The sequence below is a fragment of the Myroides phaeus genome (assembly GCF_009799805.1).
Classification (GTDB): domain Bacteria; phylum Bacteroidota; class Bacteroidia; order Flavobacteriales; family Flavobacteriaceae; genus Flavobacterium; species Flavobacterium phaeum_A.
The window spans coordinates 430,686-488,356 of the sequence record NZ_CP047050.1 but is presented as its reverse complement, the minus strand read 5'-3'; the positions used below and the strand labels follow the sequence as shown (position 1 = coordinate 488,356).

44 protein-coding genes (2 of these 44 cut by a window edge) are annotated in these 57,671 nt (G+C 33.7%); 30 read left to right on the top strand and 14 right to left on the bottom strand.

Annotated features, from left to right (window positions below; translation table 11 throughout):
- The 6 genes from rplA to GQS07_RS02240 all read left to right on the top strand — a co-directional run.
- Positions 1-380: the 3' portion of a 50S ribosomal protein L1 gene (gene rplA / locus GQS07_RS02265; protein WP_090405218.1), read on the top strand. Its footprint begins 310 nt before the window's first position; the window shows 380 of its 690 coding nt (coding positions 311-690); its start codon lies beyond the left edge, outside the window; it ends in the stop codon at positions 378-380.
- 23 nt (positions 381-403) lie between these two features.
- The gene (gene rplJ, locus GQS07_RS02260) at positions 404-892 is read left to right on the top strand and encodes a 50S ribosomal protein L10 (RefSeq protein ID WP_090405220.1); all 489 of its coding nucleotides are present in this window, start codon (positions 404-406) and stop codon (positions 890-892) included.
- Between the two features lie 86 nt (positions 893-978).
- Positions 979-1,347 (top strand): 50S ribosomal protein L7/L12, encoded by a 369-nt coding sequence (gene rplL / locus GQS07_RS02255; protein WP_090405223.1) that lies wholly within the window; start codon positions 979-981, stop codon positions 1,345-1,347.
- A 128-nt stretch (positions 1,348-1,475) separates the two neighbouring features.
- Positions 1,476-5,288 (top strand): DNA-directed RNA polymerase subunit beta, encoded by a 3,813-nt coding sequence (gene rpoB / locus GQS07_RS02250; RefSeq protein ID WP_158209440.1) that lies wholly within the window; start codon positions 1,476-1,478, stop codon positions 5,286-5,288.
- 69 nt (positions 5,289-5,357) lie between these two features.
- The gene (rpoC, locus tag GQS07_RS02245; RefSeq protein ID WP_158209439.1) at positions 5,358-9,653 is read left to right on the top strand and encodes a DNA-directed RNA polymerase subunit beta'; all 4,296 of its coding nucleotides are present in this window, start codon (positions 5,358-5,360) and stop codon (positions 9,651-9,653) included.
- A 3-nt stretch (positions 9,654-9,656) separates the two neighbouring features.
- Positions 9,657-9,965, top strand: coding sequence for a DUF3467 domain-containing protein (locus GQS07_RS02240; RefSeq protein WP_158209438.1), 309 nt, complete (start codon positions 9,657-9,659; stop codon positions 9,963-9,965).
- Positions 9,966-10,143: 178 nt separating this feature from the next.
- Here GQS07_RS02240 and GQS07_RS02235 read toward each other — a convergent pair whose 3' ends face one another.
- Complete coding sequence (locus GQS07_RS02235) at positions 10,144-10,521, bottom strand: hypothetical protein (RefSeq protein ID WP_158209437.1); 378 nt, start codon at positions 10,519-10,521, stop codon at positions 10,144-10,146.
- A gap of 1 nt (position 10,522) precedes the next feature.
- Positions 10,523-11,113 (bottom strand): superoxide dismutase, encoded by a 591-nt coding sequence (locus GQS07_RS02230; protein WP_158209436.1) that lies wholly within the window; start codon positions 11,111-11,113, stop codon positions 10,523-10,525.
- Between the two features lie 454 nt (positions 11,114-11,567).
- On the opposite strand from GQS07_RS02230, the gene pdhA reads away from it, so the two are divergent.
- The 6 genes from pdhA to GQS07_RS02200 all read left to right on the top strand — a co-directional run bounded on the left by pdhA (position 11,568) and on the right by GQS07_RS02200 (position 17,691).
- On the top strand, positions 11,568-12,566 hold the full coding sequence (gene pdhA, locus GQS07_RS02225) for a pyruvate dehydrogenase (acetyl-transferring) E1 component subunit alpha (protein WP_158209435.1): 999 nt from the start codon (positions 11,568-11,570) through the stop codon (positions 12,564-12,566).
- A 9-nt stretch (positions 12,567-12,575) separates the two neighbouring features.
- Positions 12,576-14,204, top strand: coding sequence for a dihydrolipoamide acetyltransferase family protein (locus tag GQS07_RS02220; protein ID WP_158209434.1), 1,629 nt, complete (start codon positions 12,576-12,578; stop codon positions 14,202-14,204).
- A 143-nt stretch (positions 14,205-14,347) separates the two neighbouring features.
- A complete protein-coding gene (locus tag GQS07_RS02215) occupies positions 14,348-15,280 on the top strand; it encodes a M28 family metallopeptidase (protein ID WP_158209433.1) in 933 nt (310 codons plus the stop codon).
- Position 15,281: 1 nt separating this feature from the next.
- Entirely contained in the window at positions 15,282-15,959 is a 678-nt protein-coding gene (locus GQS07_RS02210) for an SDR family NAD(P)-dependent oxidoreductase (protein ID WP_158209432.1), read from the top strand.
- A gap of 12 nt (positions 15,960-15,971) precedes the next feature.
- Positions 15,972-16,595, top strand: coding sequence for a SprT-like domain-containing protein (locus GQS07_RS02205; protein ID WP_158209431.1), 624 nt, complete (start codon positions 15,972-15,974; stop codon positions 16,593-16,595).
- A gap of 7 nt (positions 16,596-16,602) precedes the next feature.
- Positions 16,603-17,691, top strand: a complete 1,089-nt coding sequence (locus GQS07_RS02200; protein ID WP_158209430.1) for a mannose-1-phosphate guanylyltransferase — start codon at positions 16,603-16,605, stop codon at positions 17,689-17,691.
- A gap of 215 nt (positions 17,692-17,906) precedes the next feature.
- Here GQS07_RS02200 and GQS07_RS02195 read toward each other — a convergent pair whose 3' ends face one another.
- From GQS07_RS02195 to GQS07_RS02185, 3 genes are all read right to left on the bottom strand, one after another.
- Positions 17,907-18,683: an ABC transporter ATP-binding protein gene (locus GQS07_RS02195; protein WP_158209429.1), complete on the bottom strand. Its 777-nt coding sequence runs from the start codon at positions 18,681-18,683 to the stop codon at positions 17,907-17,909.
- Between the two features lie 3 nt (positions 18,684-18,686).
- Positions 18,687-19,433 (bottom strand): MlaE family ABC transporter permease, encoded by a 747-nt coding sequence (locus GQS07_RS02190; protein WP_158209428.1) that lies wholly within the window; start codon positions 19,431-19,433, stop codon positions 18,687-18,689.
- A gap of 67 nt (positions 19,434-19,500) precedes the next feature.
- Positions 19,501-20,355, bottom strand: a complete 855-nt coding sequence (locus GQS07_RS02185) for a glycosyltransferase family 2 protein (protein ID WP_158209427.1) — start codon at positions 20,353-20,355, stop codon at positions 19,501-19,503.
- 121 nt (positions 20,356-20,476) lie between these two features.
- Here GQS07_RS02185 and GQS07_RS02180 point away from each other — a divergent pair, with 121 nt between their 5' ends.
- Positions 20,477-21,946: a lipopolysaccharide biosynthesis protein gene (locus tag GQS07_RS02180; protein ID WP_158209426.1), complete on the top strand. Its 1,470-nt coding sequence runs from the start codon at positions 20,477-20,479 to the stop codon at positions 21,944-21,946.
- 899 nt (positions 21,947-22,845) lie between these two features.
- Here GQS07_RS02180 and GQS07_RS02175 read toward each other — a convergent pair.
- The 3 genes from GQS07_RS02175 to GQS07_RS02165 all read right to left on the bottom strand — a co-directional run bounded on the left by GQS07_RS02175 (position 22,846) and on the right by GQS07_RS02165 (position 26,286).
- Positions 22,846-23,763, bottom strand: coding sequence for a DMT family transporter (locus tag GQS07_RS02175; protein WP_158209425.1), 918 nt, complete (start codon positions 23,761-23,763; stop codon positions 22,846-22,848).
- Between the two features lie 302 nt (positions 23,764-24,065).
- Positions 24,066-25,271 carry an MFS transporter gene (locus GQS07_RS02170; RefSeq protein ID WP_158211312.1) on the bottom strand — a complete coding sequence of 402 codons (1,206 nt, stop codon included), beginning with the start codon at positions 25,269-25,271 and terminating at the stop codon, positions 24,066-24,068.
- A 94-nt stretch (positions 25,272-25,365) separates the two neighbouring features.
- Positions 25,366-26,286: a helix-turn-helix domain-containing protein gene (locus GQS07_RS02165; protein ID WP_158209424.1), complete on the bottom strand. Its 921-nt coding sequence runs from the start codon at positions 26,284-26,286 to the stop codon at positions 25,366-25,368.
- Between the two features lie 231 nt (positions 26,287-26,517).
- Here GQS07_RS02165 and GQS07_RS02160 point away from each other — a divergent pair, with 231 nt between their 5' ends.
- Positions 26,518-26,697, top strand: a complete 180-nt coding sequence (locus GQS07_RS02160) for a hypothetical protein (RefSeq protein ID WP_158209423.1) — start codon at positions 26,518-26,520, stop codon at positions 26,695-26,697.
- A 76-nt stretch (positions 26,698-26,773) separates the two neighbouring features.
- On the opposite strand, the gene GQS07_RS02155 is transcribed toward GQS07_RS02160, so the two are convergent.
- Both GQS07_RS02155 and GQS07_RS02150 read right to left on the bottom strand, forming a co-directional pair.
- Entirely contained in the window at positions 26,774-27,832 is a 1,059-nt protein-coding gene (locus GQS07_RS02155; RefSeq protein ID WP_158209422.1) for a 3-oxoacyl-ACP synthase III family protein, read from the bottom strand.
- A 167-nt stretch (positions 27,833-27,999) separates the two neighbouring features.
- Complete coding sequence (locus GQS07_RS02150) at positions 28,000-29,067, bottom strand: alpha/beta hydrolase (protein WP_158209421.1); 1,068 nt, start codon at positions 29,065-29,067, stop codon at positions 28,000-28,002.
- A gap of 139 nt (positions 29,068-29,206) precedes the next feature.
- Between GQS07_RS02150 and GQS07_RS02145 the strand changes: the two genes are divergently transcribed.
- From GQS07_RS02145 to GQS07_RS02135, 3 genes are all read left to right on the top strand, one after another.
- Complete coding sequence (locus GQS07_RS02145; protein WP_158209420.1) at positions 29,207-29,821, top strand: hypothetical protein; 615 nt, start codon at positions 29,207-29,209, stop codon at positions 29,819-29,821.
- Between the two features lie 435 nt (positions 29,822-30,256).
- Positions 30,257-34,669, top strand: a complete 4,413-nt coding sequence (locus tag GQS07_RS02140; RefSeq protein WP_158209419.1) for a DEAD/DEAH box helicase — start codon at positions 30,257-30,259, stop codon at positions 34,667-34,669.
- A gap of 83 nt (positions 34,670-34,752) precedes the next feature.
- Positions 34,753-35,241 carry a hypothetical protein gene (locus GQS07_RS02135; protein ID WP_158209418.1) on the top strand — a complete coding sequence of 163 codons (489 nt, stop codon included), beginning with the start codon at positions 34,753-34,755 and terminating at the stop codon, positions 35,239-35,241.
- Positions 35,242-35,313: 72 nt separating this feature from the next.
- Here GQS07_RS02135 and gcvP read toward each other — a convergent pair whose 3' ends face one another.
- Positions 35,314-38,166 (bottom strand): aminomethyl-transferring glycine dehydrogenase, encoded by a 2,853-nt coding sequence (gene gcvP / locus GQS07_RS02130; RefSeq protein WP_158209417.1) that lies wholly within the window; start codon positions 38,164-38,166, stop codon positions 35,314-35,316.
- Positions 38,167-38,299: 133 nt separating this feature from the next.
- Here gcvP and GQS07_RS02125 point away from each other — a divergent pair, with 133 nt between their 5' ends.
- The 9 genes from GQS07_RS02125 to GQS07_RS02085 all read left to right on the top strand — a co-directional run bounded on the left by GQS07_RS02125 (position 38,300) and on the right by GQS07_RS02085 (position 44,159).
- Complete coding sequence (locus GQS07_RS02125) at positions 38,300-39,127, top strand: hypothetical protein (RefSeq protein ID WP_233269300.1); 828 nt, start codon at positions 38,300-38,302, stop codon at positions 39,125-39,127.
- Between the two features lie 57 nt (positions 39,128-39,184).
- Positions 39,185-40,576, top strand: a complete 1,392-nt coding sequence (locus GQS07_RS02120; RefSeq protein WP_158209415.1) for a leucyl aminopeptidase family protein — start codon at positions 39,185-39,187, stop codon at positions 40,574-40,576.
- Positions 40,577-41,151: 575 nt separating this feature from the next.
- Positions 41,152-41,559 carry a hypothetical protein gene (locus GQS07_RS02115; protein ID WP_158209414.1) on the top strand — a complete coding sequence of 136 codons (408 nt, stop codon included), beginning with the start codon at positions 41,152-41,154 and terminating at the stop codon, positions 41,557-41,559.
- On the top strand, positions 41,549-41,749 hold the full coding sequence (locus GQS07_RS02110) for a helix-turn-helix transcriptional regulator (protein ID WP_158209413.1): 201 nt from the start codon (positions 41,549-41,551) through the stop codon (positions 41,747-41,749). Before GQS07_RS02115 ends, GQS07_RS02110 begins: the two co-directional genes overlap by 11 nt.
- A gap of 74 nt (positions 41,750-41,823) precedes the next feature.
- Positions 41,824-42,357: a GNAT family N-acetyltransferase gene (locus GQS07_RS02105; protein ID WP_158209412.1), complete on the top strand. Its 534-nt coding sequence runs from the start codon at positions 41,824-41,826 to the stop codon at positions 42,355-42,357.
- A gap of 188 nt (positions 42,358-42,545) precedes the next feature.
- Positions 42,546-43,091 (top strand): HugZ family protein, encoded by a 546-nt coding sequence (locus GQS07_RS02100; protein WP_158209411.1) that lies wholly within the window; start codon positions 42,546-42,548, stop codon positions 43,089-43,091.
- A 110-nt stretch (positions 43,092-43,201) separates the two neighbouring features.
- On the top strand, positions 43,202-43,516 hold the full coding sequence (locus GQS07_RS02095) for a hypothetical protein (protein WP_090405313.1): 315 nt from the start codon (positions 43,202-43,204) through the stop codon (positions 43,514-43,516).
- A 68-nt stretch (positions 43,517-43,584) separates the two neighbouring features.
- Positions 43,585-43,878 (top strand): hypothetical protein, encoded by a 294-nt coding sequence (locus GQS07_RS02090; RefSeq protein WP_233269299.1) that lies wholly within the window; start codon positions 43,585-43,587, stop codon positions 43,876-43,878.
- Between the two features lie 47 nt (positions 43,879-43,925).
- The gene (locus GQS07_RS02085) at positions 43,926-44,159 is read left to right on the top strand and encodes a hypothetical protein (RefSeq protein ID WP_158209410.1); all 234 of its coding nucleotides are present in this window, start codon (positions 43,926-43,928) and stop codon (positions 44,157-44,159) included.
- Between the two features lie 77 nt (positions 44,160-44,236).
- On the opposite strand, the gene GQS07_RS02080 is transcribed toward GQS07_RS02085, so the two are convergent.
- A complete protein-coding gene (locus GQS07_RS02080) occupies positions 44,237-45,136 on the bottom strand; it encodes a DMT family transporter (RefSeq protein WP_158209409.1) in 900 nt (299 codons plus the stop codon).
- Between the two features lie 355 nt (positions 45,137-45,491).
- On the opposite strand from GQS07_RS02080, the gene GQS07_RS02075 reads away from it, so the two are divergent.
- The 4 genes from GQS07_RS02075 (at position 45,492) to GQS07_RS02060 (ending at position 54,906) form a co-directional block, all read left to right on the top strand.
- Positions 45,492-47,057, top strand: coding sequence for a M20/M25/M40 family metallo-hydrolase (locus tag GQS07_RS02075; protein ID WP_158209408.1), 1,566 nt, complete (start codon positions 45,492-45,494; stop codon positions 47,055-47,057).
- A 125-nt stretch (positions 47,058-47,182) separates the two neighbouring features.
- Positions 47,183-53,251 (top strand): alpha-2-macroglobulin family protein, encoded by a 6,069-nt coding sequence (locus GQS07_RS02070; protein WP_158209407.1) that lies wholly within the window; start codon positions 47,183-47,185, stop codon positions 53,249-53,251.
- Between the two features lie 120 nt (positions 53,252-53,371).
- Positions 53,372-54,247, top strand: a complete 876-nt coding sequence (locus GQS07_RS02065; protein ID WP_158209406.1) for a pirin family protein — start codon at positions 53,372-53,374, stop codon at positions 54,245-54,247.
- A 113-nt stretch (positions 54,248-54,360) separates the two neighbouring features.
- The gene (locus tag GQS07_RS02060; RefSeq protein WP_158209405.1) at positions 54,361-54,906 is read left to right on the top strand and encodes a hypothetical protein; all 546 of its coding nucleotides are present in this window, start codon (positions 54,361-54,363) and stop codon (positions 54,904-54,906) included.
- Between the two features lie 66 nt (positions 54,907-54,972).
- On the opposite strand, the gene GQS07_RS02055 is transcribed toward GQS07_RS02060, so the two are convergent.
- The gene (locus GQS07_RS02055) at positions 54,973-57,003 is read right to left on the bottom strand and encodes a M3 family metallopeptidase (RefSeq protein ID WP_158209404.1); all 2,031 of its coding nucleotides are present in this window, start codon (positions 57,001-57,003) and stop codon (positions 54,973-54,975) included.
- A 580-nt stretch (positions 57,004-57,583) separates the two neighbouring features.
- Positions 57,584-57,671 carry the final stretch of a 5-(carboxyamino)imidazole ribonucleotide mutase gene (gene purE, locus GQS07_RS02050; protein ID WP_090405342.1) on the bottom strand. 392 nt of this gene lie beyond the right edge of the window, so only the last 88 of its 480 coding nucleotides appear in the window; the start codon falls outside the window, past its right edge; the stop codon is at positions 57,584-57,586.

Here is a 57,671-nt window from a genome sequence, read left to right as displayed (position 1 = left end):
TTAAAGACGGTTGGACAGATGTTGATGTTATCATCACTATGCCTGCTGTTATGGGTAAATTAGGTCCTTTAGGTCGTATTTTAGGACCAAGAGGTTTAATGCCAAACCCTAAGACAGGTACAGTTACTATGGACGTAGCGAAAGCTGTTCAAGAAGTAAAAGCTGGTAAAATCGATTTTAAAGTTGATAAAACTGGAATTGTTCACGCTTCTGTTGGTAAAGTGTCTTTTGATGCTGATAAAATTACTGAGAACGCGGCTGAACTTATTCAAACATTAATCAAATTAAAACCAACTGCAGCTAAGGGTACTTATATCAAGTCTATTCATATATCTAGTACTATGAGCCCTGCTATTGCTTTAGATCCTAAAGCAGTATAATTGGTAAATAAAAAATTTCACGTATGACTAGAGAACAAAAAGCAGTAGCGATTGAAGAGTTAAAAGCTAAATTAGCTGAATCAAACATCTTCTATATCACTGATATATCAGGACTTAATGCGGAAGTTACTTCAAACTTTAGAAAAGCTTGTAACAAAGCTGGAATTAAATTAGAAGTAGTTAAAAACACTTTGCTTGCAAAAGCAATGGAGTCTTCTGACAGAGGTTATGAGGAGTTACCTTCTATCTTAAAAGGAAATAGTGCTATTATGTTTGCTGATGTTGCTAACGCACCAGCTAAAGTTATTAAAGAGTTCAGAAAGAAAGCTGAGAAACCAGCTATCAAAGGAGCTTACATCATGGAAGAAGTGTATGTAGGTGAGAACTTATTAGAGACATTAGTAGCTATTAAATCTAAAGAAGAAGTTATTGGAGAAATCATTGGATTACTTCAATCTCCAGCTCAAAGAGTTATTTCAGCTCTTAAAAACCAATTTAAAGACGAAGAATAGTCCTTGTACTACACTAAGTTTTTAAATGTTCAAGATGAACGCACATTAATAAATTATATTTTTACAAATCATTAAAAGATAGAAAAATGGCAGATTTGAAACAATTCGCAGAACAATTAGTTAACTTAACAGTTAAAGAAGTTAACGAATTAGCAACTATATTAAAAGACGAGTACGGAATCGAACCAGCTGCTGCTGCTGTAGTAGTTGCAGGTGGTGCTGAAGGTGGTGCTGCTGAAGAGCAAACTGAATTCACAGTTGTATTAAAAGAAGCTGGTGCTTCTAAATTAGCTGTAGTTAAAGCTGTTAAAGAATTAACAGGTTTAGGATTAAAAGAAGCTAAAGATATCGTTGACTCAACTCCAGCAAACATCAAAGAAGGTGTTTCTAAAGATGAGGCAGAAGGTCTTAAAAAATCATTGGAAGAAGCAGGAGCTGTTGTTGAGCTTAAATAAGCTTTTTTCAAATAATATTTTAGGTTTAGGTCTTGGGATGCGTCCCAAAGGCCTAAACCATTTTGCGTCTAATATATTTTCGGCGCAAAATTCTATTTAAATTCTTAATCAAAATTTTTTGTCCATTGATGATCACAAATCAGACTGAAAGATTAAATTTTGCCTCTACAAAGAATATTCCGGCTTATCCAGATTTTTTGGATATTCAGGTAAAGTCTTTTAAAGATTTCTTTCAATTAGAAACTAAATCTGAAGAGAGAGGTAAGGAAGGTTTATACAATACCTTCATGGAGAACTTCCCGATCACTGATACAAGAAACCAGTTCGTATTGGAGTTCCTTGATTACTTTGTTGATCCTCCTCGTTATTCAATCGAAGAATGTATTGATAGAGGACTGACTTATAGCGTTCCGTTAAAGGCTCGTTTGAAGTTATACTGTACTGATCCTGAACACGAAGATTTTGAAACTATAGTTCAAGATGTTTATTTAGGAACAATACCGTATATGGCTCCAAGCGGTACTTTCGTAATCAATGGTGCTGAGCGAGTTGTTGTGTCACAGTTACACCGTTCACCTGGTGTTTTCTTTGGACAGTCATTCCATGCAAATGGAACTAAGTTATATTCGGCGAGAGTAATTCCTTTTAAAGGATCATGGATTGAGTTTGCTACCGATATTAATAGCGTGATGTATGCTTATATCGATAGAAAGAAAAAATTACCTGTTACAACATTATTCCGTGCAATTGGATTCGAAAGAGACAAGGATATCCTAGAGATTTTCGACCTTGCAGAGGAAGTTAAAGTATCAAAAACAGGTCTTAAGAAATACATTGGACGTAGACTTGCTGCACGTGTGTTAAACACATGGCATGAAGACTTCGTTGATGAGGACACTGGAGAGGTTGTGTCAATTGAGAGAAATGAGATTGTTTTAGACCGTGATACAGTCCTAGATAAAGACAATGTCGAAGAAATCATTGACGCTAACGTTAAAACTGTTCTTTTACATAAAGAAGACAATAATCAGGCAGATTATGCCATCATACATAATACATTACAGAAGGACCCTACTAACTCTGAAAAAGAGGCAGTAGAGCACATCTACCGTCAATTGCGTAATGCAGAACCGCCTGATGAGGAGACTGCACGTGGTATTATTGATAAATTGTTCTTCTCTGATCAACGTTACAATCTAGGTGAAGTTGGTCGTTACAGAATGAACAAGAAATTAAATCTTGATACTCCAATTGACAAACAAGTTTTAACAAAAGAGGATATTATCACTATTGTTAAGTACTTGATTGAATTGATTAACTCAAAAGCTGAGATTGATGATATTGACCACTTATCAAACCGTCGTGTTAGAACAGTAGGTGAACAATTATCTGCTCAGTTTGGTGTTGGTTTAGCTCGTATGGCAAGAACAATTCGTGAGCGTATGAATGTACGTGATAACGAGGTGTTTACTCCAATCGACTTGATTAATGCTAAGACTTTATCATCAGTTATTAATTCATTTTTTGGAACTAACCAGTTATCTCAGTTTATGGACCAAACGAATCCATTGGCAGAGATTACACACAAACGTCGTTTATCAGCTTTAGGACCTGGAGGTTTATCAAGGGAAAGAGCAGGTTTCGAGGTGCGTGACGTTCACTATACTCACTACGGACGTTTATGTCCTATTGAGACACCAGAGGGACCAAACATTGGTTTGATTTCGTCTTTAGCTGTTTATGCTAAAGTAAATAATATGGGATTCATCGAAACTCCTTACCGTCCTGTTGTAAACGGACAAGTGGATATCGTTAATGATCCTATTTATTTAAGTGCTGAAGAAGAGGAAGGTAAATTAATTGCGCAAGCTAACGTACCTGTAGACGCTGTTGGTAATATGACTGACGAGCGTGTAGTTGTTAAAGAGGAGGGGGATTTCCCAGTAGTTGAACCGAAAGATATTCATTTTACTGACGTTGCTCCTAACCAAATTGCTTCTATTTCTGCATCTTTGATTCCTTTCTTAGAGCATGATGATGCCAACCGTGCATTGATGGGATCTAACATGATGCGTCAAGCGGTTCCTTTATTACGTCCTGAATCTCCAATTGTAGGTACAGGATTAGAAAGACAAGTAGCTTCTGATTCTCGTGTTTTAATTAACGCTGAAGGAGAAGGTACTGTTGAGTATGTTGATGCTCAAAAAATCATTATTAAATATGACCGTACTGATGAAGAACGTCTAATTAGTTTTGATCCAGATGAGAAAACATACAACTTAATTAAGTTTAGAAAAACTAACCAAAGTACAAGTATCAACTTGAAACCGATTGTAAGAAGAGGTGATAGAGTTACTAAAGGTCAAGTACTTTGTGAAGGTTATGCTACTCAATTAGGAGAGTTAGCTTTAGGTCGTAACTTGAAAGTGGCGTTTATGCCATGGAAAGGGTACAACTTCGAGGATGCTATCGTAATTTCTGAGAAAGTAGTACGTGAAGATATCTTTACATCTATCCATATTGATGATTATACATTAGAGGTTAGAGATACTAAATTAGGTAACGAAGAGTTAACTAATGACATCCCTAACGTTAGTGAGGAAGCAACAAAAGACTTAGATGAAAATGGTATGATCCGTATCGGTGCTGAAGTAAAACCTGGTGATATTTTAATTGGTAAGATTACTCCTAAAGGAGAATCAGATCCAACTCCAGAAGAAAAATTACTTCGTGCAATCTTCGGTGATAAAGCTGGAGACGTTAAGGATGCTTCATTAAAAGCTTCACCATCTTTAAGAGGGGTTGTTTTAGATAAGAAATTGTTCGCAAGAGCAGTAAAAGATAAACGTAAACGTTCTAAAGATAAAGACGAATTGGCTTTATTAGAGACTAAGTTTGAAGTTAAATTCAACGAGTTAAAAGAGCGTTTAGTTGAAAAATTATTCTTCATCGTGAATGGTAAAACATCTCAAGGTGTATTGAATGATTTAGGAGAGGAAATTTTACCAAAAGGTAAGAAATTCACTCAAAAAATGTTATATGCTGTTGATGACTTCGCTCATTTAACAAAAGGACAATGGACAACTGATGAGGATACAAATGGTATGATCACAGACTTGATTCACAACTACAAAATTAAATTAAACGATCTTCAAGGAGTTCTTAGAAGAGAGAAATTTATGATTACTGTAGGAGATGAGTTACCATCAGGAATTTTGAAATTAGCAAAAGTTTATATAGCTAAGAAACGTAAATTACGTGTAGGTGATAAAATGGCAGGACGTCACGGTAACAAAGGTATCGTAGCGAGAATCGTTAGAGACGAGGATATGCCATTCTTAGAAGATGGAACACCAGTTGATATTGTGTTGAATCCACTTGGGGTACCTTCTCGTATGAACATCGGTCAGATTTATGAAACAGTATTAGGATGGGCTGGATTAAAACTTGGTAAAAAGTTTGCGACACCTATTTTTGATGGTGCTGAATTAGATCAGATTAATGCGCTTACAGATGAGGCAGGAATTCCTCGTTTTGGACACACTTATCTGTATGATGGTGGTACAGGAGAAAGATTCCACCAAAGAGCAACAGTTGGTGTTATCTACATGCTGAAATTAGGACACATGGTTGATGATAAGATGCACGCGCGTTCTATTGGTCCTTACTCATTAATTACGCAACAACCATTAGGAGGTAAGGCTCAGTTTGGTGGTCAGCGTTTTGGAGAGATGGAGGTATGGGCTTTAGAAGCATACGGAGCATCAAGTACACTACGTGAAATCTTGACGGTAAAATCGGATGACGTTATTGGTAGAGCGAAAACTTACGAAGCAATCGTTAAAGGAGAAACTATGCCAGAGCCAGGATTACCTGAATCATTCAATGTATTGATGCATGAATTAAAAGGTCTTGGATTAGACATCAGATTAGAAGAATAAACTAAGATTATAGGGTAAGCAGTTAACGCTGCTTACTCTTTATCATACACTTTAACAAGTAAGTTTACCATGAATAAAAATAAAGAGAAAAATACCGTAAAAAGGTTTAATAAAATCTCAATAGGTTTAGCTTCTCCAGAATCTATTCTAGCAGAATCGAGAGGTGAGGTTTTGAAACCTGAAACAATTAACTATCGTACTCATAAACCAGAACGTGATGGTCTTTTCTGTGAACGTATTTTCGGTCCTGTAAAAGATTATGAGTGTGCTTGTGGTAAGTATAAAAGAATCCGTTACAAGGGGATCGTATGTGACCGTTGTGGGGTTGAAGTTACTGAGAAGAAAGTACGTAGAGATAGAGTTGGTCACATCAATTTAGTTGTGCCTATCGCTCACATTTGGTACTTCCGTTCTTTACCTAACAAAATTGGTTATATCTTAGGACTTCCGTCTAAGAAATTAGATATGATTATTTACTATGAACGTTATGTAGTTATTCAAGCTGGTATAGCTAAGAACGTTGATGGTGAACCTTTAAATCGTTTAGATTTCTTAACTGAAGAGGAGTATTTGAATATCTGTGATACTCTTCCGATGGAAAATCAATATTTAGATGATACAGATCCTAATAAATTCATCGCTAAAATGGGTGCTGAATGTATTATGGATTTATTAGCTACTACTGACTTAGATAAGTTATCTTATACTTTACGTCACGCAGCTAATAATGAAACATCTAAACAAAGAAAAACTGAAGCGTTAAAACGTCTTCAAGTTGTAGAGTCTTTCCGTGAGTCTAATTTAAACCGCGAGAATAGACCTGAGTGGATGATCTTGAAAGTAATTCCTGTTATTCCACCAGAATTACGTCCATTAGTTCCATTGGATGGAGGTCGTTTTGCTACTTCTGATTTGAATGATTTATATCGTCGTGTAATCATTAGAAACAACCGTTTAAAACGTTTAATGGAGATCAAAGCTCCTGAAGTAATTTTACGTAATGAAAAACGTATGCTTCAAGAAGCTGTAGATTCATTATTTGACAACACAAGAAAATCTTCTGCTGTTAAAACTGAATCTAACCGTCCTTTGAAATCTCTTTCTGATTCATTGAAAGGTAAACAAGGTCGTTTCCGTCAAAACTTATTAGGTAAGCGTGTTGACTATTCTGCTCGTTCGGTAATTGTTGTTGGACCAGAATTGAAATTATACGAATGTGGATTGCCAAAAGATATGGCAGCTGAATTATACAAACCTTTCGTTATTCGTAAGTTAATCGAAAGAGGAATTGTTAAGACAGTAAAATCTGCTAAGAAAATTATAGATAAGAAGGAGCCAGTTGTTTGGGATATCTTAGAAAACGTGATTAAAGGACACCCGGTATTATTAAACCGTGCTCCTACGTTACACAGATTGGGTATTCAAGCTTTCCAACCTAAGTTAATCGAAGGTAAAGCTATTCAATTACACCCATTAGTGTGTACGGCATTCAACGCCGATTTCGATGGTGACCAGATGGCAGTTCACTTACCTCTTGGACCAGAAGCAATCCTTGAGTCTCAATTATTGATGTTAGCTTCTCACAATATCTTGAACCCTGCGAATGGTGCACCTATTACTGTACCGTCTCAGGATATGGTTCTTGGTTTATATTACATGACTAAGTTACGTAAGAGTACTCCAGAAGAAATTGTGTTAGGTGAAGGATTGACTTTTTACTCTGTAGAGGAAGTACATATTGCAATTAATGAAGGTAAATTAGAATTAAATGCTGGTGTTAAAGTTCGTGCAAAAGACTATAATGAAGCAGGAGAATTAGTTTACCAAATCATAGAAACAACTGCAGGTAGAATTTTATTTAATGAAGTTGTACCAGAAGTTGCAGGTTATATTAATGAGGTATTGACTAAAAAATCTTTAAGAGATATTATTGGTCGTATTCTTAGTATAACTGATGTACCAACAACTGCTGCGTTCTTGGATGATATTAAGAGCATGGGATACGGTTATGCATTCCGTGGTGGATTATCATTCAGTTTAGGAGATATTATTATTCCTCCACGTAAGCAAGAGTTGATTGATGATGCTAACCAACAAGTAGATCATATTACTATGAACTATAATATGGGGCTTATCACAAATAACGAGCGTTACAATCAGGTTATTGATGTTTGGACTTCTACAAACGCAATGTTAACTGAATTAGCGATGAAGAACATTCGTGAAGATAAACAAGGATTTAACTCAGTATATATGATGTTGGATTCTGGAGCGAGGGGTTCTAAAGAGCAGATTCGTCAGTTAACAGGTATGCGTGGTTTGATGGCTAAACCTAAAAAATCTACTGCTGGTGGTGGTGAAATTATTGAGAATCCAATTCTTTCTAACTTTAAAGAAGGTCTTTCGATTTTAGAGTATTTCATTTCTACTCACGGTGCTCGTAAAGGTCTTGCGGATACGGCGTTAAAAACAGCGGATGCTGGATACTTAACTCGTCGTCTACACGACGTTGCACAGGATGTAATTGTTAATTCAGTTGACTGTGGTACTTTAAGAGGAATTGATGTTAAGCCACTTAAGAAAAATGAAGAGGTTATCGAATCATTAGGAGAAAGAGTTTTAGGACGTGTTGCTCTTAATGCTGTAGTTAATCCTTTAAATTCTGAAGTGATTGTTGGTGCTGGTGAAGAAATCACGGAGGCTATCGCAAAAGCTATTAACGCTGCTCCAATTGAATCAGTTGAAGTTAGATCTCCACTTACTTGTGAAGCTAAAGTTGGAATCTGTGCTAAATGTTACGGACGTAACTTAGCAACTGCAAGAATGGTTCAAAGAGGTGAAGCTGTTGGGGTTATTGCTGCTCAGTCTATTGGTGAGCCTGGTACACAGTTAACATTAAGAACATTCCACGTAGGGGGTACTGCTGGTAACATTTCTGAAACATCAAGTATTAAAGCTAAGTTTAAAGGTCGTCTTGAAATGGAAGACTTAAAAACTGTAGCAGGTGAGGATAACGAAGGAAATGCAATTAATATTGTAATTTCTCGTTCTACTGAAGCTAAATTATACGATGCTAACACAGGAATTTTATTAACTACTAATAACATCCCTTACGGTTCTACTATTTACGTTAAAGATGGTGACGTTGTTGAAAATGATACTGTAATCTGTAAATGGGACCCTTATAATGGTGTAATTGTTTCTGAGTTTACTGGTAAAGTTGCTTATGAAGATATCGAACAAGGACAAACGTTCATGGTTGAAATTGATGAGCAAACAGGATTCCAAGAAAAAGTTATTACTGAATCAAGAAACAAAAAATTAATTCCTACTTTATTAATTTATGGTAAAGATGGTGAGTTAATACGTTCATACAACTTACCTGTAGGTTCTCACTTAATGGTAAATGATGGAGATAAAATTAAAGCTGGTAAAGTTTTAGTTAAGATTCCTCGTCATACATCAAAAGCAGGGGATATTACTGGAGGTTTACCAAGAATTACGGAGCTATTAGAAGCTCGTAATCCTTCAAACCCAGCTGTAGTATCTGAAATTGATGGTGTAGTGTCATTTGGTAAGATCAAAAGAGGTAACAGAGAGATCATTGTTGAATCTAAAACAGGAGATATTAGAAAATACTTAGTTAAGTTATCTAACCAAATCTTAGTTCAAGAGAATGACTATGTGAAAGCTGGTTTACCATTATCAGACGGAGCTATTACTCCAGACGATATTTTAAGAATTCAAGGACCATCTGCTGTTCAACAGTATTTAGTAAATGAGATTCAAGAAGTATACCGTCTTCAAGGGGTAAAAATTAGTGATAAACACTTTGAGGTGGTTATCCGTCAAATGATGCGTAAAGTTAAAATCCAAGATCCAGGAGATACATTATTCTTAGAAGATCAATTAGTTCACGCAGGTGACTTTATCCAAGAGAATGATAGATTGTACGGAATGAAGGTTGTAGTTGACGCTGGAGAATCTGATAACCTTGTAGAAGGACAGATTGTTACAACGAGAGAACTACGTGATGAGAACTCTTTATTGAAACGTGAGGATAAAAACTTAGTAGTAACGCGTGATGTTATGCCTGCTACAGGTACTCCAATGCTTCAAGGTATTACAAGAGCATCGTTACAAACTAAATCGTTCATCTCTGCTGCATCGTTCCAGGAAACAACTAAGGTGTTAAACGAAGCTGCTGTTGCAGGTAAAGTTGACGGCTTAAACGGATTGAAAGAGAACGTTATTGTTGGTCATAGAATTCCTGCTGGTACAGGGATGCGTTCTTACGAAAGCATCGTTGTAAGTAGCTTGGAAGAAGATGGTTTTTTAGATAAAGAAAACGAATTAAATTTCTAAGAAATGAATGAGGAACAGAATCAATTCAATATTGAATTGGATGAAGTAACTGCTGAAGGTACTTTTTCAAATTTGGCTATTATTAATCATTCAAACACTGAGTTTGTAGTTGATTTTGTGAATATCATGCCAGGTGTACCTAAGGCAAAAGTGAAGTCGAGAATTATTTTGACTCCACAACATGCAAAAAGGTTATTGACTGCTTTGCAAGATAATATTCAACGTTTCGAAGCAAGTAATGGTGAAATAAAGGATGTGGATTCTCCACCAAGTTTATCAACTATTAACTTTGGTCCCAAAGGACAAGCTTAATCGTTAAGACATAAAGAAAAAGGTCTACTATAAATAGTAGACCTTTTTTTATTTAGTAAGAGTATAAAAAAATAAAATAATACTGATAGTTATAAGCTAATAGACTTAGTTTTATTATGGCTTTCGTAAAATTAAGAAAGGAATATTCCTTTGCTTTCTATTAGCTTAAAATCTCTTACTATTTTCTTATTTGGATAATTATTTGCTTAAACAGATCATCAATTTTTAATTGTATTATAAGATTAGCAGGTAGGTTTTGCATCAAAATAGATAGTGTTTTTAAAGCTTTAGATAAGATATCTTTTTCTTTTTCATATTGTCTATTTGCTCTATATAGTTTTGCTAAACTTAAACATGTTGTTACATAACAATCACAAAAGGGTATGTTTTCATTTAAACAGTTCCAAATGTTAATTTGTAATATCTCAGCTCTAATCAGTGCTTCTGTATATGTATTTATAGCGTGTATATGTTGTCCTTCATTAGCGAGTTGAATGGCTTTTTGAGTTTTCTTTTTCCAACTATTTTCGATTAATACTAAACATTCTGCACTCATATTATTCTAAATTTTTAGAAACGAATTTCCAATTAACGTGATTCCAGAATTGTTCAATAAATTTTGGTCTCGCATTTCGGTGATCGATATAGTATGCGTGTTCCCAAACATCTATAGTCAATAATGGTTTTTTATTGAATATAATTGGTGTATCTGCATTGCTTAAAGCTATGATTTCTAATTTTCTTTCAGGTGTTAAAACTAGCCAAGTCCATCCTGCACCAAATAATTTGGTAGCTGTGTTACTAAACTCTTCTTTGAAAGATTCTATAGATCCAAAATCTCTTATTAGTAGTTCTAACAATTGTTTAGAGGGCATCTCTGTAGAATTAGGAGTGATACAATTCCAGAAAAAACTATGATTATAGTGTTGAGCTGCATTGTTATAAATTGCCGTCTGTTTTTTTATATAAGCTTCTTTTATAATAGTATCAAGGTTGTAATTTTCCCATACAGAATTTTCTATTAGTTTGTTTAAGTTCGTAATATACGTTTGATGATGTTTTCCATAGTGGTAATCAAACCCCTCTTCAGTGATGAAATTTTTAAAGGCGTCTTTCGAATAATTTAATGTTGGTAAATTGAATTTCATTGTCTTGTTTATTTATATTAGTTGTGTAAAAATATAATTTTAGATTAGACTAAAAAAATAATAATCAATAAATATTATTTTACATTGTAAATCAAGATGGGTTTTAATTGCAATATTGAGAGGTGTATATGGAATTAAAATTGCTTTATTAGAAGTGTAAATAGTATTTGATAAAATCGTTTTTAGCATAAGTGTATAATTGACTATATGCCATTTGTTTTAAGAAATAAATGAGTATTTTTAGTTTTCGTTTTAAGTGTTTTTTGCATGTGTTTATGTTTTAAATATAATATTTTCTTAAAAAAAGTTTAACTATTGCTATCGATTCCAAAATATTTCAAATAAATTTTCCATTGTAAAGTAGATGTACTACTTTTGCTATTCCACAGTATTGTGGAGAATTGAGAAAGTCTGTATTTTGAGCGGAAAAGCCGCTTACGAAAAGTAAAGTCATATGAAAGAAATTACAAAAGAAGTTTATCTAAAATGGTATGAAGACATGCTATTTTGGAGAAAGTTTGAAGACAAGCTAGCCGCTTTATATATTCAACAAAAGGTAAGAGGTTTCTTGCATTTATATAACGGACAAGAAGCTGTTTTGGCAGGAGCTTTACACGCAATGGATTTGTCGAAAGACAAAATGATTACAGCATACAGAAACCACGTTCAACCAATTGGTTTAGGTGTGGATCCAAAAAGAATTATGGCTGAGTTATTAGGAAAAGGAACTGGAACATCTCAAGGTTTAGGTGGATCTATGCACATTTTTTCTAAAGAGCATAATTTTTACGGAGGACACGGAATCGTTGGAGGACAAATACCTTTAGGAGCGGGTCTTGCATTTGCTGACAAATATTTTGATAGAAAAGCTGTTACAATGTGTTACTTCGGTGATGGTGCAGCACGTCAAGGTTCATTACATGAAACATTTAACATGGCAATGAATTGGAAACTTCCTGTTGTATTTGTTATCGAAAATAATGGATATGCAATGGGTACTTCTGTTGAGCGTACTGCAAATCATACTGATATTTGGAAACTTGGTTTGGGTTATGAAATGCCTTCAGGTCCAGTTGATGGTATGAATCCAGTTAAGGTTGCTGAAGCAATGTACGAAGCTATTGAAAGAGCTCGTCGTGGAGATGGTCCAACATTGTTAGAAATGAAAACTTATAGATATAGAGGACACTCTATGTCAGATGCTCAACACTACCGTACAAAAGAGGAAGTTGAAGAATACAAAAAAATAGACCCTATTACTCAAGTTTTAGATATAATTAGAGAGAAAGGGTTTGCAACAGAGGCAGAGATAGAGGCTATGGATCAAAGAGTAAAAGAACACGTTTTAGAATGTGAGCGTTTTGCTGAAGAATCTCCATATCCAGAGAAAAATGTTATGTATGATGTAGTATACGAACAAGAGAATTATCCTTTTTTACCTCATAGATTATAAAAAAAAGTTATGGCAGAAGTAATTACAATGCCACGCTTAAGCGACACTATGACAGAAGGTGTTGTGGCTGCATGGTTAAAAAAAGTTGGAGATAAGATTTCTGAAGGAGATATCTTAGCAGAAATTGAAACAGATAAAGCAACAATGGAATTCGAATCATTTCACGAAGGAACATTGCTATATATCGGATTACAAGAAGGAGAGTCTGCTCCAGTAGATTCATTACTTGCTATTATTGGTAATGAAGGAGAAGATATTTCATCTTTAGTAAATGGAGGTGCTAAAACTGAAGTGACTGAAGAAAAAGTAATCGCTCAAGAAGAAGTTAAAGTTGCAGCTCCTGCTCCAAAAGCAGCAATGCCAGCAGGTGTTAAGATTGTAACTATGCCTCGTTTGAGTGATACTATGACTGATGGTACAGTTGCGTCTTGGATCAAAAAAGTTGGAGATAAAGTAGAAGAAGGTGATATTCTTGCTGAAATTGAAACAGATAAAGCAACAATGGAATTTGAGGCATTTGAGTCTGGAATTTTATTGTATGTGGGAATTCAAGAAGGTGAGACTGCTCCTGTAGATAGTGTATTAGCTATTTTAGGACCAGAAGGTACTGATGTTTCTGCTGTACTTAATAATATTAATAATGGTGGTGCTTCTGAAGCAGCTCCAGCACAAGAGGCTTCAACTGTTGTTGAGTCTGTTAAAGAGGAAGTAGCTGCTGCTCCAGTTGTTGAATCAACAACTACTTCTGGTAGAATTTTTGTTTCGCCTTTAGCTAAGAAAATTGCTGAAGAAAAAGGTGTTAACTTAAATGAAGTTAAAGGTTCTGGAGAGAATGGACGTATCATCAAGAGAGATGTTGAGAATTTTGTTCCGGCTGCAAAAGTTGCTGCTCCTGCTCAAAATGTACAAGCTCCTGCTGCAAAAACTGAAGTGAAAACTTTTGTTCCTGCTGGTGAGGTTAGTGTAGAAGAAGTTAAAAACTCTCAAATGCGTAAAACTATTGCTCGTCGTTTAGGTGAGTCTAAGTTTACTGCTCCTCATTACTATTTAACTATTGAGATTGATATGGATAATGCTATGGCATCTCGTAAAATTATCAATGATTTACCTGATACAAAAGTATCATTTAATGATATGGTAGTTAAAGCGTGTGCAATGGCTTTGCGTAAACACCCTCAAGTAAATACACAATGGAGAGAAGACGCAACAGTTTATAATCACCATATTGCTATTGGTGTTGCTGTAGCTGTAGAAGATGGTCTTGTTGTTCCTGTATTACCTTTTACAGATCAAATGTCATTAACGTCTATTGGAGGAAAAGTAAAAGAATTAGCTGTAAAAGCTAAGACTAAAAAACTTACACCTGCTGAAATGGATGGAAGTACATTTACTGTATCTAATTTAGGTATGTTTGGAGTTCAATCATTTACTTCTATTATTAATCAACCTAACTCTGCTATTTTATCAGTTGGTGCAATTATTGAAAAACCAGTTGTTAAAAATGGACAAATTGTTGTTGGTAATACTATGACTGTAACTTTAGCTTGTGATCATAGAACAGTAGATGGTGCAACAGGTGCACAATTCTTACAAACATTAAGAAGTTATATTGAGAATCCAGTTACAATGTTGGCATAATCAATATTATAAATATTACTAAAAGCTCATTTCAAACGAAATGGGCTTTTTTGTTTTATAGATTTCTTCTTTTTACGCGTTTTCAACTTGAATTGTTTTCTTAAGTTAAAGTGCTTTTTGTATTTTTGATAAAAATATTTTAAATGAAATTATATAGTTTTCTGGTTGGACTATTGTTAGTAGGATGTTCTACTATGAAGTCATCGTCAACAGAATTAGTAAGAGCAGATAAAGAGCGTATTTCAAATACTTTATATTATTTAGCATCAGATGAGTTAGAGGGACGTGATACTGATGCAGAAGGAAATAGAAAAGCTGCAAGTTTTTTAAGTGAACACTTAGCAGGTTATGGTATCTCTCCTTTCTTTACCTCATATAATGATACTTTAAGTAATGTAAATAATAGTTGGAATGTTGTAGGTGTTATTCCAGGAAATGATAAAGTTTTGAAGGATGAAGTAGTTGTGTTGGGGGCTCACTTTGATCATATTGGCATTCAAAAAGCGATAGATGGTGATTCAATTGCTAATGGAGCAAATGACAATGCTGCAGGTAGTGCAATTATGCTTGAATTAGCCAGAAACTTAACTAAAATGGATAATAAGAGAACTATATTAGTTGCTTTTTTTACTGGTGAAGAAAAGGGATTATGGGGATCAAAACATTTAGCAAAACGATTAAAAAGTGAAAATGTAAATGTGGTTTCTATGCTTAACTTTGAGATGTTAGGTTTAGCTATGAAGCGTGATTATATGACTTACTTAACAGGTTATGATGAATCAAATCTTGCTGAGAAATTGAATGAGCTTGCAGGTGAACCATTGGTAGGCAAGCTTGAAAAGGCAGAGGAGTTTAAACTATTTAAACGTTCAGATAACTATCCGTTTTATTTAGAATTTAAGATTCCAAGTCAAAGCTTTAGTTCATTTGACTTTGAGAATTATGAATATTATCATCATGTAAAAGATGAGGCTCAATTTATGGACTTAGATTTCATGACTTCATTTACTAATAAATTAATACCTGTAGTTAGTAAACTAGTTAATTTACCTACAGGAGATATAAGATTGAAATAATATGAAAAATATAATTGTAACAGGTACTAGTAGAGGTATTGGATTAGAAACTGTGAAGAAGTTTGCTGCATTAGGACATAATGTTTTAGCTATCTCACGTAAGGTTTCTGAAGAATTATTAGGAATGACTAATGTTATTTGTTTGTCTGTAGATATTACAAAGGAAGAGGACTTAAAGAAAGTTTCTATTTTTCTTGAGGACAATTGGAAACACGTAGACGTTCTTGTAAATAATGCTGGAGCTATTGTTAATAAGCCATTTGAACAACTTACGAAGCAAGATTTTGATAGTGTATACCAAGTAAATGTTTTTGGTGTAGCACGCCTAATTCAGCTTTGCATTCCATATATGAAAGTAAACAGCCACGTTGTTACCATTAGTAGTATGGGAGGAGTTCAAGGGGTAATGAAATTTGGTGGTTTAGCTGCTTACAGTTCGAGTAAAGGAGCTGTTACGATTTTGAGTGAATTATTAGCTGAAGAATATAAAGACAAAGGAATTTATTTCAATGTTGTAGCTTTAGGTGCAGTGCAAACAGAAATGTTAGAAGAGGCATTTCCAGGTTATCAAGCGCCAATTACTCCAGATGAGATGGCAGATTATATTTGTAATTTTGCTATCAATGGTAATAAGTTTTTTAATGGGAAAGTGCTTCAAGTATCAAGTACAACTCCTTAAAAGTAAATAAAATTGATAGAAAAGTTAAGACCTTACATACCAGAACAAGCATTAGGAGGGGTATTTGAGTTGATTAAACATTATGAGGTACATCTTAAGATAGTAAATGAACGTGTTACAAGACACGGTGATTATACTAGAAATACTGATGGAAAGCATTTAATTACTGTAAATTCAAATCTTAATCCTTATCGGTTTTTAATGACCTTAATTCATGAAATAGCGCATTTAGTAGCTTTTCAGAAATATGGTGGTCGTATAAAGCCACATGGTGTTGAATGGAAAAAGACTTTTCAACTATTAATGTTACCTTTTTTAAGACCAGAAGTTTTTCCAAATGCTTTGTTACCGCTCTTGGCTAATCACTTTAGGAACCCATCAGCGAGTAGTGATACAGATGATAGGCTGTCTATAGCAATGAGAAGGTATAATGTTCAGGATAAAAGTGATAACACGTGTTTTATATATGAGATTCCATTAGGAAGTCATTTTAGAACGCATAATGGGAAAATATTTAAAAGAGGACCTTTAAGAGTTAAAAGGTTTGAATGCTTAGAAGTATCAACGGGTCGTATTTACACTTTTAAAGCGAATGCTGAAGTAGAAATATTGACTCATTATGTTGTAAATAGATAATATATATATGAGTTCAAATTACTATGCTGTTATAATGGCAGGAGGAGTAGGGTCACGTTTTTGGCCGGTTAGTACTCCTGAGTTTCCAAAACAGTTTCACGATATGCTTGGTTCAGGGGATACTCTGATTCAAAAGACTTTCAAGCGTTTGTCGCAACTTATTCCTCAAGAGAATATTTTGATACTTACGCACGAGAATTACAAGGGTATTGTAAAGGAACAATTGCCATTAGTAGCTGACAATAATATTATATTGGAACCAGCAATGAGAAATACAGCACCTTGTATTCTTTATGCTGCTATGAAAATTAAAAAGAACAATCCAAATGCTGTAATGGTAGTTGCACCAAGTGATCATTGGATTGAAGATGAGTTGCAATTCATTTCGAATTTACAGCGTACATTTGATGTTTGTGAGCGCGATAGTGTTTTAATGACATTGGGTATTTTACCTACTTTTCCAAATACAGGATATGGTTATATTGAGTTTAATAAGTTAGACTCAAGACCTATTAAGAAAGTAGTTCAGTTTCGTGAAAAGCCTGATTATGCAACTGCACGTAAATTTGTTCAAAGTCGTCATTTCTTATGGAACTCCGGTATTTTTGTATGGAGTGTAGGAGCAATACTGGATGCGTTTTCTGAGTTTCAACCTGCGATGTCAGAGCTTTTCGACCAAGGATTTGAAAAGTATAATACAGCTGATGAAAAGTCGTTTATAGATGAAAATTATTCAATGGCAGAGAATATTTCTATTGACTATGCTGTAATGGAGAAAGCAAACAATGTATATGTGCTACCAGCTACTTTTGATTGGAATGACTTAGGTACTTGGGGATCTTTGTATGATAAGTTACCAAAAGATAATTCTGATAATGCCATAGTTAACGCACAGGCTTTCTTTAATAATGCTACAAATAACGTAGTACGTACAGATAAAGATAAGACAGTTGTTATTGATGGTTTAAACGATTATATCATAGTTGATAAGGAAGATATCTTATTAATTTATCCGAAGAGAAAAGAACAGGAAATTAAAAATGTTAGTCGTTATGTAGAATCTGAATTGGAGAAGAAAAACAAGTCAGAAGATTAAGCGATAAACATCGATTATATTTTAAAACAAAAGGCTTAGAGGTATCTCTAAGCCTTTTGTTTTATCTGCACCCTCAACATTAAGTAAACAAAAGAAAGTGGTTTAAAAAGTGGTTTATTAAGCTTCTTATGTCTTTTGTGTACTTGCTAATGGGAGTCTATTTTGTAATATAAAAAAAGGCTCAGTTTTTTACTGAACCTTTCTTACTTAATATATTATTTATTCTCTTTTCCAATGTGTCTTATTGCTTCACGTACCATTCTAAATAACTCAGAAGAATAAACGAAATCTACAACATCTTCATTATTTGTCTGAATGATTTCTTTATTGTTACCAGACCAAGCTAAAACCCCATTTTTAAGGAATACAATATGTTCTCCAATTTCAAGAACAGAGTTCATATCGTGTGTATTAATAACGGTTGTAATACCATATTCGTGAGTGATCTCTTGAATCAAGTTATCAATTACAATAGCTGTTTTAGGATCCAATCCTGAGTTAGGCTCATCACAAAATAAGTATTTCGGATTATTTACAATTGCTCTTGCAATAGCAACCCTTTTTTGCATACCACCTGATATTTCAGCAGGTCTTTTTTTATGAGCATTGATTAAATTAACACGTTCAATTACCTCGTCAACACGCATTTTAATCTCTTTCTCTGTTTTTGTAGTAAACATTTTAAGAGGAAAAGCAATGTTTTCTTCAACAGTCATTGAGTCGAAAAGTGCACTACCTTGGAATACCATTCCAATTTCAGTACGTAAGTCTCTTTTTTCCTTTTGAGTTAGATTAGCATAAATACGCCCATCAAAAGAAATATGACCGCTATCAGGAGTGTGAATACCTAATAGTGTTTTAAGTAATACTGTCTTACCAGAACCACTCTGTCCAATAATTAGGTTTGTTTTTCCTGTTTCAAATGTAGTACTGATTCCTTTTAAAACCTGAGTACCATCAAATGATTTAATTATATCTTTTACTTCAATCATATCTTAATTACTTAAAAGAAGAGAGGTTAATACGTAGTTTGTCAAAATGATAGCTACACTTGTCCATACGAAAGCAGTTGTACTCGCTTTACCAACTTCAAGAGCTCCACCTTTCATATAATATCCAAAGTAAGACGGAATGGTTGCTAAAAGGAAACCAAATAACGCTGTTTTAATAAAAGCATACGCAACGTGGAAAGGAATGAAAGTGTCTTGTAATCCAATTATAAATTGTTCTGATGTAACAAAATTTCCCATTACACCGCCAAACCATCCTCCTAAAATACCAAGGAACATACTAATTCCAATAACGAATGGGTATAATAAAACAGCAACTAATTTTGGAAAAACTAAGTAGTTTAATGAACTAACCCCCATCACTTCCAAGGCGTCAATTTGTTCAGTAACTCTCATCGTACCGATGCTTGATGTGATGAAAGATCCCATTTTACCAGCCATAATGATTGATATAAAAGTAGGAGCAAACTCAAGAATTACTGATTGTCTTGTTGCAAAACCAATAAGGTATTTTGGAATTAAAGGATTCGTTAAGTTTAAAGCTGTTTGGATTGCAACTACACCTCCTACGAAGAAAGATAAGAAACAAACAATTCCTAAAGAACCGATGATTAAGTCATCAATTTCTTTAAAAATAAGCTCTTTCATAACCTTCCATTTAGTCATCTTGCTAAAGATTTCTTTTAGCATAAGAAAGTACTGTCCTATATGTGTTAATCCAGATTTGATCATAAAAATTAAAATATCGGCTAAATTACCAATTACAAATGAGTTTTGAGTTTATTAGAGCAAAAAAAGACTAAAGCAGTTTAGATTTTATCTTCTGCCAGCGGTATTTTCTAATGAATTTACCTTGTTCTTCATTCACTAAATAAGGTTGTTTTTCTCTTTGTGCTTTGAAGTACCCTTTCAGATAATCTACAAAAAGAAGTGTTTTTTTCTTTTTAGTTGCCAATTTTAAACCAGCGATAGCTGTAATAACTAAACCGTAGTGGAGTCTGTAAAAAGCCTCACCTTGTTTATATCTTGCAGACTTATCATAATTAGCACCTGTAGGTTTAAGATGTTTCACTTTGAGAGATTCAATAGTGACTACTTTCCAATTGTAAAAACGACATAGTAATTCATCGACAGTGTCCCATCCCATAGCTGTTCTCAAACCACCAATTTGCTCAAAGCACGATTTTCTATAGGCTTTAAACGCACCACGAATATGTTCTTTATCAGTTAAGTTTTCTAAAATCCATTGTCCACTTTTCTCAATATAAGCAAATCCTCCAACCATACCGATTGTATTATCTGCTGCGAACGTATTAGCAATAGTTTTAAAATAGTTAGTAGGTAAGATTAAATCTGCATCTAATTTTACAATAAAGTCGTAATCTAATACAGGGGCAAGAGAATCTAAACCATAGTTAAACGCTTGAACAACCTTACTACCCGGTAAATGAATGGCCTCAGATTGTTTGTTGACAAGAGTAATCCAAGAATAGTTGTTCGCATACTGTTGAACAATAGTCGCTGTATTATCAGTAGAATTGTCATTGACCACGATGAGTTGTACGGGAGGCAAAGTTTGCTGTACCATACTATCTAATGTTTTGGATATAAAATCCGCCTCATTAAACGCAGGCATAATAACAATATAGTTCATTATCTTTAAGTCTTGAAAATTTAGATTAATAGTCTAAGATAACCATCAAAAGACAAATTTAAAAAAAATAGTAGTTAAGCATTTATTAGGAAGTATATTTGTAAGCATAATAAGTTAATTAATGGGGAGTAAGATTTCTACAAAACAAGCCTTTTTGTTTACCGCGATTAATTACATCGGGGTATTAATAGGTGTAATATCTACTGTTTTAATTTACCCTCAAGACAAAGAAATGCTTGGTATCATTCGCTTTGTTGATGCTTGTGCACAAATACTATTTCCTATCATTGTACTTGGAAGTACACACGCGTTAATTAACTTCTATCCCAATTTAACCGAGAACTTACAAAAAAAACTATTCAGTTTTAGTTTACTATCCTTAGGAAAGCTCGCTTTGGTAGTAGGTGGACTTATTTATGTTGGCTCTTTTTTCTACAAAGGAGATGACATTAAATATGTCTATATGGGATTTCCATTGGCAATAGCAATGGCTTATATTGAGCTATTCAGAAGGCAAGCTACCAATTTGCAGAAGTTGTCTTTTCCCACATTCTTTGAAAAGATAATTCCTAAAATAGCTTTACCTGCCGTTTTTTTAATGGTGATTTATACAGGTTATACAATTAATCAAGCTATAGGATATTACATCATTGCCTATTATATCGTTGCATTTGTAATAGGGGTTTATATTTATAAGCACTTCAAATACAAATGGCATTGGAATTATAAAGACTTATTTCAATCAGTCAGTAAAAAAGAATATTACTCTTATAGTCTATTCGCATTTGCAGGTAGCTTTGGTTCTTTTTTTGCCTTTCGAGTAGATTCACTAATGATACCATATTTCATTTCTTACGAAGCCAACGGAACATATAATATCGGAGTTACCCTTGCCTCAACCTTAGCAATTCCAGCTACAGGTGTGTTTGCTTTATATGCTCCTATCATTTCAGATTTGATTAAGAGAGTTCAATTACGTGAACTTAACCAGAAGTATAAAGAAGTAGCTCGTAATTTATTCTTTATAGGAATGCTATTGTTTACGTGTGTAGCAGTCGGAATAGAGCCGTTGTTTAGATTACTACCTACTTATGATAAGTTAGCCCCATCTATCCCTATAATCTATTTATTGGGAGTAAATGTGGTTATAAATATGTCAACAGGATTCAATAGTGAAATAATTTCTTACTCAAAATACTATCGCTTTAACCTTGTGTCCATACTAAGTTTAATGGTATTAAATGTAGCTCTAAATTACTTGTTGTTGACACAAACTACACTTGGTATATTTGGAGTAGGGTTAGCTTCTTTATTGTCATTAACCTTATTTAATATTGCAAAGACATACTACATCTATCACAAGATGAAACTATGGCCTTTCGACCTTCAGTTCTTCAAGCTATTGATGACAATGGTGTTGGTTGTTTTAGGAGTATTTGCAATACCGATGAATATTCATCCTTTATTCGAACTATGTATTCGCGTAGCACTTGTTTTAGTTATCAACGGGTATTTTATCTTCCGCACCAATTGGGTAATTGGAATAAGACAAGTTTTAATGAAGTTTATTAGTAAGTTTTTAAAACGATAAGGATGAGGTGTAAAAGTTACACACTAAGCATACATATCCCTTTTCTAAAATAAACGTAGATTTAAAATGTAAAGCATTGGATTTTGCTTGCAATAAAGAACACATTAAAGTGTAGTTTTAAATACACCATGTTCGGGACATCTACCACACAAGTACCACAGAGGCTCGGAAAAGGAGGCTTTTTACCGAAGGTGTCTGGTATTTGTGTGGTACTTGTCTGAAACAAGTACAAAAGAAGCTTGTAATGACAATACTTTAAAACATCTCCTTTTAGTTAATAGAGCTACTAAAAACCAAGCATTAGCCAGGTCTCGTCATCTTCTAAACAAACGTCAACACAATTAAACTGAAGATTAAAAAGAAAGAGCGAGTAGTTATTACTAAACTTACTCATTGGTTTAATATTGTTTATTAAACTTCTCTATAATCTTTTAATACTGCTTTAAAGACTTTCGAATACAATACTGAGAAATTATTAATTACTTTAATACTATAAGTAGGAGTGTTTCTGCAGAATCCTTTAATGCGAAAGTTAAGCATTGGAGAAGTGATGGAGATAGAGTCTTATCTATTTTAGATTAACTAAAGTTTTTGCTTAGCCTCCAACTTTTGTTGTTGATCTAAGGATTATTTACCTATTATACTTCGCTTTTACAGGTTTTGTTACCTCTTTATTAGACTACTTTTCTTCGTTTATTGTATCTCTGTGATAAGGATTAAGGTTGTGCATTGTTAGTAAACAGAATAATAATTAGACAACACACAATTAGGAACAAAGGGAGAAGGAGGTAAGTTGTGATATTGGCTACTGTGAAATTGAAAAACATAGTATGCATATAAAAAATAAGGCGATGTCTTAAAGAAGACACCGCCTTAGAGCTATATTGAATTGATTTGTTTTAAAGTTCTGGTTCTGGCAATACTTTTTTCTTAATCATAGTAAGCAGTATAATTGTAACAATAATACACAAACTACCTAACCAATCCATGGTATGGAACTGTACTCCGAAATAAGTAATTGCTATAAACGTAGCAGATAATGGTTCGGCACAGGCAAGTAAACTTGCACGTTGTGGCCCAATATTTTTAATAGCATTTAAGAAGATGTAGAATGGAATTAAAGTTCCTAAAAACACGATAAATGCAACTACTAAATAAGTATCTGTATCCCAAATTCCTTCCAATTTATGAGGAGGGTGAATGATACTCATTGCTGTTCCTGCGATTAACATACTCCAACCAATAATTGAAATTGGACTATATCTGTTTAATAAATGCACAGGCATAATTGTATAAGCCGCTAATGCTAAAGCAGAAGCAATACCCCAGCTCAATGCCGTTGGTGTAATGTTTAAACTTGTAATATCTCCGTGGGTAACTAATAAGAAGGTTCCCAACATAGCAAGACCAATAGCTAAAAATTCAATAGGCTTAGGCCATTTTTTTAATCTTAATGCTAAGTAAATAGCAATAAATACCGGACCTGTATATTGTAAAACAGTTGCTGTAGCAGCATTTGAATGTAAGATTGTTACAAAATATGTATACTGAACAGTTAGCATTCCAAGGATACTAAACACAACTAAGTTGATTGCGTCTTTTTTATCCTTCCATATTTTCCACACATCAGGATTTTTTTGTAGAATACCGAAAATCAGCATAAGTATTCCTGAAACTAATAATCTAACGGTTACTAACCATTCGGCGTTGAATTCTTTTTCTGTAAAAAGAAATTGTGCGAAAGTACCTGATACACCCCAAAGCATCGCTGCGAAAATAGCAGATGCAAAGCCTAAAAATTTGTTGTTTAATTGCATTTTATATAACGTACGTCTAATACATTAAGAGTTAAAAAAAAGAAATATTCCTTATTCGAAATATTGCGCAAAAGTACATAATTAAAAGCCTGAATATTCAGATAATATAGTAGATGAAGCGTTTTATTTAGTATGCATTTTTTGGTTTATTTCTTTGATGGAATTAATGCAATAAATCTTGAATGCTTACTTATTGTTTAAGATATTATGCTTTTTTGATTTGATTGGTATTCTTTAGCAAAAAGAAAACAAGACAGGTATGAGTAATCTTGTTTTCTTTCAGTCTTTTTTTGCCTGAAGTATTATTTACTTATTGCATTTTTTGTTGCTTGTATGCGAATTGCAATAATTGCCATTAATAAAGCTAATGCCATAAATAAATAGCGCCATACCAAACCTGCTTGTGTGTCAATCACCCCACTTGATGAGATAATAAAACTTGTGATTGATGTTAATATGTAAACTAATCCGCCCATTAATCCCCCTGCTGTTCCTGCATTGTTAGGGAAGAACAGCATAGTTGAGGTAAAGAAATTATTAAAGATAGTTCCTGAGCAAATGTGTATAATAAACAAGAATGGCATTAAAATAAGTAAGCTTTGGTAAAACTGGCTTAGGATAAGCAATGCTATAATTAAGGACATTTGGATAATGATAGGGCGTGTAATTCGTTGTTTAAAGGGAACGTGCATTCTGCGTTTACCAATTAATCCACCAATCATCCACGAAAAACCAAGAATCAGTGTACAGTAACCAATAGTAACTGAGTTGAAATGAAATGAGTTTTCAATTAAAAAGGGTCCTGCAATGTTAAAGATCATAATGATTGAGTAGCTGAAACCAAGGATTAAGATACCTGTCATAAACATTTTATTAGACAACATCATTCCATATAAAGCCATTGTTTCTTTAATATTGAACTTCTTTTTTTCGGGGATACTCTCTGCGCCTACCCATAGGTCAAATAGTAAAATTACGGCGGAGTAAATAGCTAAGAAGTAAAAGTTTGCGTGCCAAGAAAACAGTTTTTCTAAGTAACCTCCTAAAAATGGAGCGATGATAGGACCACACGACCAAGCAACCGTAAAGTAGCTTAAGAAATAAGTACGTCTTTTTTCATCATATATATCAATAAATATGGCTCGCGTTGCCACAACTAATACGGCAATAGCAATACCTTGAATAACGCGAATCAAACAAATTAATAGGATATCATCTAAAAATGTGATTGCTAAATTAGTTAGGATTAACGATAACAAGGCAAGTAAACGGGGTTTGTAACGCCCAATATTATCCAATAAGGTACCTACAAATAATTGTGATATTCCGTAGCTAAGCAAGTAACACGTTAGCGTTAGTTGAATGTCTTTTTCAGAAACGACCAATCCTTTTGCCATAGAGGGAAAAGATGGTAAGTAGATATCAGTTACAAAACCTGATAGGGGGACAGAACAAAAGGCTAAAATAGTGGCTATTTTTTTTCTTTGCTCAGAAGCTTCTCTTAACATAAGTGTTTGAATTGTTGTTTGTGCGTGCAAAATTAATTGCACAAGAATAGTTTGACATTAAAAAAGTCAAAGGGATAATTACGAAAATCAAAGATTAGTGTTTCTGTGCTGTTCGAAACTGCAAGGGAGTGATTTCTGTATGTTTTTTAAAAAAGTTATTAAAGTGTGAGGGTTGATCAAAACCAAGTGTATAACCAATTTCATTGATATTCCAGTTTGTGTGTATCAAAAGACTCTTCGCTTCACCTAATATTCTCTCTTTAATTAATTGAGTTGTTGTTCTTCCGGTTGCCGTTTTTATAGCTGAGTTTAAATGGTTGATATGCACATTTAACTTTTGAGCAAAATGAGCTGGAGCAGTCATTTGCAAAGGGTAAGCAGGCGAGTCTAATGGGAATTGATTATTTAGTAACTCATCAAATTGTCTAAACAATCTTGATGCATTTGTTGATTCAGAAATTTCAATATCAGTAACACTAAGTTGTAAAGCTTGGTGAAGTATGAGTGCTAATAAATTTCTAATGATTTCAAACTTTAGAGGATAATTGCTATTAGAAGAGTCATATATCTGTTTGAAATAGGTGTTTATCAACAACAGTTCCTCATCATTTAAGAACACAAGAGGTTTGCTCCATTCTTTGAAAAGAGATGTTTTTTTAAAAACGTCAATACTGTTGTGTTCATTAAAAAACTCTTGATTAAACAAACAAAAAAAGCCTTCTTGTTCAGTACTATGGCAAATCCATTCATAAGGAGTAGTAGGGCAAGGTAGAAATAGAGCAGGTTTGTCAATAAAGATTTTGTGTTGTCCATATCTTAATTCACCTGTTCCTATGATTAAGCAAATTTTGTAGAAGTCACGTCTGTTATAGGGAGTTGGGAAACTGCAATATTTTCGTTTGTTGATGTTGAAATGAGATTTTCCTGATTGGTATTCCTCTACACTAAAAGAGTAGTGTTGTTTTGTTTTTGCAAATCGGTAGTAATCAGAAAGCGTTTGTAATTTATCACTCATCAAAATAGATTTGTCATTTTAGGGGGACAAAATTACTAAAATCAAATTTATGGGACGCTGTTAAGATGATTATTTGTTCTTTTTATTGTTTGTATGGTACAAAAGGTTGTTTTCGAACTAAGACACATTGTTTAGTAAAGAAATGGCAAAGAAATTGAGAAAATAAATTTTGTGTAGCTCTTTCTTTTAACCAATAAGGAGAGGGTTTAGAATAATAAAAAAGAGAAGTAAATGGATAAGTTAAGTAAATTAATGGTAGCATTAATTATTATGTCAACAGTAGTATTGTTGATAGATTTGTTTGATGTTTTCGCAAGAGAAGGGATTAGATTTTTTTGTTACGCTATATTATTGGTAGCAGGAATAACTTTTTTCTTTGTAGATAGGAATAGTGTTGATAGTGAAGAATAGTGATTTTATTGTAAAACATAGCCCCCGTAAAGTTTAACTCTACGGGGGCTATGTTTATTTTAGGGTACTTGTAGTTCTAAATTTGATAAGTAAAAGCATTAATGTTCATTCCAGCTCCTACAGATGCAAAAAGTATTATATCACCTGTTTCAAAGCTGTGGTTTTCTATTTCTTTATTGATAATCATATCGTATAAAGTAGGAAGGGTAGCTACACTACTATTACCTAATTTTTGAATATTCATAGGCATAATATATTCTGGCATTTCCATATCGTATAATTCGTAAAAGCGTTTTACAATGGCTTCATCCATTTTTTCATTCGCTTGGTGAATCATAACCTTTTTAATTCTCTTGATATCAATTCCACTTTTATCAACACAACTCTTCATTGCTTTAGGAACATTTAGAAGAGCAAACTCGTATATTTTACGTCCATACATTTTGATGTACTTTGTGTCTTTATCAAGATCTGGATTATATGATTTTCCGAAGTGAATAAAGAAAGCTTCTTCTAATGTATGACTTGCACTTTCAACAGATAAAATACCTCCACCATCGTGAGTACGCTCAAGGATAGTAGCACCTGCTCCGTCAGCGTAAATCATAGAGTCGCGGTCGTGTAGGTCAATTACTCTTGATAACGTTTCAGCTCCGATTACTAAACAACGTTTAGCCATTCCAGCATTCATAAAAGCATAGGCTTGAATTACTCCTTGTAACCAACCAGGGCAACCAAATAAAACGTCAAAAGCTACGCAACTTGGATTAGCTATTTTCAAGTTGTGTTTAACTCTTGCTGCTAAGCTTGGTACAATGTCAGATTGAATAGTACCGTGTTTAATATCTCCAAAGTTGTGTGCAAAGATTATATAGTCAAGAGTTTCAGGGTCGATATTTGCATTTTGAATTGCGCGTTGAGCAGCAATTGTTCCGATGTCAGTTGTTGTTAGATTATCCTGTACATATCGTCTCTCTTCAATTCCTGTTATTTGTTGAAGTTTTTTAGCTATGCGTTCATTATTATCTTTTAATGGTAAACCATTTTCATCTCTAAAATCAAACTGACCAAAGTCTTGATTGCCTATTACTTTAGTAGGAATATAGCATCCAGAACTTACAATTTTAATATTCATATTGTTATTGTTGGTTAATATCTTAGTAAACTTATGTTTTTCATTTTTAAAAATGAAGTAATTTGCTTTGTTTTTTAGCATATTAACGACCAAATGTATGCCATTATTGCTTTTTTATAGTTTATTTCTTTATTTAGTTTTAAAAAACAAATAATACAGGTTGATTATTACTTTTCTTTTTTGTTAATAATCATACATTTAGGATAATGTTTTTCTTTATATTGAATTAAATAATCAACGACTGCAATTTCATTATTTTGTTGGAAATATTTTATGATAGTTGTTAGGTATTGCTCATTAGGGACTAATATAAAGTGAATGTTTTTGCTTAGAGTATTAAAGGAATTCTCTAATAAGTGATGATCTGTTTTAAGCTGTTTAAAGTTTATTTTGTATCCTTCAAAGATATATCGCAAGCCGTCTAAATTTCCTTTCATTGGGATACTGCCGTGGTCTTCTCCTGCATATTGTATGTATTCGTATTGTAGATTTAATGGTGGATTATTCGTAACGAATTGATCAAATTCTTTAATAGCATTATAGTGTTCAGTAAGATGGTCTGTATTTTCTTTTTCATCTACTTGAGTTAAAAATAACTTTCTGTTTTGAAAGTCATAATCTTTAGCGTTGTGATAGTTTTGTAAGATAATTTTATTGTCCCACCAAATACTTGGGTCGTGTACAATGTAAGCATTAAACATAGAGGTTCTCGTTAATAGGTTATTTAATGCTGTTATTCCTCCAAAAGAATGTCCTATTAGTATATTGTAACCTACGGTTCTAAAATTTGTATTGATGTATGGAAATAGCTCCGTTTCAATGAAATCAAAGAATAAGCTATTTCCTCCAGAGTCTCCTTTAATTTTACTGCTTTGTTCTTGGGACATAGCAGCAGTGTTTTGTGCTGTTGGCGTTAGATCCCTTGTTCTATTTGTATTGACAATTCCTACAATTATCATCTCAGGAATTGAAGGATAGGGGTATTTAGATAGTTTTTCAACATAAGCGGATAAGTAGTTAAAGTTAGATTCACTATCCAGTAAATAGATGACGGGATAGTGTTGAGGTGTTAATGTACTATCGTTATAAGATTTCGGTAAGTAGATTTGTATTGTTCTATTTTCTTTTAAAACAGATGATGAAATAGTATAAGATGTTCCTATGGTAATAGGTTCTTGTGCAGTAGAGACAAACGAGAGTAAAAAAGTAAATAAGAGAATGATATAGTATTTCATAAATAAGAAAAATAAGGTTGTTATGAGTACAAATATAGTTCCTTGTTTAAAATCATTCTAATCTATAAGGAGTGTTTTTTGACAATAATGCGGTCAAATAATTGTAATTTTACGGTTAGTGAATAAATTAGGTTTGATTATGAGTAGATTAGTTTTTTCGGTTATTCTTTTTGCTTGTTCCATTATGGGGTTTGGGCAACAGAATAAACCTAAAGTTGAAATAATAGTTTTAGATTCTAAGGTTAAAGATAATAGCTTGGTTACAGTTGTTTTGTTAAACAATACAAATGACACTTATTGGTTTCCGTGGGATACATCAGACTTAGCATATAGTGCGAGTATTGGAAGTACTTATGAAAATATGGTGTTTTTATTACAACAAAAAGTTTACAATGTTGTAGAAAAAGTAGATGAGCCTGTTTTAGTAAGTGCGAGTTTTGATTCATCATCAATCTTAGCGAAATGGCAAGAGAAAGTGAGAAATAAAACTGTAAGTGATTATGTAATAGTTAAGCCTAAAAGTCATATTCAATTGCGACTTCCCTTTAAAGTTGTGAAAGAATTGGTTCCCGCTTGGTATGCTCCACAAGAGAAAGTAGTAGAAGGAGGTTTTGAATATTATGTAAATTATAATTTGATTCCTAAGAATGTTGAACAGTTAGTAGGAGAGAAGATATTTAATCAAGTAAGTGCAAAAGGATATAAATTATACACAGAGCCTTTAAAATCTAATAAGGTGCCGATTGTAAAGTAAGTGAAATAAAAAAAGAGAAGCTGACTAACCTCTCTTTTTTTAATTTAGTAAAATAAAAATAATACCTTCCTTTGGCTTATGTAAAAGTAGGACCATATTTTAGGTCAAATTATGATAGCTGTCATTTTTTTAAATGTTTTAATTCTTTAATTAAAAAGACGGTTAGAATCACAACTACTGATTTGCATTGATTTGTTATGTTTTATGTTAGTAATGTGTTTGATTCGTGATATTTTAAAAGAAAAATACTTTCTATATTTGATATAGAATGTGATTTGATTCATACAGAGGTGATTTATTTTTTGTAAAGGGAGAACTTTAAGAGTGTTCTCCCTTTTTTGTTGCTGTGATTTAATTGTATATTGAAGTACGAATTATTGTATAAATCATTTCTGTATTATCTTTGAAAAATATTACAAGAATTACTTCATAGGCATGTTAGATAATAAACAAACAACTTCTTTTTTCACTTCGTTATTACAAGTTTACGTAGGAAAAGACACTTCAATTATAACTAAGTATAAAGTGTTGAGAAGTCTGTTAAATAAGATTACGAAGAATATTACTGCGAAAGAAGTTCTTCAGTTCTCCAATCTATTTTCTCGTTTATCATTTATCTGTAATAAATACCAAGTTTCTAAAAATATTCATTCGTTTCGAATGATTAGCAATGAACTTCGCGAAGTTAGTACAGAAGAATTAGACTTGTTTTTTCCTACCTATTGGAAAGATATCAATGAGTTTGTATCTCAAGTTTACAATGTACCAGTTCCAGATTTAAATCGACTTGCTTATCCGGAAAAAGAGATAAGACGAGAGAGAAAGGAGTCTGAGTATAGTGGTTTTGTTGATAAGCTTAAAGTAGTTGTTGTTCATAAGCAACCTGATATTTTAATCTGTGAGGTTGAAAATACTACGACAGAACAACATATTCGCGTTCGCATAAATGAATTTGATGTTAATGATGTTTTTACAACGTGTAATCAATTGTGGGTTGGAGCTACTTTATATTTAATCAATGTTGGAATTGATAAACATCAAATTTACCATCCAAAAATTGTGGTACTTGAACCAGATTATTTAATCGACGTTTCTGCTATTGCCGAGTGTTTTCAAGATTTTGGTACTTCTCCATTGTTGTTTTTAAAAGCGAAGTTTGAACCAATATCCAATAATAAGTATTTACTGATTGGAAACTTTGCTAATGCTGTTATGGATGAATTAGTGAGTTCTGAGGATGCGCGTACTGTTGAATTTGACAGCATCTTTGTAAAGCATTTTGAGACTTATCCTTTTGAACATACTGCGTGTAGCGATATTTTTTCATCTGAAGAATTTAAACAATATGCCTTTGTCTGTCGTTCTCATTTTAATACAATTAAACGTGTTTACTTAAATGAATTTCAACAATACGGCATATCAAGTCAAGGGAACATTTCTTTAGAACCGAGTTTTTTGAGTAATGTTTACGGAGTACAAGGACGTTTAGACGTATTGCATACAATTCCTTCGAAAGATGATAAGACTACAATTGTAGAGTTAAAGTCGGGAAGTACTCCATTTCCTGATGATGGCTTTAGTGTTAAACCGAATCACTCTGTGCAGCTCTATCTATATCATCTGATGCTATCTGTTGTAAATAACATAAGCTTTCAGGATATAGGAAATGAGCAGTATTTAAGTGGGTTTATTTTTTATAGTAAAACAACAAATGGCAATCTTCGTACAGACCATATTACTCTGGCTCGTGTGCAAGAGATATGTAATGTTCGCAATCAAATTATCTTAAACGAGCAGATCTTAAAGTCAGACGTTTTAGAGGCTATACAAACTTTAATTAGCAAGGTTAATCCAGAAAGGCTTATTAGCAATCCAATAAACAGTAAGTTTAAAGATATACTTACTAAGCAGTTCAATGCATTTTTAAAGCCATTACACAATGCGAGTGAGTTAGAATTGACTTACTTCTATTCCTTTGTGAGCTTTATTGCAAGAGAACAATATATTAGTAAACTTGGCATTGGGAATTATGAAGGGAATAATGGTTTAGCCAGTTTATGGTTAGACGATTTAGACGATAAAATAGAGAAATATAGTATTTTATTTGACTTAGAAATAAAAGAAAATCGCATATCTACAGATGAGAAATTGATTGTTTTTAACCGAACAATTACAGATGATTTTGTGAATTTTAGAGAAGGGGATATATGTGTTTTATACCCCAGAGAGACAGAGGCAGATATTGCTGTTTCTCATCAGATATTCAAATGTTCTATTAGAAAGATTACGAAGGATACAGTAGTGGTTGTGTTTAGACATATGCAACGCAGTATTGCTTATTTCAAACAATTTAAGTATTGGGCACTGGAACGGGATTTTATGGATAGTTCCTTTACCAGTATGTATAAGGGAATGTATTCATTTATGAATGCTCCAGCTAAACATCGTCAGGTGATGCTAACGCAGTTACCTCCAGCATTGGGTGTGTCTTATGGTTTTAATAAACCAACATTGTCTGTTGAACAAAACCGCATTTTAAATAATGCATTGAGTACAGAGGATTACTTTGTTTTGAACGGACCTCCTGGTACTGGAAAAACGTCTCATATCATCAAAGAGTTGGTGAGGGAGTTATACGTGAATAGCAATCAAAATATTTTACTGCTTGCTTATACTAATAAGGCAGTCGATGAGTTGTGTGAAACTATTAATGAAGCACTAAATGATATTACCTCAACAAACAACTATAAGTTTATCCGAATAGGGAGTTCTCTGTCTTGTAATAGTAGTTTTCACAATTGTTTATTAGACAATATTATTATAGAGAAACGCCAACAACTTGCATTAGACGAGGAGAAGTTTACTCGTGGTAGTTTAGCAAAAATAATAAGTAGTAATAGAATATTTGTTTCTACTGTAGCTTCTATGTCAAGTAAAGATGACGTGTTTAATTTAAAGCGATTTGATACCTTGATAATTGATGAGGCTTCTCAGATATTAGAACCACAGATTATCGGAATGTTGCACAAGTGTAAGCGATTTATAATGATTGGCGATCATAAGCAGTTGCCAGCAATTGTTGTTCAAGATGAGGTAAGTTCAAAAACGAATAATGTCTTGTTACAAGATATGGGGCTGGGAGATAGGCGAAATTCATTGTTTGAAAGACTGTTTAATTATTGTAAGCACAATGGGTTTGATTATGCTTGTGATACGTTGACTTATCAAGGGCGAATGCACCAAGACATCGCTTTGTTTCCAAATATCAATTTCTATGATGGACAATTGAAAGAGGCTTATCACTTAACTAATTTATCAGAAGGAGCAAAGAATAGTTTAGCTCGTCAAGTGCGTGAATTATCCTTAAATGTCCCTGCGGATTGTAATAGACAATTAGATACCGCTCTTGCAAATAAACGCCTCTTGTTTTTTAATAGTGAAGAAGAACAGTCTGATCAATCTGGAAAGGTTAATGACGGAGAGGCAGATTTGGTTGTACATATTATTCAGCGATTAATTGAGATTTATGCATACAATAAACAATCATTTGATGTAAGCAGTAGAATTGGGATAATAGCTCCGTTTAAAAATCAAATAGCCTTAATTAAGAACAAACTGGAGGAAGCAGATATTCCAGGATTTGATTTAATAACGGTAGATACAGTAGAACGATTTCAAGGAGGGCAACGCGATATAATTATTTATTCGTTTGCAGTAAATAATTTATCTCAATTAGAAAGTGTTGTAAACTTGAATGAAGATAAAACAGTAGATCGTAAATTGAACGTAGCTTTAACCCGTGCAAAAGAACAAATCTTTTTAATTGGTAATGCGGGAATATTGAGTCAAAACGATGTCTATTATAAGTTGATTGAGTTCATCAGAGAAAAAGGAGGCTTTGTAGAAAATACTATTCAGGAGCTTCTTTTACAAGAAACAATTGATAGCGTACAAAGTACTATAAAAGATGAGGTGCAAAGTTGTCCTGTTTTTGATACGTTGTTTAAGATTGAAGTTGTCTTGCCTTTAAAAGAAAAGGGAATATACACTGATAATCGGATTTATAATAGACCAGCTTTTTATATACAAAACAATGTGTTAGCGTATGGTCGTACTGATTTTAATACGGGATATGATGAAGAGGGATTTTCTATAACTGAAGAGGCAAAAGTTGATTTGTTTTATTTATTACAAGGAGAGGAATCATATTACGGATACCAAACAATTTGTAATCGAGTAGAACTATTTTTAGCGAATGAAATTGATAATTCAAATGGAGGAATTTCAATAGTAGATTTTAGTTCATTGGCGGGAATTTATTCTATTTGTGTTCACCAACAGTTGCTTAAAGTTATTAACAACACTGTTGATAAGTATGTTGATAACTATGAACAAGCTGTTAGTATAAAGGTATTTAATGTTAATAAGTATAAAGCAGTTACTAACAAAGCAAAAGAACTTATCAATGCTTATGCAAGTGAATACTCAACAAGTGAGCTATCTCTTGAATGTATTGATTTTACTGGGATAGAAGAGTTTAGTTTAGTTTTAAGACAATCAGGAGTCGTTATTTTTAATGTCGATGAGAGTTGTTTTACAACTGATTATACGATGTTTGAATTGTTGATAAAAGTTATTAACAATGCTGTTAGTAGCTTAAAATATAGTAGTTGTATTATAGTGTATAAAAAGCAATACAATAGCAGTTTTCACTTAGAACAATTAAAGCGAATCATACAAGATGATTATCACGTAGTTACTAAAGAAAATAAGAACGTAACTTATTTGAATACTATCTTTGGAGAAGAGAAAACACAAGCATTAAACTATGAAGTTTTATGTTTTTAGTAGAAGCAATATTTTTACATCATAGGGGGAGTTTTGTTTACGATAAACAAATGAGATACTTTTGTGTTTAAATATACGTAGATATGAAGAAAATTATAATAGGCCTATTTGCAGGTTTGTTCTTATTAACTTCTTGTAAGAATAGAGAAGCTGATTTGAATTTAAGTGTTTCAAAGTGGAACTCTACTATTTCTAAAATGGAAGCTGTTTACAACATAGAAAGCAGAATAGAAAAACCATCAGATTTTGTTGTAATCAAAGGAAGAGCAACAGAAGCTAAAGAATATATTGCCAATTCAATTGAAGAGTACTTGGCAATGGACTTAGAAGAGGATGTAAAGCCCATGAGAGACGCTTTGATCTCTTATATGAGAGGAAGTGATGCAACATTAGATGTTTACTTAGAAATGAGCGCAAAAGCAGATAGTTTAACTAATAGCGATATGCAACACTATTATACGAAGTTAGAAGAGCTGTCTATGGAATTAAATCACGATGCGATTAAGTTGAAAGATTTACAACGAGAGTTTGCTAAAGAACATCACATTAGAAATTATATTATCGAAGAGTAAAAAATCTCTATTGAGCATAAAAAAAGCACCATCTAATGATGGTGCTTTTTCATATCTATAAATCCGTTAGGATTAGTTTTCCATATATACTTCAATAGGAGCACAAGAACAAACTAAGTTTCTATCTCCGTATGCATCGTCAATACGACGTACAGAAGGCCATAATTTGTTTTCAGCTACATAAGGTAGTGGATAAGCCGCTTTTTGTCTTGAGTATGGTAAATCCCAATTATCAGCAGTTAATAAAGCTAATGTATGAGGAGAGTTTTTCAACTCATTCACTGGGTTTTCAATAGTAGCATTCTCAATTTCTTTACGGATAGAGATCATTGCATCACAGAAACGGTCAAGCTCTTCTAAGCTTTCACTTTCTGTTGGTTCAATCATCAATGTACCAGCAACAGGGAAAGATACCGTTGGAGCGTGGAATCCGTAGTCGATTAAACGTTTAGCAATATCAGTAACTTCAATTCCTTTGTCTTTAAACTCACGTACATCAAGAATCATTTCGTGTGCAGCACGACCTTTTTCACCAGTGTATAGAATAGAATAATGCTCTTCTAAACGAGTTTTAAGGTAGTTAGCATTTAAGATTGCTTGTTGTGTAACTTTCTTCAATCCGTCTGTTCCTAACATCGCGATGTAACCATAAGAGATTAAACATACTAAAGCAGAACCATAAGGAGCAGCAGAAATAGAAGTGATAGCATTTTTACCACCTACTTTTACTATTGGGTTTGAAGGTAAGAACTCAACTAAGTGTTCTGCAACACAGATTGGTCCTACACCAGGTCCACCACCTCCGTGAGGAATAGCAAATGTTTTGTGTAAGTTTAAGTGACAAACGTCAGCACCAATATTTGCTGGGTTTGTAATAGCAACCTGTGCGTTCATATTAGCACCATCCATATACACTTGTCCTCCATTATCGTGGATGATTTGAGTAATCTCCATAATAGCAGATTCGTAAACTCCGTGTGTAGAAGGATAAGTAACCATTAAACAAGACAAGTTGTCTTTGTATTGTTCAGCTTTAGCTTTCAAGTCTGCAACATCGATATTTCCTTCAGGAGTAGTTTTAGTAACTACAACTTTCATTCCAGCCATAGCAGCAGAAGCAGGGTTAGTACCGTGAGCAGAAGCAGGGATTAAAGCGATATCTCTTTGGAAATCTCCTCTTGCGTGGTGGTAAGCACGGATAGTCATAAGACCAGCGTACTCTCCTTGCGCTCCTGAGTTTGGTTGTAATGTTGTACCAGCAAAACCAGTAATAACACTTAATTTATCTTCAAGGTCTTTCAACATTTCTAAGTACCCTTGTGCTTGATCAGCAGGAACGAATGGGTGAACATTATTCCATTGTGGGTTACTTAAAGGCAACATCTCAGCAGCCGCGTTTAATTTCATTGTACAAGAACCTAAAGAAATCATTGAGTGATTCAATGCTAAATCTTTACGCTCAAGTTTTTTGATATAACGCATTAACTCTGTTTCAGAGTGGTAGCTGTTAAAAGCAGCGTGTTGTAAGAACGTAGAAGTACGTTTTAATTTAGCTGGGTATTTAACAGTAGTTTCGTCTAATGCAACAACTTCAAAAGCATCTTTACCTACAGCCTTAGCAAAAATAGCTACGATTGTGTTGATGTCTTTTAATTCTACAGTTTCGTTTAAAGAAATAGAGATTGTGTTAGCATCGATATAATTGAAGTTAACTTGATTCTCAAGAGCAATTGCTTTTACTTTTTCAGCATCAGCTTTTACAGTGATTGTATCAAAGAAAGCAGCATTTGTTTGTTCAACTCCTAATTTCTCTAAGCTTGCAGCTAAAGTAACCGCTTTTGCGTGTACACCGTTAGCGATTGCTTGCAATCCTTTTGGTCCGTGGTACACAGCGTAGAAACTTGCCATTACAGCTAACAATACTTGAGCAGTACAAATGTTAGAAGTAGCTTTCTCACGTTTGATGTGTTGCTCACGAGTTTGAAGAGCCATACGTAAAGCTGTATTACCATCAGCGTCTTTAGAAACACCGATAATACGTCCAGGCATACTACGTTTGTATTCTTCTTTAGTAGCGAAATAAGCAGCGTGAGGACCTCCATATCCTAATGGAATACCGAAACGTTGTGTAGTACCAACTACAACGTCAGCTCCCATTTCTCCTGGAGGAGTTAAAGAAACTAAAGATAAGATATCAGCAGCTACAGCTACTTTGATGTCTTTAGATTTTGCAGTGTGAATAAAATCAGCGTAGTCATTTACGATACCGTGTTTTCCAGGGTATTGTAACATTGCTCCAAAGAATTCTTCAGAGAAGTCAAACTCTTGGTGATTACCAACAACTAATTCAACTCCAAAAGGTGTTGCTCTTGTTTGTAATACAGATAAAGTTTGAGGTAAAATCTCTTCAGAAACGAAGAACTTAACAACGTTGTTTTTCTTTTGATCTCTTGTTCTAACGTCAAATAACAAGATCATAGCTTCAGCAGCAGAAGTTGCCTCGTCTAAAAGAGAAGCGTTAGCAATCTCCATTCCTGTTAATTCGATTACAGTTGTCTGGAAGTTTAACAAAGCCTCTAAACGACCTTGTGCCACCTCAGCTTGATACGGCGTGTAAGCAGTATACCATCCTGGGTTTTCAAATACATTACGAATAATAGCTGCAGGTACTACAGCCTCGTTGTATCCTAAACCGATAAAAGAGCGGAATATTTTATTTTTGTTACCCAATGCTTGAATATGTGATAAGTATTCATATTCGTTCATTGCTGGAGCAAGATTTAAATCTTCTTTTAAACGAATAGCGTTTGGAAACGTTTCGTCAATCAGTTGCTCGATGTTTTCAACCTTTACAGTCTTAAACATTTGTGCTAAGTCCTCAGGACGAGGACCAATGTGTCTTAAAGCAAATGCGTTTGTTTTCATTTGGACAATTAAATATTAGTTGTGTTTAAGCACACAAAAATAACCATTAATCTGACATTTTGTCGAATATTACTTTTAATTTTGAAAACTTATAATACTATTTGATAATTATTTCAGAATACTTATGGATTTGATGAAGAACAAGGGAATTGATTTTTATTTAAATGGAAGTATTCACGTATCGGTTGCAGTTTTCGCTCTGGTACAAATGACCTTTTACTTTTGTCGATTGCCATTTGATGGTGTTGTTTCTGCTATGGCGTTCACAGGAACACTTTTTTCATACAACTTTATTAAATATGCCGATTTTGTATATCGTCATAGATATAGCTTATCCCGTAAATTCAAGACGATAGTTGCTGTTAGTTTATTAGCATTAGTTGTAGGTACAATCTGTTTTTTCTTGCTTAATTTAAAGGCACAATTAGTAACGGTTAGTCTCCTATTACTATCTGTTTTTTACGCTATTCCTATCAATGATAAAATACCGAACCTCCGCAATTGGGCAGGGTTAAAAGTTTATATAGTTTGCCTTTGTTGGGCAACAGTTACTTTGATTGTTCCGATTGTTAATGCAGGATTGGAATTGAGTTGGGACATTGGAATTAAGTTTGCACAACGTTTTATCTTGGTGCTGATATTAATAGGGATTTTCGAGATAGTGGACTTGCAATTTGACGATAGTAAACTAAAAACATTACCTCAAACTTTAGGGGTTGTCAATACCAAATGGATGTTGACATTATTGTTAATTCCCTTTTATGTAATCGAATTTTTTAAAGTAGGTTATCAACCTATCCAAGCTTGCAATAATCTTGTTATTGTGTTGCTAACTCTTTTCTTTATTTGGTATGCTTCAAGAGAGAGAACGAAGATATACACCCTTTTTTGGGTTGAAAGTGTACCTATTGTATGGTGGCTTTTGGTGGTGTTGGAAAGCTTTTCTGAAACTCAAGTATAGTGTTTTTTTAGTTGAGTCTAAAAAAATGTATATTTGCAATAATATAAATACACAAAGATGATACAACTTGTAAATGACGTTAAGACAAACGGAAATGTAGTTTTCGTTTTAAGCAAAGACAATAAAGGAGCTGTAGTTGTTCCTGAGTTTTTAAATGACTTCGTAAAAAGCTTTGAAGAAAGCAAAAAAGAAGAGGACTTCGCTAAAGTAGGAAGTCAATATTTCTTCTTCGTAAAAGAGAATACAGATTTAGAAAAAATGCGTTTAGCAGGATTTAATATCCGCAAACAATTAGATAAGAAAGCAGATAACTTAAGCATCGTTGGAAACGGTGAAGCTACTTTAGCATTAGCTGAAGGGTTTATGTTGTCTAACTACCAATTCTTGAAATACTTCAAGGAAGCAGAGGAAATGAAATACGCTTTAACTAATGTTGAGGTAAAAGGAGATTTCACTGCAAAGCAAATCGCTGACTTAAACAATACAATCAAAGCTGTTTATTGGGCACGTACAATGGTAAATGAGCCGGTAAACTTTTTAACTGCAACACAATTATCGAAAGAGATTGAATTGTTAGGAAAAGAAGCTAATTTCTCTGTAAAAGTTTTAGAGCGCAAAGAAATTGAAGAGTTGAAAATGGGTGGTTTATTAGCTGTAAACAGAGGTTCTGTTGAGCAACCAACATTTACAGTAATGGAGTACAAACCTGCTAACCCAATCAACAAAAAACCAATTGTATTAGTTGGTAAAGGTGTTGTATATGATACAGGAGGTTTAAGTTTAAAACCAACAGCGGGATCTATGGACTCAATGAAGAGTGATATGGGGGGGGCTGCTTGTATGGCAGGTACTATTTATGCTGCGGCATTAAACGAAGTAAACGTTCACGTAATTGGATTAATTCCTGCTACTGATAACCGTCCTGGTGGAGATGCTTATGCACCTGGTGACGTTATTACTATGTATGATGGAACGACAATTGAAGTATTGAACACAGATGCAGAAGGACGTATGATTTTAGCTGATGCTATTGCTTATGCTAACCAATATGAACCTGCAGTTATTATTGACGCAGCTACATTAACAGGAGCAGCATTAGTAGTAGCAGGAGATATGGCTTCTTGTATTATGGGTAACGAAGAAAATGTTATTCAAGACATCGTTAAGTCTGGTTACAATGTTCACGAACGTTTAGCACAATTGCCATTCTGGGATGACTACAAAGATTTATTAAAATCAAACGTAGCTGATATGAAGAATATTGGAGGACGTTTTGCTGGTACTATCACAGCTGGTAAATTCTTAGAGCACTTCGCTAAACATCCATATGTACACATTGATATCGCTGGTCCAGCTTGGATGGATTCTCCAAGAGATTACAAAGGAAACGGTGGTACTGGTAGTGGAGTACGTACATTAGTTGACTTCTTGACAAATTACAAAGGATAATTTTGTAGTTAAACGTTATATAATTTGGATAAGGGCTGTATTCTAAAATGAGAGTACAGCCCTTATTTTTTTGGTTAAATAGTTTATTGTCTTAACCTTAGTTTAAATTGAGGGTAATAGGAACTATTTTAGTCTTTTTTTGAAACTAATATGATGTAGTTGTTTACTTTTTTAGTTGTTTTCGATCTATTATAAAGGGAAATGGGATATTTTTAGTTAGGAATTTAAAACTTTATTTTTGTGATATACTGCTTTTTAACCACTTGTAGAGGTAGATTCGGAATGTTAGTATAACCAATATATAGATGGAATATAAGTAGCTTGTTCAACAATTATCCGACAATTGTCCGACAATTGTTCGTGTATAATCCCTGTATAGCCCGAAAATACTGGGATAGAATTATTTTTGTCGGAGAATAGTCGGACAATTGTGGGAGGATTATCAAGTAATCGTAGGGTTAGAGATAGTAAGTATGTTTTGTGTGTGACATCATTAATGTATTGTTTTTGATGTAAAGTTTGTTTGTCTAATTGTAAAGTTTATTTTACATTTGTGACTATAAAATTTAAAACTTATGAGAAACTTACCTTTATTTCCAAACTACTTTAAATGGGTAGTAATTGCTATAATATTATTAGACATTATTATAGCTTTTGTGTTTAGAGATTTTCTAAAACAATATGGAGATTACAGCAAAGAAATTATGCTTACAATTGTCAGTTTAGCTTTGTTGATATTGTTTTGGACAAAAAGAAAAGAGGATGACGAAATGTTTGTGCAGTTGAGATTAAACACGATGACAGGTGCTATTGTTTTTTTGATAATATATGTGTTAATAAATAATATTTTTAGCCTTGTTGCAGACGAAGAAGAGATTGGGCGGATATCAGCAGGAATGGGAGTATTTACAATGATGGTTTTTATAACTTTAATGTTTGAACTGCAATTGCGAAAATTGAAAAAAAGTAACAATGAAGAATAACGTAAAAATAGAACGTACTCGTTGCGGATTAACCCAGCAGGAATTAGCTGATTTGTTAACTGTTTCTCGACAGACAGTTAATTCTATAGAAGCGAATCGGTATGTTCCTTCTACTGTATTAGCCTTAAAACTGAGTAAGTTTCTCAAGACTACAGTTGAGGAATTGTTTAGTTTGGAGGAGAGTGATTGATTAAAAAAGTATTTCATACTTGATAAACAAATCGTATTCTTGTTATTCAGAGTTAATATAACAATTACATAGTTATGCAAATTAATATAGCAGCAGATAGTACTATTATTAGTGCAACAAACGGTTTTCATTTAGTTAATAGAAATAATGTTCAATTAATTCGCCCGTTAGCAGATAAGATTTGGCCAAAGACTTATGGTACAATTATTACAGAAGAGCAGATAGCTTATATGTTGCCAATGATGTATAGCAACGAGAGAATATTTGGAGAAATAGAACAAGGCTATGTATGGGAATTGTATGTTGAGAACAACCAACTATTAGGATATTTGGACTACAAACTGATGGAAGACAATCGCGTATTTCTTTCTAAGATATATGTAGATACAGACCAACAACAAAAGGGAGTAGGTAAGGTGATGTTGGCGCGTGTTATTGACTATGCCAAAGCACAAAAGGCTACTGCTGTATACTTAACAGTGAATAAGCAAAATACCAAAGCAATTAGCTTCTATGAGCGAAATGGGTTGAAATGTATCAAGTCAGAAACATTTGATATTGGCAATGGGTATGTAATGGATGATTATATTTATCAGTACGATATTTAAAAGGTATTGAAGATGTTTTTACATATAACAAAAGCGAGGGATTATTTCTTCGCTTTTGTTGTTTTAAAAAGCTTTTGTGCTAATTAACACTTAGTTAAATTTTAAAAAATAGGATAAATACAGATATAGTTATTTTTATTTAGTTTAAATAATTTATTATATTCGCATTATAATTAAATAGCATAATCATGAGTACAAATACAACAAACCCAAATTTCGACCAAAGTAAAGTGAAACCAAAAGCTCCAAAAGTTGAAGAGTTAATCAATGAATGCAAGTCAATTATGATGGCTACAATCAATGAAGATGGAACTCCTTTGGTAAGTACTGCACCTTATTCAAGAGTTGGAAACGACTTTCAAATCTTAGTTTCTTTTATGGCTAAACACACAAAGAACTTGAGAGATAGAAAGCAAGTATCTTTTATGTTTGTAGAAGATGAGAGTGCTTCTAAACAATTATATGCAAGACATCGTCTAACTTTAGATACAGTTGCAGAATTAGTGGGAAAAGAGAATCCATTATATGAAAAGGCAATGGTAGACTTAAAAGAAAGACACGGTAAAGTTGTTGAGGTATTAGGTGACTTAGAAGACTTTATTATGTTCAACTTCAAACCAGTAAAAGGATCTTATGTAAACGGATTTGGTAGTGCGTATTTCGTTGATGAGAATTTAGAAGTAATGGAGCACAGAAGAGGAATGCACGGAGCACATAATGCTCATACAAAATAGTAGATGTAATTAGCTTTATATATTTTATCGAAAAAGTCTTTGTATAGTTATGTACAAAGACTTTTTTATTTTAATGTAAAAATGTAGTTTTGAACAGATTTAAATAAAAGATGTCAAAAGGTCAAGTTCATATTCGATGTTATAACTGTGGAGAGTTCAATGCTAATGCTGAAGAATGTGAACATTGTGGTGCTATACTTGATTTAGTAAAGCGTCGTGAGCAAGAAAGACAAGACTACATTAAAGAGAAAGAACGCATCGAAATATTAAAGGGACCAAGTAAAGTGGATCGCTTTTTTAGTGCAATGACTAATCATCGTTGGTTATTGGTAAGATTAGTGTTTAAACTCATCTATGGTGTTTGGATAGTATTTATGGCAATAGTGATGTTTATTGCTTGGTTTATTGGAGTGGTAGTAGCGTGAGAATATTAAAACATAGGTTGTTTATCGGTATGTTGCTTCTTGGAGTTATAATATATGTACTGCAACGATTGGGGATAGTACTACCTTCTTTTGTCAATAATTATGTCAACGATTTATTAGCAGTACCTCTTACTGCGTGGCTTACTTTAGCAGTTTTAAAACAATGGAAAGGCTATACCTTTCTATTATCTCCTTTGATGATTATGACTATTGTCTTTTATTTTTCAGTGTATTTTGAATGGTATTTACCTCAGCATAATCCCAGATATACTGGCGATTTCATTGATGTTCTCTGTTATATCGCAGGTGGTATTGCTTTTTATTTTATCCAAAAGAAGTACATTCCATCTTCAAAGAAGTAATTCAGAATAGTTTTTTTTCGTATTTTTAATTCAAAGAAGATTAACTTATGAAAAAGACTTTTTACCAAATAGCGCTAATTTTATTATTAGTACTCCTTGTTTTATATAGCTTTTATCAATTTTATTTTGAGGGGAAAGGAGTATCTATTTTTGATTATAATACTTACTTAAAGGCAGTAGATTTTTATGTTTATTTAGGTATTTCACTATTGTTTGAAGGTGCTTTAATATGGCTGGTACTTACTTTAAGTAAAGGGAAAGGACAACTCGAAATGAAGTAAATATTTAATTATCCTATAAAAAAACTCCGCTTCGGTTTAGTACTGAAGCGGAGTTTTTGTTGTTATATAAAGTTGCCTTAAGTAGGCTTTTTATTAAATAGAATAACAAGTGTTACAGATAGTAAAACAAACATTAGTCCAATACCTGAGATAAAATCAAAGTGTTCAGCAAAGAACAATGTACCTACTAAAACAGCTACTACAGGTTCCATTGAACCTAAAATAGAAGTAATTGTTGATCCCGCGTGTTTTACTGCTAATACTAAGCATAAATCAGATATAAACGTTGCAAAGAAACCTAATAAAATTAAGTTCATCCAATCGTTTTTTAAAGTGATTGGTTCTATACCTGTTGTTACCAAACAATAGAATAAGAAGATTAAACAGCCCATTAACAATACATAGAACGTTAAAGAGTCAAAGTTCATATCTGCAATTCTCGACTTGTTTAAACCGACGATATATAGTCCGTATGTAAAGATTGTTATCGCAGCTAAGATAAGTCCTTTAAACAAAGCCGGAGATGGTTCTCCGTGCCAACACATCATTCCAACTCCTATTAGAGAAAGTAAAGAAGCGATTAATAGGACTATTGATTTCTTTTCTTTGTAGAAAAGAATCATCACAATACTTACAAAGATGGGATATAAAAAGTGAACTGTTGTTGCTAAACCACTTGCGATGTATTCATAAGAGTCAACAATAAACTTGGCTGTTGCGGCATACAATAACGCCAAGAAAAAGACGACTGCTAAATCTTTAATAGATATTTTTAAACTTGTTTTCTTATACACACATACGGCTCCCATTGTAGCAGAAGAAAATAGAAATCTGTAAAATAGGATGGTCGGTATGCCGATAGCTGCCACCCCTTCTGGTCGCAATTCAGGTACAATTAACGGTAAGGAGAACAAAGGCACCAAACCAAATGTACCAGAAGAAATTAATGCGAAAAAAATTCCTTTCAGGTTTTTCATTGTTTTAAAAGTTACTTATTAAAAATTTGAGGCAAAGATACGGCATCTAATAGCGGTAGAAACGATGATGTAAATATTTGAGAATCTCTTAAATAATATAGATTATAGGTATTCACGTTACTAATGAATAAGAGTTTTGAAAAATAAAAAAGCAAAGAGTTTCTGAATTATATTCAGATTGAATAATGTACTTTTTATAATTCTATGTTTGTCATTAAATTGATAAAAGAAGACTGTAAGAATTGTTGAGGTGATAATTTTCACTGTGTTTAATTGATAATACAGAAATAAAAAGGGTTGTACACCTTAGCTTAAATATGTATTTTGGCCATTCAAACTAATAGATCAATCAACTATGAGAATTAATTTAAACTTGAATACTGTGGTAAAACATAGTGTTCTTGGTATTGCACTTATGACAAGTGTTATGGCATCTGCACAGAAAGCTGATCCGATAGTAGATGCTATCGTGAAAGAGGGAACAGAAAATTCACAATTAAAGAACTATGCTTTTGAATTGATGGATGTAATTGGGCCTCGTTTAGTAGGAACACCGCAAATGATGGATGCGCATAATTGGGTTGTTAACCAATACCAAGCAATGGGACTTGAGGCTCGTAATGAAGTGTATGGAACTTGGAAAGCTTGGGAGAGAGGTACTACTCAGATTACAATGACATCACCACGTATAAAGTCATTAGAGGGAACACAATTAGCTTGGAGTCCGGCTACAAAGAAGAATGGTGTAGAAGGAGAGGTAGTTGTTTTAGTAGATGCTAAGAATAAAGCAGAGTTTGACGCTTGGTTACCAAAAGTGAAAGGTAAGTTTGTAATGATTTCTCAACATCAGTTTTCTGGAAGACCAGATTACCAATGGAAAGAGTATGCAACAGCTGAGTCTTATGATAAGATGAAGGAACAACGTAGAACGGATGCTGAAGAATGGAACCAGCGAATTGCTAATACAGGATATTCAGCTAAGGAATTACCTAAAGTTTTAGAAGAAGCTGGAGCTGCTGGTATTGTTATGTCATATTGGACAGGTATAATGGGGGCAAATAGAATTTTTGGAGCAGAAACAATGAAAGTGCCTACGATTGACTTGTCAGTGGAAGATTACGGATTATTGTTCCGTTTAGCAGAGAATGGCAAAGCACCAAAGATTAATGTAAATGCACAATCTAAAGATTTGGGTACTGCAAAAACATATAATACTATTGCTGAGTTAAAAGGTGGTGAGAAAGCTGATGAGTACGTTATTTTATCGGCACATTTAGATAGTTGGGATGGAGGAACAGGAGCTACTGATAACGGAACGGGTATTATCACAATGATGGAGGCTACACGTATTTTGAAGAAAATATTGCCTAATCCTAAGCGTACTATTTTAATCGGTAATTGGGGAAGTGAAGAACAAGGGTTAAATGGTTCGCGTGCTTTTGTTGCTGATCATCCAGAGTTGCACAATAAAATACAGGTTGTATTTAATCAAGATAACGGAACAGGTCGTGTTGCTAATATTTCAGGACAAGGGTTTCTAAACTCATACCAGTATTTGACAGATTGGTTACACGCAGTACCAGCTAAGTATAAGAGTGAAATTAAAACACACTTTCCAGGTTCTCCTTCAGGAGGAGGTTCTGATCACGTATCTTTCGTAAGTAAAGATATTCCTGGATTTATGTTGAGTTCTCTTAGTTGGGGGTATGGAGGATATACTTGGCATACAACAAGAGATACGGCTGATAAAATAGTTTATGACGATGTACAGAGCAATGCTATTCTTATTGCAATTTTAGCTTATAAAGCAAGTGAGGAAGAAGAATTGGTAAATAGAGATAAGATTGTCTTGCCAATGAATGATAAAGGGCAACGTCAAGAATGGCCTGAAGCAAAAGGTCCTAAGCGTACTGTAAATTAAAAAAAAGATATTAAAATTCAAGAGGTGCTATACTATAGCGCCTCTTTTTTTGTTTATAGAATATAGTATTGTAGAGATAAAGACTTATTTTTATCTAAAAGTAATTTGAACGGATTATGAAAAAAATGAATATATTTTTAATGATACTCGCTCCAATAGTAGGGTTTGGACAATCACCAAATCCTAAAATTAAGGCATTGTGGGAGAGTATTGCTAAAAAAGAACAAGGCTATGAAGTAAAAAGCCTTGCGCCAGAGGTTAAGGAAGTACTTGACTTATCGCGTAAAGAAAAAGACTATCCAAGTGTATTGAAAGCTCTTTTTTATCAAGCTAAGATTGATATAGCAACTAAAGATGATAGTGAGTTTAATGTAAACGAAGTTTTTCAGGTATTTGAAAAAGAACGTATAACTGCTACTGGGGTTTATGCTGCGATGCTTGATGCTTATCAAGGGCAGTTATATACGATTTACAAAAGTGAAAACTCATATAAGTTTAGAAATAGAACAGAGCAAGAAACAGATAGTGCTACTGATGTACGTTTTATGACGTTAAGTCAATTAGAACAACGCGTTGATAAGTTCTATTCAAGTGCTTTGACGCTTTTGAAGAAGAATCCAACTGTATTAGTAAAGGATTGGAAGGATATGTTTGTTTATGACAAAGACAGCAAAGTAGACTTTTCTAATTATACCTTGTATGAGGCAGTGCGTTTAGATTACGCTTCTGTTTTGTTGAATGGACTTTATAGCTTCGTTCCTCAAGCAGAGCAAGACTTGAATAGAGACAAGGCTTATAAGTTAATCGATGAGGTTAAAAATGAAGTGGCTAATCGCAAGAATGTAGATTTAGTAGTTTACACTGCCTTGTTTGAATTAGACTTTAGATATGATTGGACAGCAACTACTAAAAACGATAAGTACAAACAATTGCTAAAAGATTATCCATTGAATCTGGATCTATCAAAAGCATACTTACAATTTTTGTACAGACAGTTTGAACAGACGAATGAAAATTCGGAGTTAAAAGTAGAAGGAACAGAGGTTATTGCTTATGCTCAAAAGGCATTAAGATTGTTTTCTTTGTCAGCAGATAAGGGGCAATTAAAAATGTTTACAGATTATCAAAAGCTTGTAACTAATCCTGACTTGAGTATATCTACAATTCAAATGCTCGATGTTAATGAGATTGCTCCATTAAACATCAGTTACAAGAACACTGATAAAGTATTTGTACAAGTAGTTAAGATAACTGAACCTGTTGCAGATTATGAGTTTAAATATGATGTACACGAAAAAGAGGGGTATCAGTATATTTCTACGAAAGACAAAGTAGTAGATAGTTATACTATTGATGTTAAGAAGTATGATGATAACAAAGTTCATAGTACGCGTATTGCATTAAAACCATTAAAAATGGGGCGTTATGCTATTATGACAAGTACAGCTCCTTTTGATAGATTAGAGAAAGAAAAAGATGTAGTAAGTTATACAGAGCTTAGTGTTTCTTCTAATGTGATTATTTTAGGAGAAAACAAACTTCGTGCGTATAACCGTGCTACAGGAGAACCCTTAGTGAATAAGCGTATTCGTGTATCTAATAGTATTTCTAATAAGAGAGATAAGAATTATTGGGAAACAGTAATTACTACGGATTCAAAAGGAGAACATACACTTACTCTTGATATGCAATCTTCTCAACGTATTTATTCGATTGATGGGGAAGACGTGTTTTATAGAAATTATTATTATAACCCAAGAAAAGATAAATACAGCGATGATGTAGAGAGTATTTCAAGTAAATTATTTACTGACCGTGGTATATATAGACCTGGACAAACAGTTTATTTTAAAGCCATATTGACAGAAATAAAAGGGCTTACTGAGAAAGTGTCTACAAATGTGAAATATACTGTTGAATTGGTTAATACAAACAATGAAGTAATCAATAGTATTGACGCTATTTCAAATGAGTTCGGATCATTACAAGGGTCATTTGCTTTGCCTGCTTCTGGTAAGTTAGGAAACTTCTATATCAGAGTAAAAGGAATAGGTGGCTCTAAGATGTTCAAAGTAGAAGAATACAAACGTCCAAAGTTTGAGGTAACAATGGATAAGGTAACAGAAAGTTTTCAGTTAAATGAAAAAGTATCTGTTAAGGGAAGTGCTGTTGCTTTTTCTGGTGCTAATATCGATAAGGCTAAAGTTACGTATAAAGTAACACGTGCTACTTTATGGCCTTACTTACCTTGGTATAGACGTATGTTTATGCGTTATGAAAAACCAGAGCAGATTACACAAGGAGAAACAATCACAGATAAGGATGGTAAGTTTGTTATAGACTTTACTGCTATTCCTGCTAATGAGAAAAAGGATAAAGATAATCCTCGTACATATCGCTATGTGGTAAATGTTGAGGTAACGGATGTCAATGGAGAAACACATACAGAGTCGTCTTCTGTTACAGTAGGAGATAGAGGTGTATTGCTTGACTTAAAAGTAGGGGCTAATGTAACAGCAACCGACTTAGAAACAATCAAATTAAATACAACAAATCTGAATGGTGTTGATTATCCTGCTAAAGGAGAGGTTGCAATCTATGAGTTGAAAGCACCATATCCAAAGCGTATGCTAAATACAGGTTTGAGATCTGGAAATAAAGAGGAGGCATATACATACGATGAGTTTGTTAAGTTGTTCCCTTATTTACCTTATGCACAAGAGTTAGATCAAGCTACTTGGAAAGAAGGAGCTCAAGTTTTTAAAGCGAGTTTTGATACTGCACAAGCAAAAGAGCTTAATTGGAAAGATGCTTCTAAGTTAGCAAGTGGTACTTACATTGTAAAAGGGTTTGTAGTTGACAAGGATGGAGAAAAGATAACAGTAGATAAACAAGTCAATGTTGTAAATACAAATGAGAAAAATCGTCAAGTGTATGACTTGCTTGATATACAAGGAGGAGATGGCGCTTACAAAGTAGGTGATAAGGTAACGTACTCTTTACAGTCGGGAGAAGAGAATACAATTGTTGTTGTTTCTGTGATTTCTAAAGAAAGTGTTGTAACTCAAAAAACATTGAAAGTAGGTAAGAAGGCTGTGAAGTTTGAAGTACCTGTTAAAGATGAAAATACTATTTCAGTGTATTTCTCAGCAGTGAAACACAACTTCTACCAAAATGATAGAAGATTGATTAGTGTTAACAACGAAATAGGTAAACTAAATATCGAGGTTGGCTCATTCAGAGATAAGTTGACACCAGGTCAGAAAGAAACGTGGACATTGACTATTTCAGGATTGGACAAAGACAAAGTGTTGTCGGAAGTATTAGCAGGAATGTATGATGCTTCTTTAGATGAGTTTGCTTCTAATTCATTTTCTTCTTCTTTTTACAAGAGAAAGAAATACTATACTAATAACGATAGATTCAACTTCAATAATGCGTTCAATAATATTACATATACAAGTAACGCTGTAGGAAATTACTTTAGTTATGAGTCTGTGTATTTTGGTATGCCAATTACGTTAGAGACTTTCAATATTGGATTTGCAGATACACAACGTATGATGTACAGAACGATGGCTATGAGTGCTGATGCAAATTATGTAATGGAGGAAAGTGCTGTAATGGCTGCACCAAGTGCACAAAAAGTACGTGGAAAAAGTGAAATATCGTTTGGAAGTGGAGATGCCAATAATTCGCCTCTTCAAATTATAGATGGAGTAGTTGCCGAAGAAGGTGTGGAAGTAGATAGAAAAAATATAGTTGAAATGAAAGTATTGTCTCCAGAAGAGGCTACGGCTTTATATGGAGTTAGAGGTGCTAAAGGTGCAGTATTGATTACAACGAAAGAAGGTGCTTTGGTAGAATTAGGGAATGTGGAAACAAGAACTAATCTGAATGAGACAGCATTTTTCTATCCACAGTTAAAAACGGATAAGGATGGCAATATCAAGTTAGAGTTTACAATGCCAGAAGCGTTAACGCAATGGAAGTTTATGGCTTTGGCTCATAGTAAAGATTTGCGTACAGGTTATATAGAGAAAAAAGTACGCACACAAAAAGACTTGATGGTTGTTCCTAATATGCCAAGATTCTTACGTCAAGGAGATGAGGTTGTAATTTCTAATAAGACAACAAATCTTTCTGATAAAGAAGTGAATGGAACAGTTGCTTTATTGCTTTTTGACGCATTTACAATGGAACCAATTGATGCTTCGTTTGCTAATGATGACAAGGTAAAAGCAATCGCTGTAGGTAAAGGAGAATCAACAGTAAGTACGTGGACTATAAAAGTGCCTAATGGTATTCAAGCTGTGGTTTATCGCGTGGTTGCAAAAGCAGGTGACTTTAGCGATGGAGAGGAGTCGGCATTGCCTATTCTTTCAAATCGTATGATGGTAACAGAAACAATGCCTATCTATGTGAAAGAAGGACAAAACAAGTTCTTCACGTTAGATAAGTTGAAAGAAGGTAATTCATCAACACAAGACAATTTCTTATTGACATTTGAAATGACTACAAACCCATTGTGGAATGCTGTATTTGCGCTTCCATCGTTGAGAGATTATCATTCGTCAAATGCCAATGGAATGTTCAATAAGTTTTACGGGAATGTAGTTTCTACTTCTATTATGAATAGCAATCCTCGTATTAAAAGTGTATTTGACAATTGGAATTCTAAAGGAGAGTTGGTATCTCGTTTAGAGAAAAATAAAGAGTTGAGAAATATCTTGATTGAAGAAACTCCTTGGTTAATGCAAGCAGAAAGTGAAGAAGAACAAATGAAGCGCATTGCTTTATTGTTTGACTTGAATAAAATGCAACAAGAGCGCACAGAGTCTTTTGACAAATTGCTTGAAATGCAAAATGCAGATGGAGGTTTCCCTTGGTTTAGTGGTAGTAACTCTAATTTATACATTACACAATCTATCGTAGAAGGTTTTGGGAACTTGAAAAAGATGGGAATGTTAAATGAAGATATGGGAGTTGCTTACAAGGGAATGTTAGATAGAGCAATTCGATTTGTAGACCAAGAGCAGTTTGTAGTGTATAATGAATTACTGAAAAAGGCAGAGATGGGCTACAACCCAATTAATCTTCATTATTTGTATGTGAGAAGTTTCTTTAAAGATGACTTTAAAATGAAAGAGGAACACGGTGTAATGCTTAATTTCTATTTAAAGAATTTAGAGGATAGTAAACTTAATGTAGGTTTATACAGCAAAGCAATGCGTGCGGTAGTAGCTAAACGATATGGTAAAAACCAGTTGGCAAGTACAGCAATTAAGAGCATAATGGAGTTGTCAGTAGATTCGGATGAAATGGGAATGTATTGGAAAGAGAATAAACCTGGATGGTTCTGGTATGACTCGCCTGTAGAAACACAAGTGATGATTATGGAGGCTTACAGTGAGGTTGTATCTAAAGAAGACAAAGCGTTAGAAGAAATGAAAGTGTGGTTGTTGAAAAACAAACAAACAACAGCTTGGAACTCTACAAAGGCTACTACTCGAGCTATTTATGCTTTATTGAATATTGGCAAGTCTTGGGCAGATTCTGATAAGGGAATTGCAGTAAAAGTTGGTGGTACGCCAATTGACTTAACAAAAGATAGTCAAATGGGAAGTGGTTACGTAAAACAGTCTTGGTCTAAAGGAGAAATTACTCCTCAAATGGCAACTGTTGAGGTAGAAAAAACTTCTCCTGGTGTAGCTTGGGGAGCAATGTACTGGCAGTATTTTGAGGATTTAGATAAAATCACAGCAGCACATACAGGAGTTAAGTTCAATAAACAATTGTTCTTGCGTGTGAATACAGACAAAGGAGAAGTCTTGAGACAGATTACAACAGATACTCCAATTAAGGTTGGTGATAAAGTAGCAGTACGTTTAGAAATTGTTGTAGATAGAAATATGGACTTTGTTCACATTAAGGATATGAGAGCAAGTGGTTTTGAACCAACAAATGTTTTCTCTGGTTACAGATGGAGAGGAGAGTTTGGTTATTACGAGGAAACACGTGATGCATCAACAAATTTCTTTATCTCTCGATTAAACAAAGGAAGCTATGTTTTTGAATATGATTTAAGAGCAAATACAGCAGGTTTCTTCTCTAATGGTATTACTACATTACAAAATATGTACGCTCCTGAAATGAGTGCACACAGTGAAGGAATAAAAGTAGAGATTAAGTAATAGGTATAAGTGAATACCAAATAAAGAAAGGCGAACCAATGTGTTCGCCTTTTCTTGTTGTAGGTTAAGTGTAAAAGGGAAGGTGTGGTTGTAACTTTGTAGTACAAAAAACAAAGAGATATGAAAACAAGAAATATTAAACAAATAGTAGCACCACAGCCTGCACACTTTGTAGGAGATGGTTTTAGAGTACATAACTTTATTCCAGGTATGCCAAATATGAGTATGCAACAAATGGACCCGTTCATTATGTTTGATTATAACTCAAAATTCGTGTTCCCACCTTCTCAAATTCCAAAAGGAGTTGGTGTTCATCCACACAAAGGATTTGAAACAGTAACAATTGCTTATAAAGGGCGTGTTGAACACGGAGATAGCAGTGGTGGAGGTGGTATCATTGGGCAAGGAGATGTACAATGGATGACTGCTGCATCAGGTGTTTTACACAAAGAGTTTCACGAAACAGAGTGGAGTAAAACAGGAGGAGAGTTTCAAATGGTACAGCTATGGGTAAACTTGAAAGGAGAAGACAAAAAAGGACCTGCTAAATACCAAGCGATTGAAAATGATAAAATGGCAAAACATCAATTGCCAAATGATATGGGATTGGTTGAGGTAATTGCAGGTGAATTTGAAGGAACAAAAGGAACAGCTTCTACGTTTACACCAATGCATATGTTTAATTTAAAAGCTAAAACAGGTGCTAAAACTACCTTTACTTTTCCTTCTCATTTCACTACAATGTTGTTAGTTTTAGAAGGAGAAATTAAAGTTAATGATACTACAATTGTAAAAACAGACCACGTTGCACATATGGCAAAAGATGGAGAAGCATTTACTGTTGAGGTTTTAGAAGATGCAGTAGTGTTAGTGTTATCAGGAGAACCGCTAAACGAACCAATTGCACACTATGGACCTTTTGTAATGAATACAAGAGATGAGTTAATTGAAGCTGTAAATGACTTCAATGCAGGTAAGTTTGGTGACTTAGAATAAATAGTATAAACAAAAGATAGTTGTGTCTTTATAGAGATTTGGTTTGGTTAAAGGAGAGATAAGTTTTTTATCTCTCCTTTTCTTTTTTCTTATACATTTGTTTTTTTTAAAGTATGAAAAAAGCAGGATTAGGATTGTTGACTTTTGCACTATGTGTTGCGAGTTGTCAAGATAAGAAAGTTGAGGTTCCGGTAACAGAAGAGGTCACTGTAGAGACTGTACAAGAAACTGTAGAAACCAAAGAATTGAAATTGTCTGGTGAAACGATGGATACGTATATGGATTCAGAAGACGCGATGATGACTTCTTTAGTAGAGAAAGACCAGCTGCGTCTACAAAAAGCAATTCAGATTATCGGAAATATGAATATATTTTATACGGAAGATGAAGGTATAGATAACGATAAAACAGATGCTGCTTTTTTAAAGATTGTCGGAGGTAAAACATTTAAGCAAGTTTGTGATACTGCTGAAGGGTATTTAAAAGCAGAACAAAAACAAGAATTAGATCGTATTCAAAATTTATTAGGAACGATAAAAGGTCCAAAGGCTGCTTCGAAAGTAGATAAGTATAACGAAGCGCAACAAAATCTTAAAGAAGCAAATCAAATGCCGATTACGCTTGATGATTATACGTATAACGAAGAGTGTTTTCTATAAACCGTTTTTATAGAACAAGCATAATAATAAGAAAGCCCATTGTTTTTTGACAATGGGCTTTTTGTTTTATTTAATCAAACCAGCTCTTTTAAGTAAAGCATCTGGAGTAGGTTCTTGTCCTCTAAATTGTTTGTATAATGTCATTGGGTGATCTGTACCTCCTTGAGACAATACATTGTCTTTAAATTTTGTTGCAATTTCTTTATTGAAGATTCCGTTATCTTTAAAGAAAGCAAAAGCATCAGCATCTAAAACCTCTGCCCATTTGTAGCTGTAGTATCCAGAAGAATATCCCCCTTGGAAAATATGAGAGAAAGAAGTACTCATTGCATTTTCTCTTACGTCAGGATATTGAGCAGTAGCTTCAAATTGTGCTACTTCAAAGTCTTTTAAACTTGTAATAGTAGTCGGATCTTGACCGTGCCATCCCATATCTAATAATCCAAAGCTCAATTGACGTACCGTTGCCATTCCCTCTAAGAAGCTTGCACTTTCTTTGATTTTTTCAACTAATTCCATTGGAATAGCCTCTCCTGTTTGGTAGTGTTTTGCAAATAATGCTAAAGCCTCTTTTTCAAAACACCAGTTTTCCATAATCTGACTTGGTAATTCTACAAAATCCCAGAATACATTAGTTCCTGATAAACTTGGATATGTTGTATTAGCTAACATTCCGTGTAAAGCGTGTCCAAACTCGTGGAATAAAGTAGTAACCTCATTAAAAGTCAATAATGATGGTTTTGTAGCCGTAGGTTTAGTAAAATTACAAACAATAGAAATATGAGGTCTTTCATTCACGCCATTTAAAACGTATTGATTTTTGAAAGACGTCATCCAAGCTCCGTTTCTCTTTCCTTTACGTGGGAAGAAGTCAGAGTAGAACACAGCAACAAACTCTCCTTTGTCATTTGTTACTTCAAATGTTCTTACATCTTGGTGGTATTTGTCTATATCTTGAACTTCAGTAAAAGTTAATCCGTATAATTTATTAGCTACTTGGAAAGCACCATCCAATACATTTTCTAATTGGAAATAAGGTTTTAATAACTCATCATCTAAACTAAAGCGCTCTTGTTTTAGTTTTTCAGAATAGTAAGAACCATCCCATTTTTCTAATTGGTCGATATTATCTAATTTTTTTGCAAAAGCAGTAAGTTCTGCAAATTCTTTATCTGCAGCTGGTTTAGCTTTTGCCAATAACTCATTTAAAAAAGCATTCACTTTATCTGGAGATTGTGCCATACGTTCTTCTAACACAAAGTGAGCGTGTGTTTTGTACCCTAATAAATTAGCTCTTTCGTGGCGTAATTTTACAATGTTAAGCACATTAGCTTCATTGTTGTGTTCGTTATCTTGGAAAGCCTTTTTACCTGCAGCAATAGCCATTTCTTTTCTCAATGCTCTATTATCAGCATAAGTCATAAATGGAATATAGCTTGGATAGTCTAAAGTAAATAACCAACCTTCTTTACCTTCTTGTTCCGCTAAGCTTTTTGCTTCTTCAATAGCTCCTTCAGGTAAACCAGCAAGGTCTTTTTTATCTGTAATATTTAGTTGGTATTTATGTGTTTCTGCCAACACATTCTCTCCAAAAGTAAGCGATGTCTTAGATAATTCTGCATCAATTTCACGCAGTCTATTTTTTTTATCTTCAGGTAACAAAGCACCATTTCGTACAAAACTTTTGTAGTTTTTAGTCAATAGTGTTTTTTGTTCTGTATTTAAGTTCAAGTTGTCGATTTGCTCATATACCGTTTTCACACGTTTAAACAATTCTTCATTTAAAGAGATATCATTGCTAAGAGCAGAAAGTAAAGGAGCAACTTCTTGTGCAATCTTTTGCATATCATCATTAGTCTCCGCTGAGTTTAGGTTGAAAAAGATATTAGAAATAATATCTAAACTCATACCTGAATACGCTAAAGCTTCTATTGTATTTTCAAAAGTAGGAGCTTCAGTATTTGAAGTAATAGCATTAATCTCCTCTTTAGTTTCGTTGATTGCTTTTTCAAAAGATGGTTTATAATCTTCTGTTTTTATTTTAGAAAAGGGAGCAGTCCCGTGTTTTGTATTGAATTGGGTATTTAATAGTGACATATTATATGTATTCAATTTTAATGTTCGTAGTCTTTAAAACATAAAAGTAAGTTTTTTTAGAAGAATGTGTTGTTAAATAAAATGGAATATTTTATAATAGTTTTTTAATCAGTTACTTGTGTTTTTAGTTAAAAGACAAGAAATTACTTTTTACTACTCTATTAATTCTATTTAAGTTTTCAAGTGTGCGATAGGTTCTTATAGAAGTGAACTATAAAGTTGTAAACTATTAATAGTAAAGGTGAAGCTGAGATAGAGTATACTTAAAGTAGTATTAGTAGTGTTTTGTATATACCATGTTCGGGACATCTACCACTCAAGTCCCACAGTAGTTCGGAAAAAAGCTCTTTTACCGAAGGTGTGTGGTAGGAATGTGGTACTTGTCTGGTATATGATACGTATAAGTCTTTGTATATGGGTGATTGAGAGGTGTTTTTGGAGGTGTAAAGGAAAAATAAATGCTATAGCGTGTATTTTTTTAACTGCTATTTTCTTTGGGAAGTAAGCTATGTTTTATAAAAAAGAAACGCCGAAATAGAGAATCTATTTCGGCGTTTATATTATGCTGTAAAATGAAGGTTTACTTGATAGATTCAGCAGCTTTTAAAACAGCGTCTCTTAATCCATTTTTATACTCAATCATTTTGTTTAGTACTTCTTGGTTTTGG

Excerpts from the sequence above, each read along its gene's own strand:
- rplJ (WP_090405220.1), top strand. The coding sequence starts at position 404 with ATGACTAGAGAACAAAAAGCAGTAGCGATTGAAGAGTTAAAAGCTAAA.
- rplL (WP_090405223.1), top strand. The coding sequence starts at position 979 with ATGGCAGATTTGAAACAATTCGCAGAACAATTAGTTAACTTAACAGTT.
- rpoB (WP_158209440.1), top strand. The coding sequence starts at position 1,476 with ATGATCACAAATCAGACTGAAAGATTAAATTTTGCCTCTACAAAGAAT.
- rpoC (WP_158209439.1), top strand. The coding sequence starts at position 5,358 with ATGAATAAAAATAAAGAGAAAAATACCGTAAAAAGGTTTAATAAAATC.
- GQS07_RS02240 (WP_158209438.1), top strand. The coding sequence starts at position 9,657 with ATGAATGAGGAACAGAATCAATTCAATATTGAATTGGATGAAGTAACT.
- GQS07_RS02235 (WP_158209437.1), bottom strand. The coding sequence starts at position 10,521 with ATGAGTGCAGAATGTTTAGTATTAATCGAAAATAGTTGGAAAAAGAAA.
- GQS07_RS02230 (WP_158209436.1), bottom strand. The coding sequence starts at position 11,113 with ATGAAATTCAATTTACCAACATTAAATTATTCGAAAGACGCCTTTAAA.
- pdhA (WP_158209435.1), top strand. The coding sequence starts at position 11,568 with ATGAAAGAAATTACAAAAGAAGTTTATCTAAAATGGTATGAAGACATG.
- GQS07_RS02220 (WP_158209434.1), top strand. The coding sequence starts at position 12,576 with ATGGCAGAAGTAATTACAATGCCACGCTTAAGCGACACTATGACAGAA.
- GQS07_RS02215 (WP_158209433.1), top strand. The coding sequence starts at position 14,348 with ATGAAATTATATAGTTTTCTGGTTGGACTATTGTTAGTAGGATGTTCT.
- GQS07_RS02210 (WP_158209432.1), top strand. The coding sequence starts at position 15,282 with ATGAAAAATATAATTGTAACAGGTACTAGTAGAGGTATTGGATTAGAA.
- GQS07_RS02200 (WP_158209430.1), top strand. The coding sequence starts at position 16,603 with ATGAGTTCAAATTACTATGCTGTTATAATGGCAGGAGGAGTAGGGTCA.
- GQS07_RS02195 (WP_158209429.1), bottom strand. The coding sequence starts at position 18,683 with ATGATTGAAGTAAAAGATATAATTAAATCATTTGATGGTACTCAGGTT.
- GQS07_RS02190 (WP_158209428.1), bottom strand. The coding sequence starts at position 19,433 with ATGATCAAATCTGGATTAACACATATAGGACAGTACTTTCTTATGCTA.
- GQS07_RS02185 (WP_158209427.1), bottom strand. The coding sequence starts at position 20,355 with ATGAACTATATTGTTATTATGCCTGCGTTTAATGAGGCGGATTTTATA.
- GQS07_RS02180 (WP_158209426.1), top strand. The coding sequence starts at position 20,477 with ATGGGGAGTAAGATTTCTACAAAACAAGCCTTTTTGTTTACCGCGATT.
- GQS07_RS02175 (WP_158209425.1), bottom strand. The coding sequence starts at position 23,763 with ATGCAATTAAACAACAAATTTTTAGGCTTTGCATCTGCTATTTTCGCA.
- GQS07_RS02170 (WP_158211312.1), bottom strand. The coding sequence starts at position 25,271 with ATGTTAAGAGAAGCTTCTGAGCAAAGAAAAAAAATAGCCACTATTTTA.
- GQS07_RS02165 (WP_158209424.1), bottom strand. The coding sequence starts at position 26,286 with ATGAGTGATAAATTACAAACGCTTTCTGATTACTACCGATTTGCAAAA.
- GQS07_RS02160 (WP_158209423.1), top strand. The coding sequence starts at position 26,518 with ATGGATAAGTTAAGTAAATTAATGGTAGCATTAATTATTATGTCAACA.
- GQS07_RS02155 (WP_158209422.1), bottom strand. The coding sequence starts at position 27,832 with ATGAATATTAAAATTGTAAGTTCTGGATGCTATATTCCTACTAAAGTA.
- GQS07_RS02150 (WP_158209421.1), bottom strand. The coding sequence starts at position 29,067 with ATGAAATACTATATCATTCTCTTATTTACTTTTTTACTCTCGTTTGTC.
- GQS07_RS02145 (WP_158209420.1), top strand. The coding sequence starts at position 29,207 with ATGAGTAGATTAGTTTTTTCGGTTATTCTTTTTGCTTGTTCCATTATG.
- GQS07_RS02140 (WP_158209419.1), top strand. The coding sequence starts at position 30,257 with ATGTTAGATAATAAACAAACAACTTCTTTTTTCACTTCGTTATTACAA.
- GQS07_RS02135 (WP_158209418.1), top strand. The coding sequence starts at position 34,753 with ATGAAGAAAATTATAATAGGCCTATTTGCAGGTTTGTTCTTATTAACT.
- gcvP (WP_158209417.1), bottom strand. The coding sequence starts at position 38,166 with ATGAAAACAAACGCATTTGCTTTAAGACACATTGGTCCTCGTCCTGAG.
- GQS07_RS02125 (WP_233269300.1), top strand. The coding sequence starts at position 38,300 with ATGAAGAACAAGGGAATTGATTTTTATTTAAATGGAAGTATTCACGTA.
- GQS07_RS02120 (WP_158209415.1), top strand. The coding sequence starts at position 39,185 with ATGATACAACTTGTAAATGACGTTAAGACAAACGGAAATGTAGTTTTC.
- GQS07_RS02115 (WP_158209414.1), top strand. The coding sequence starts at position 41,152 with ATGAGAAACTTACCTTTATTTCCAAACTACTTTAAATGGGTAGTAATT.
- GQS07_RS02110 (WP_158209413.1), top strand. The coding sequence starts at position 41,549 with ATGAAGAATAACGTAAAAATAGAACGTACTCGTTGCGGATTAACCCAG.
- GQS07_RS02105 (WP_158209412.1), top strand. The coding sequence starts at position 41,824 with ATGCAAATTAATATAGCAGCAGATAGTACTATTATTAGTGCAACAAAC.
- GQS07_RS02100 (WP_158209411.1), top strand. The coding sequence starts at position 42,546 with ATGAGTACAAATACAACAAACCCAAATTTCGACCAAAGTAAAGTGAAA.
- GQS07_RS02095 (WP_090405313.1), top strand. The coding sequence starts at position 43,202 with ATGTCAAAAGGTCAAGTTCATATTCGATGTTATAACTGTGGAGAGTTC.
- GQS07_RS02085 (WP_158209410.1), top strand. The coding sequence starts at position 43,926 with ATGAAAAAGACTTTTTACCAAATAGCGCTAATTTTATTATTAGTACTC.
- GQS07_RS02080 (WP_158209409.1), bottom strand. The coding sequence starts at position 45,136 with ATGAAAAACCTGAAAGGAATTTTTTTCGCATTAATTTCTTCTGGTACA.
- GQS07_RS02075 (WP_158209408.1), top strand. The coding sequence starts at position 45,492 with ATGAGAATTAATTTAAACTTGAATACTGTGGTAAAACATAGTGTTCTT.
- GQS07_RS02070 (WP_158209407.1), top strand. The coding sequence starts at position 47,183 with ATGAATATATTTTTAATGATACTCGCTCCAATAGTAGGGTTTGGACAA.
- GQS07_RS02065 (WP_158209406.1), top strand. The coding sequence starts at position 53,372 with ATGAAAACAAGAAATATTAAACAAATAGTAGCACCACAGCCTGCACAC.
- GQS07_RS02060 (WP_158209405.1), top strand. The coding sequence starts at position 54,361 with ATGAAAAAAGCAGGATTAGGATTGTTGACTTTTGCACTATGTGTTGCG.
- GQS07_RS02055 (WP_158209404.1), bottom strand. The coding sequence starts at position 57,003 with ATGTCACTATTAAATACCCAATTCAATACAAAACACGGGACTGCTCCC.